The organism is Blautia argi (assembly GCF_003287895.1).
GTDB lineage: Bacteria > Bacillota > Clostridia > Lachnospirales > Lachnospiraceae > Blautia > Blautia argi.
Genome location: NZ_CP030280.1, coordinates 1,434,901 through 1,492,571, shown reverse-complemented (window position 1 = coordinate 1,492,571; position 57,671 = coordinate 1,434,901). Strand labels below are relative to the sequence as shown.

Annotated in this window: 51 protein-coding genes and 6 pseudogenes; 6 read left to right on the top strand and 51 right to left on the bottom strand. The window is 37.9% G+C overall.

The window, feature by feature from the left end:
• Positions 1-44 precede the first annotated feature (44 nt).
• Entirely contained in the window at positions 45-281 is a 237-nt protein-coding gene (locus DQQ01_RS18395) for a LytR/AlgR family response regulator transcription factor (RefSeq protein ID WP_408607858.1), read from the bottom strand.
• Positions 282-455: 174 nt separating this feature from the next.
• Between DQQ01_RS18395 and tnpA the strand changes: the two genes are divergently transcribed.
• The 3 genes and pseudogenes from tnpA to tnpC (DQQ01_RS07255) all read left to right on the top strand — a co-directional run bounded on the left by tnpA (position 456) and on the right by tnpC (DQQ01_RS07255) (position 2,988).
• Positions 456-872, top strand: coding sequence for an IS66 family insertion sequence element accessory protein TnpA (gene tnpA, locus DQQ01_RS07265; RefSeq protein WP_009247501.1), 417 nt, complete (start codon positions 456-458; stop codon positions 870-872).
• A 50-nt stretch (positions 873-922) separates the two neighbouring features.
• Positions 923-1,204 (top strand): IS66 family insertion sequence element accessory protein TnpB, encoded by a 282-nt coding sequence (gene tnpB / locus DQQ01_RS07260; protein ID WP_162624263.1) that lies wholly within the window; start codon positions 923-925, stop codon positions 1,202-1,204.
• Positions 1,205-1,346: 142 nt separating this feature from the next.
• Positions 1,347-2,988 (top strand): annotated as a pseudogene (gene tnpC, locus DQQ01_RS07255) (IS66 family transposase).
• Positions 2,989-3,068: 80 nt separating this feature from the next.
• On the opposite strand, the gene DQQ01_RS07250 reads toward tnpC (DQQ01_RS07255), so the two are convergent.
• The 16 genes from DQQ01_RS07250 to DQQ01_RS07175 all read right to left on the bottom strand — a co-directional run bounded on the left by DQQ01_RS07250 (position 3,069) and on the right by DQQ01_RS07175 (position 19,957).
• Positions 3,069-3,509 carry a LytR/AlgR family response regulator transcription factor gene (locus DQQ01_RS07250; protein WP_111919478.1) on the bottom strand — a complete coding sequence of 147 codons (441 nt, stop codon included), beginning with the start codon at positions 3,507-3,509 and terminating at the stop codon, positions 3,069-3,071.
• 107 nt (positions 3,510-3,616) lie between these two features.
• Positions 3,617-3,826, bottom strand: coding sequence for a hypothetical protein (locus DQQ01_RS07245; RefSeq protein ID WP_111919477.1), 210 nt, complete (start codon positions 3,824-3,826; stop codon positions 3,617-3,619).
• Between the two features lie 4 nt (positions 3,827-3,830).
• Complete coding sequence (locus DQQ01_RS07240) at positions 3,831-4,466, bottom strand: ABC transporter ATP-binding protein (protein ID WP_111919476.1); 636 nt, start codon at positions 4,464-4,466, stop codon at positions 3,831-3,833.
• Positions 4,467-4,478: 12 nt separating this feature from the next.
• Positions 4,479-5,831, bottom strand: coding sequence for an ABC transporter permease (locus DQQ01_RS07235; protein WP_111919475.1), 1,353 nt, complete (start codon positions 5,829-5,831; stop codon positions 4,479-4,481).
• A gap of 91 nt (positions 5,832-5,922) precedes the next feature.
• Positions 5,923-7,044, bottom strand: coding sequence for a sensor histidine kinase (locus tag DQQ01_RS07230; protein WP_111919474.1), 1,122 nt, complete (start codon positions 7,042-7,044; stop codon positions 5,923-5,925).
• A gap of 2 nt (positions 7,045-7,046) precedes the next feature.
• Positions 7,047-7,712 (bottom strand): response regulator transcription factor, encoded by a 666-nt coding sequence (locus tag DQQ01_RS07225; RefSeq protein WP_111919473.1) that lies wholly within the window; start codon positions 7,710-7,712, stop codon positions 7,047-7,049.
• Positions 7,713-7,776: 64 nt separating this feature from the next.
• Complete coding sequence (locus DQQ01_RS07220) at positions 7,777-9,567, bottom strand: ABC transporter ATP-binding protein (RefSeq protein ID WP_162624262.1); 1,791 nt, start codon at positions 9,565-9,567, stop codon at positions 7,777-7,779.
• Between the two features lie 77 nt (positions 9,568-9,644).
• Entirely contained in the window at positions 9,645-9,824 is a 180-nt protein-coding gene (locus DQQ01_RS07215) for a hypothetical protein (RefSeq protein ID WP_101870837.1), read from the bottom strand.
• Positions 9,825-9,840: 16 nt separating this feature from the next.
• On the bottom strand, positions 9,841-10,023 hold the full coding sequence (locus DQQ01_RS07210; protein WP_101870836.1) for a hypothetical protein: 183 nt from the start codon (positions 10,021-10,023) through the stop codon (positions 9,841-9,843).
• Between the two features lie 55 nt (positions 10,024-10,078).
• Positions 10,079-11,215, bottom strand: coding sequence for an insulinase family protein (locus DQQ01_RS07205; RefSeq protein WP_162624261.1), 1,137 nt, complete (start codon positions 11,213-11,215; stop codon positions 10,079-10,081).
• Positions 11,216-11,462: 247 nt separating this feature from the next.
• A complete protein-coding gene (locus tag DQQ01_RS07200) occupies positions 11,463-11,816 on the bottom strand; it encodes a hypothetical protein (RefSeq protein ID WP_111919470.1) in 354 nt (117 codons plus the stop codon).
• Positions 11,817-11,877: 61 nt separating this feature from the next.
• Entirely contained in the window at positions 11,878-12,780 is a 903-nt protein-coding gene (locus DQQ01_RS07195) for a radical SAM protein (RefSeq protein ID WP_111919469.1), read from the bottom strand.
• Between the two features lie 710 nt (positions 12,781-13,490).
• Positions 13,491-14,282, bottom strand: a complete 792-nt coding sequence (locus DQQ01_RS07190; protein ID WP_111919468.1) for a helix-turn-helix transcriptional regulator — start codon at positions 14,280-14,282, stop codon at positions 13,491-13,493.
• A 167-nt stretch (positions 14,283-14,449) separates the two neighbouring features.
• A complete protein-coding gene (locus DQQ01_RS07185) occupies positions 14,450-15,829 on the bottom strand; it encodes an MFS transporter (protein ID WP_111919467.1) in 1,380 nt (459 codons plus the stop codon).
• A gap of 6 nt (positions 15,830-15,835) precedes the next feature.
• A complete protein-coding gene (locus DQQ01_RS07180) occupies positions 15,836-18,901 on the bottom strand; it encodes a glycoside hydrolase family 2 TIM barrel-domain containing protein (RefSeq protein ID WP_111919466.1) in 3,066 nt (1,021 codons plus the stop codon).
• A gap of 210 nt (positions 18,902-19,111) precedes the next feature.
• Entirely contained in the window at positions 19,112-19,957 is an 846-nt protein-coding gene (locus DQQ01_RS07175; RefSeq protein ID WP_111919465.1) for a DUF4300 family protein, read from the bottom strand.
• A 161-nt stretch (positions 19,958-20,118) separates the two neighbouring features.
• Here DQQ01_RS07175 and DQQ01_RS07170 point away from each other — a divergent pair.
• The 3 genes and pseudogenes from DQQ01_RS07170 to DQQ01_RS07160 all read left to right on the top strand — a co-directional run bounded on the left by DQQ01_RS07170 (position 20,119) and on the right by DQQ01_RS07160 (position 21,767).
• Positions 20,119-20,983, top strand: a pseudogene (locus tag DQQ01_RS07170) (helix-turn-helix domain-containing protein).
• Positions 20,984-21,212: 229 nt separating this feature from the next.
• On the top strand, positions 21,213-21,338 hold the full coding sequence (locus DQQ01_RS16440; RefSeq protein WP_242980666.1) for a helix-turn-helix domain-containing protein: 126 nt from the start codon (positions 21,213-21,215) through the stop codon (positions 21,336-21,338).
• 153 nt (positions 21,339-21,491) lie between these two features.
• Positions 21,492-21,767 (top strand): IS3 family transposase, encoded by a 276-nt coding sequence (locus DQQ01_RS07160; protein WP_242980664.1) that lies wholly within the window; start codon positions 21,492-21,494, stop codon positions 21,765-21,767.
• Here DQQ01_RS07160 and DQQ01_RS07155 read toward each other — a convergent pair.
• The 34 genes and pseudogenes from DQQ01_RS07155 to DQQ01_RS07005 all read right to left on the bottom strand — a co-directional run.
• The gene (locus DQQ01_RS07155; protein WP_111919464.1) at positions 21,760-23,385 is read right to left on the bottom strand and encodes an ABC transporter ATP-binding protein; all 1,626 of its coding nucleotides are present in this window, start codon (positions 23,383-23,385) and stop codon (positions 21,760-21,762) included. The genes DQQ01_RS07160 and DQQ01_RS07155 overlap by 8 nt on opposite strands.
• Positions 23,386-23,387: 2 nt before the next feature.
• A complete protein-coding gene (locus DQQ01_RS07150; protein WP_111919463.1) occupies positions 23,388-25,487 on the bottom strand; it encodes an FtsX-like permease family protein in 2,100 nt (699 codons plus the stop codon).
• Positions 25,474-26,253 carry an ABC transporter ATP-binding protein gene (locus DQQ01_RS07145; protein WP_111919462.1) on the bottom strand — a complete coding sequence of 260 codons (780 nt, stop codon included), beginning with the start codon at positions 26,251-26,253 and terminating at the stop codon, positions 25,474-25,476. Before DQQ01_RS07145 ends, DQQ01_RS07150 begins: the two co-directional genes overlap by 14 nt.
• A 21-nt stretch (positions 26,254-26,274) precedes the next feature.
• Complete coding sequence (papB, locus tag DQQ01_RS07140; RefSeq protein ID WP_111919461.1) at positions 26,275-27,630, bottom strand: PapB family radical SAM/SPASM ranthipeptide maturase; 1,356 nt, start codon at positions 27,628-27,630, stop codon at positions 26,275-26,277.
• A 133-nt stretch (positions 27,631-27,763) separates the two neighbouring features.
• Entirely contained in the window at positions 27,764-27,904 is a 141-nt protein-coding gene (locus tag DQQ01_RS16050) for a hypothetical protein (protein ID WP_199797988.1), read from the bottom strand.
• Between the two features lie 311 nt (positions 27,905-28,215).
• The gene (locus DQQ01_RS16900; protein WP_278278178.1) at positions 28,216-28,341 is read right to left on the bottom strand and encodes a hypothetical protein; all 126 of its coding nucleotides are present in this window, start codon (positions 28,339-28,341) and stop codon (positions 28,216-28,218) included.
• Between the two features lie 298 nt (positions 28,342-28,639).
• Entirely contained in the window at positions 28,640-28,906 is a 267-nt protein-coding gene (locus DQQ01_RS16895; protein WP_199797987.1) for a reverse transcriptase domain-containing protein, read from the bottom strand.
• 14 nt (positions 28,907-28,920) lie between these two features.
• A complete protein-coding gene (locus DQQ01_RS07135; protein WP_199797986.1) occupies positions 28,921-29,481 on the bottom strand; it encodes a reverse transcriptase N-terminal domain-containing protein in 561 nt (186 codons plus the stop codon).
• Positions 29,482-30,467: 986 nt separating this feature from the next.
• Entirely contained in the window at positions 30,468-31,859 is a 1,392-nt protein-coding gene (ltrA, locus tag DQQ01_RS07130; RefSeq protein WP_111919460.1) for a group II intron reverse transcriptase/maturase, read from the bottom strand.
• Positions 31,860-31,896: 37 nt separating this feature from the next.
• Positions 31,897-32,049 (bottom strand): hypothetical protein, encoded by a 153-nt coding sequence (locus tag DQQ01_RS15850; protein ID WP_162624260.1) that lies wholly within the window; start codon positions 32,047-32,049, stop codon positions 31,897-31,899.
• Positions 32,050-32,329: 280 nt separating this feature from the next.
• Positions 32,330-33,949: an IS66 family transposase gene (gene tnpC / locus DQQ01_RS07120; RefSeq protein ID WP_111919459.1), complete on the bottom strand. Its 1,620-nt coding sequence runs from the start codon at positions 33,947-33,949 to the stop codon at positions 32,330-32,332.
• A 292-nt stretch (positions 33,950-34,241) separates the two neighbouring features.
• Positions 34,242-34,604 carry an IS66 family insertion sequence element accessory protein TnpB gene (gene tnpB / locus DQQ01_RS07115; RefSeq protein WP_111919458.1) on the bottom strand — a complete coding sequence of 121 codons (363 nt, stop codon included), beginning with the start codon at positions 34,602-34,604 and terminating at the stop codon, positions 34,242-34,244.
• Positions 34,594-34,959 carry a hypothetical protein gene (locus DQQ01_RS07110; protein ID WP_003023175.1) on the bottom strand — a complete coding sequence of 122 codons (366 nt, stop codon included), beginning with the start codon at positions 34,957-34,959 and terminating at the stop codon, positions 34,594-34,596. The genes tnpB (DQQ01_RS07115) and DQQ01_RS07110 overlap by 11 nt, the downstream gene beginning before the upstream one ends.
• 312 nt (positions 34,960-35,271) lie before the next feature.
• Entirely contained in the window at positions 35,272-36,264 is a 993-nt protein-coding gene (locus DQQ01_RS07105; RefSeq protein ID WP_111919457.1) for a hypothetical protein, read from the bottom strand.
• A 726-nt stretch (positions 36,265-36,990) separates the two neighbouring features.
• Positions 36,991-38,244, bottom strand: a complete 1,254-nt coding sequence (locus tag DQQ01_RS16435; protein ID WP_242980662.1) for a Rho termination factor N-terminal domain-containing protein — start codon at positions 38,242-38,244, stop codon at positions 36,991-36,993.
• A gap of 23 nt (positions 38,245-38,267) precedes the next feature.
• Entirely contained in the window at positions 38,268-38,777 is a 510-nt protein-coding gene (locus DQQ01_RS07095; RefSeq protein WP_111919456.1) for a YkgJ family cysteine cluster protein, read from the bottom strand.
• Between the two features lie 77 nt (positions 38,778-38,854).
• Positions 38,855-39,598, bottom strand: a complete 744-nt coding sequence (locus DQQ01_RS07090; RefSeq protein ID WP_111919455.1) for a PD-(D/E)XK nuclease domain-containing protein — start codon at positions 39,596-39,598, stop codon at positions 38,855-38,857.
• Positions 39,591-40,775, bottom strand: coding sequence for an ATP-binding protein (locus tag DQQ01_RS07085; RefSeq protein WP_008975335.1), 1,185 nt, complete (start codon positions 40,773-40,775; stop codon positions 39,591-39,593). The genes DQQ01_RS07090 and DQQ01_RS07085 overlap by 8 nt, the downstream gene beginning before the upstream one ends.
• A gap of 827 nt (positions 40,776-41,602) precedes the next feature.
• Positions 41,603-42,803 (bottom strand): annotated as a pseudogene (locus DQQ01_RS07080) (integrase DNA-binding domain-containing protein).
• Positions 42,804-42,956: 153 nt separating this feature from the next.
• Entirely contained in the window at positions 42,957-43,163 is a 207-nt protein-coding gene (locus DQQ01_RS07075; protein WP_025578905.1) for an excisionase, read from the bottom strand.
• Between the two features lie 415 nt (positions 43,164-43,578).
• Positions 43,579-43,836 carry a helix-turn-helix domain-containing protein gene (locus tag DQQ01_RS07065; RefSeq protein ID WP_006858660.1) on the bottom strand — a complete coding sequence of 86 codons (258 nt, stop codon included), beginning with the start codon at positions 43,834-43,836 and terminating at the stop codon, positions 43,579-43,581.
• Positions 43,817-44,257 (bottom strand): RNA polymerase sigma factor, encoded by a 441-nt coding sequence (locus DQQ01_RS07060; RefSeq protein WP_025578909.1) that lies wholly within the window; start codon positions 44,255-44,257, stop codon positions 43,817-43,819. The genes DQQ01_RS07065 and DQQ01_RS07060 overlap by 20 nt, the downstream gene beginning before the upstream one ends.
• Before the next feature lie 456 nt (positions 44,258-44,713).
• On the bottom strand, positions 44,714-45,229 hold the full coding sequence (locus DQQ01_RS07055; protein WP_025578911.1) for an immunoglobulin-like domain-containing protein: 516 nt from the start codon (positions 45,227-45,229) through the stop codon (positions 44,714-44,716).
• A 56-nt stretch (positions 45,230-45,285) separates the two neighbouring features.
• Positions 45,286-46,608 (bottom strand): HAMP domain-containing sensor histidine kinase, encoded by a 1,323-nt coding sequence (locus DQQ01_RS07050; RefSeq protein ID WP_025578913.1) that lies wholly within the window; start codon positions 46,606-46,608, stop codon positions 45,286-45,288.
• A complete protein-coding gene (locus DQQ01_RS07045; RefSeq protein WP_022215892.1) occupies positions 46,596-47,270 on the bottom strand; it encodes a response regulator transcription factor in 675 nt (224 codons plus the stop codon). The genes DQQ01_RS07050 and DQQ01_RS07045 overlap by 13 nt, the downstream gene beginning before the upstream one ends.
• A gap of 663 nt (positions 47,271-47,933) precedes the next feature.
• The gene (locus DQQ01_RS07040; RefSeq protein ID WP_025578920.1) at positions 47,934-48,299 is read right to left on the bottom strand and encodes a cysteine-rich VLP domain-containing protein; all 366 of its coding nucleotides are present in this window, start codon (positions 48,297-48,299) and stop codon (positions 47,934-47,936) included.
• A complete protein-coding gene (locus DQQ01_RS07035; protein WP_456297930.1) occupies positions 48,296-48,508 on the bottom strand; it encodes a transposon-transfer assisting family protein in 213 nt (70 codons plus the stop codon). The genes DQQ01_RS07040 and DQQ01_RS07035 overlap by 4 nt, the downstream gene beginning before the upstream one ends.
• Complete coding sequence (locus DQQ01_RS07030) at positions 48,505-52,530, bottom strand: antirestriction protein ArdA (RefSeq protein WP_111919454.1); 4,026 nt, start codon at positions 52,528-52,530, stop codon at positions 48,505-48,507. The genes DQQ01_RS07035 and DQQ01_RS07030 overlap by 4 nt, the downstream gene beginning before the upstream one ends.
• 241 nt (positions 52,531-52,771) lie before the next feature.
• Positions 52,772-54,613, bottom strand: a complete 1,842-nt coding sequence (locus tag DQQ01_RS18515; RefSeq protein WP_456297929.1) for a CD1108 family mobile element protein — start codon at positions 54,611-54,613, stop codon at positions 52,772-52,774.
• Positions 54,614-54,669: 56 nt separating this feature from the next.
• A pseudogene (locus DQQ01_RS18380) lies at positions 54,670-54,963 on the bottom strand (VirB4-like conjugal transfer ATPase, CD1110 family); the annotation flags it as partial.
• Positions 54,962-56,140, bottom strand: a pseudogene (locus DQQ01_RS18375) (VirD4-like conjugal transfer protein, CD1115 family); the annotation flags it as partial. The pseudogenes DQQ01_RS18375 and DQQ01_RS18380, both read right to left, overlap by 2 nt.
• Positions 56,137-56,619, bottom strand: coding sequence for a PcfB family protein (locus DQQ01_RS07015; protein WP_077712400.1), 483 nt, complete (start codon positions 56,617-56,619; stop codon positions 56,137-56,139). The pseudogene DQQ01_RS18375 and the gene DQQ01_RS07015, both read right to left, overlap by 4 nt.
• A gap of 93 nt (positions 56,620-56,712) precedes the next feature.
• Entirely contained in the window at positions 56,713-56,931 is a 219-nt protein-coding gene (locus DQQ01_RS07010) for a DUF5348 domain-containing protein (protein ID WP_004611927.1), read from the bottom strand.
• Between the two features lie 24 nt (positions 56,932-56,955).
• A pseudogene (locus tag DQQ01_RS07005) lies at positions 56,956-57,393 on the bottom strand (DUF6017 domain-containing protein); the annotation flags it as partial.
• Between the last annotated feature and the right edge of the window lie 278 nt (positions 57,394-57,671).

Sequence of the window (57,671 nt, the reverse complement as noted above, 5' to 3'; positions counted from 1 at the left end):
ACCAATTTTGTAACCATTTTATTCAGCAGGATATCTCTAATGATTTATAATGAAACTATTTTGGTATTATAAAATTGTTCAATTGTATTCAAAAATTCTCTCTTTCTCTTTTTACTTATAGGTATAATCTCTCCATCTCTCAGTGTTATTGTATTCCCCGTAATATTTCTTATATACTCCAAATTTACTATATAACTGGAATGCACTTGAACAAATCCACTGTTGTGAAGCCTTTCTATATGTTCTTTCATCGTTGTTCCACTTATGTATTTTCCATTTATCGTGCTTATTAAGGTTTTCCTTTGATAAGTTTCTATCCACTTAATTTCAAAGTAAGCGCTTAATTTTTGGGTAACTACAAATTTATCCTTTTTTCATTCATAATGATAGAAAATAGTTTTTTACTCCATCATCTTGATAGGAAGTAGATTTTTACTACAATTGGAGGTTTCATTATGAATGGTAAACGTACTCCAGGCCGTTCCCTGGATGAATGGCTAGAACTGGTGACATCCTGCCGGCAAAGCGGTCTTACCGATGCTGCCTGGTGTCATGAAAATGGGATTTCTCCCAGCTGTTTTTACAATGCTGTCAGCAGGCTTCGCAAAAGAGCCTGTGAGATACCAGAACCATCTGGAAAAGCAAGCACTCTCGATTTTACATCCCATAAACAGGATGTAGTCCGGATTGCTATAGAGCCGGAACATACTCCGGCAGAACTAGTTTCAATGAAAAAAAACTGTTCTCTGTACCTTGACAATTCACATACGATTGAAATCGAAGCAAATGGACTTCGGATCCGCATAAGCAATGATATCCAGCCGGTTTTATTAAAAACTCTGATGGCTGTGCTCAGGGAGTCCACATGCTAGCGGATATCTCGAATGTCGATGCAATCTACCTTGTCTGTGGAAGAACAGATATGAGAAAGTCCATTGATGGTCTTTGTGCCATCATCCAGGATCAGTTTTCTATGGAAATCGACCATGCACTCTATCTCTTCTGCGGTAGAAAATGTGACCGGATCAAAGCAATCTTGAAGGAACCGGATGGGATCGTCATGATCTATAAAAGATTGACGGTTCAGGGGTCTTACCGGTGGCCACGAGATAAATCAGAGGTACGAAATCTTACCTGGAGAGAGTTTGACTGGCTGATGTCCGGCATCGATATCGAGCAGCCAAAAGCAATCCGAACATCTTAAAAAGCTAGCTTAAATCTGCACACAAAAGTGCCGGATTTCCTGGTATTTTCGGCACTTTTCAGGCTTTTACACACCTTGTTTTTCTATGAAAATCCTCTGTTTTCTGGTATAATAGAAGCATCAGAAAAGGGAGGAAAAAGCAGTGGCTAACAGTTCCAAAGACCTTCAGCTGCGTGAGCTGAAAGATATGATCACAGAGCTTAGAAACATGATAAAGACACTTCAGGCAACTGTGGATGCTGCCAGCAAACGGGAAGAAGTTCTTATTCAGGAGAGAGACAACCTGAAAGACGAGATTAGCCTTCTCCGTAAGAAGCTTTTTGGTTCCTCAAGTGAAAAACGTGTGATTGATTTTCCGGGTCAGTTAAACCTTTTTAATGAAGCAGAACTGGAACAGGATCCCTCGATTGCGGAGACAGAAGAACTTGCTGCAATACTTCCGGAGGAGACTCCTAAAAAGAGAAAAACCAGAGCAACAGATGCAGAGCGCTTTAAAGGGATACCAGTAATAAAAAAATATATCGATATCCCGGAAGAGGATAAAACATGCCCTGTTTGTAGTACTCCGTTGGTTAAGATTGGCGAAGAGTTTGTCCGTCGTGAACTGGTCTTTATTCCTGCCAAACTGAAAGTCGTTGAAATCTACAGTTTTAATTACAGCTGTCCGGAATGCAGTAAACGGGATATCCCTGTCATTAAAAAAGGGAAAAGACGGAAAGCCTCATATGCTTTATGGTATGGCCTCAGCTGGTACCGTTGCCTGGGTCATGTATCAGAAGTTTTGCAACAGTCTCCCATACTGTCGCCAGGAAAAAGACTGGAAACAGTACGGAGCTGCGATCACCCGTGCAACTATGGCAAACTGGGTAATCCGTAATTCTGAGGCATTTTTCCGCCCGATGTATGAATATTTTCATCGGAAGCTTTTGGAAAGAAACTTCCTAATGGCTGATGAGACGCCTCTTCAGGTTTTGCATGAAGAAGGACGTCGTGCTCAGACAAAGTCCTATATGTGGCTGTTCCGTAGCGGAGAAGACGGTGGTATCCCGATCATTCTCTACAAGTATTCACCAACCCGCGCCGGAGACAATGCCGTTGAATTCCTTCAGGAATTTAACGGATATCTGATGTGTGATGGTTATAGCGGATACAATAAAGTATCCAATGCAAAGCGGACAGCCTGCTGGGCACATATCAGAAGATACCTGACAGATGCCATTCCAAAAGGAAAGCAGCTGGATTATACCCAGCCTTCCGTACAGGGCATGATGTATATCAATCAGCTCTTTCATCTGGAAGATGTCATTAAGGCAGAGCACTCATCCTTCGATGCTATCAAAAAGGCTAGACTTGAAAAAGAAAAGCCGATAGTGGAAGGCTTTTTGTCGTGGCTTGATAAACAGAACCCTGTCAGAGGTTCGAGGATGGATAAGGCTGTAACATATATCCAGAACCGGAGAGACTATCTTATGACCTATCTGGAAGATGGACGATGCAGTTTCTCTAACAACCTCAGTGAAAATGCGATCCGTCCATTTACAGTCGGCCGCAAAAATTGGCTGTTCTGCGATACACCTCATGGTGCCCAGGCCAGTGCTATAGTATATACGATGGTAGAAATGGCCAAGGCAAATGGAGTAAATGTCTATCACTATTTAACCTATCTTCTGGAAAAGCTACCAGATGATAGTATGAGTGACAATGAATTAGATCAACTTGCTCCATGGAATGAAAAGGTAAAAATTGAGATAGAGCGTCGAGCAAAAAACTCAAATCAATCATAAATCATATGTGAATTGTCAAGGTATTCCGGTTACCGAAAAGTAGCCGGATATTTTTCTATCAACGGCTGAAATTTAAGCGCTTACATTTCAAAATAATAAATTTTATCTACTCTTTCACCACTTTTATTCCAAAAAAATTTTGTATGCATTGATAAAACATTGTTTATAGATTTATTGAGTATATATTGTAATACTTGATTTTGTATTGGTTTGAGCAAATAATACGATGCATTTACCGAGTATCCTTTAACAGCCATTTTTGTTGTCTTTCCTAAGAAAATAATTTCTACTTTCTTATCCAATTTTCTCAGTTCTTTTGCAACATCATATCCACTCTTCATCTCTACATTTAAAAGAATAATATCTATGTCTCTATACCTGCTGTAATAAGCCAACATATCGAATGGATTTTCATATGACAAAATTTTAAATGGTTGATCTCCTAAAGTATCTGTATCTGCTACAAAGTTCTTAATTAGTTCCAATGTCCTCAATTCAAAATCACATATTGCTATCTTCATGTATTTCACTTTCCTTTTCCTTGCATCTATATTAAGTGGTTACAAAAGTATAACCATTTTTGTAACATAGCAAAAGCCAAGCTACATCATGTAGTTGGCCTTTTGCTTTATTCAGGTACAAATTCAAATATACCCTCTCCTATATTTTCTTTCATTTCGTGATCGAAAATAACATCATCTTTCGACTCTTCATTTTCTTCATTTGTTTCTATTTTTGTATCGCTCCGTTCTTCATTTGTTTCTTTTTTTTCAGAAGTACAGCCTACCATCGATATAATAATGGCTATGCAACATAAAATGCACAGTTTCCTTTTCATATATTCAATCCCTCCTTATTTCTAACTTACCATCTGTCATTTCTAAAATAACATCACCATATTTTGCAATTTCTTCAGAATGGGTGACAACAATAACACATTTTTCATATTTATGAGCTGCTTCTCCGAGAAGTTCTGCTATTGCTATTGCATTTCTTTTATCCAAATTCCCTGTTGGTTCATCTGCCAATAGCAATGAACTATGTGAAAGTAATGCTCTTGCAACTGCAACGCGTTGCTGCTGTCCCCCTGAAAGTTTTAAAATATTTCTATTCATCTCATTTTTGTCAAATCCTAATTTTTCTAATATATTATAAGCTGATTCCTTAGAAACAATTTCTACATTTTCTTTTGCATTTAAAAAATCTATTAAATTATAATTCTGAAAAATGATTGATACATTATGTTTACGATAATTTGTCAACTCCTTTCTATCTATTACTTTATTTTTAAAATAAAGCCTTCCCTGAGTAGGAAAATCTAAACCTGCCAATAAAGAAAGCAAAGTAGTTTTCCCACATCCTGATTCGCCTAAAATACAATATATTTTCCCCTGTTCAAAGTCCATATTCACATCTTCAAATATGTTTTCTTTTCCGTCATAAGAATATGTAATATTTTCTAATTTTAAAAAATTCATTATGTTTTCCCCCTAACTCATTTTTGTTAATAGTTCTCGCGGTTTTAGATGCATTATAGAAAAAGTTGATATAGTCGTAGCAATGATAATAATAGCAACACCAATTATATACACCATAACAATCTCCTCAATACTAATTTCCACATCTATTTCCCCTTCCTCTATACCTATTTCTGTAGAGGTTTCACGCATAGCAACTCCCTGTTCTGTTTCTGGATGTTTCATTAAATAATCACTTAATTGATCTGATACTACCCTGCCAGGGAAATATGCAACAATAAATGCAAACATTGCCACAATGAGTACTTCTAGAATATACTGTCCTATAATTTGAACCTTTTCTAATCCTAAAGCTAAATATACTCCGGTTTCATGAATTCTACTCCTACCCCACATATTCAAAATCAATGATAAAATGATAATACTTACGATAACTACTACCAGTAAAAAAATATTAATAAAATTTTCCACTTTTTTTAAAGACATCTCTGCTCTTTCAAAAGTTTCATTATTTATATTTATGGAAAATGCCTTTTTATCCCATTCAAATTCATCTATTTTTTTTATCTCTTCCACAATCTGATTCATCTTTGCAGGATCTTCTATTTGTGCATGGATTGTCGTAAAGCCAGTAATATAAGGAGATTCCTCAATTGCCATAATTGTTTGAATATTGGTAAAAATCTTATTCTGTATCTTTTCATATGAAGTTACTTTTTCTTCAATACTTTCCACTTCTTTTTGCTGAAATATACCTACAATAGTAATTTCAATTTTGTTCCCTTTTGTATTAGTAACTGCAAGTTGATCTCCAACCTTTAAATGGTTCAATTCTGCCAAATCTTTCGATATAATAATCTCCGGATTTCCATTATCTGAATTTATATTTTTTCCTTCTATCAATTTAACTTTTCCTGATTGAAAATAATCATTAGTTTCTGTAGAATACGTTCCAACTACTGTTGTCATATTTTTAAATTCTTCCTCTATAGGAATATTTCCTGAAAAAAAGTCTATATCATCAATTTGACAAAGTGTGTCAACTGATGCCTCACAAGAACGCATTCCTGAAATTTTCATTACCTTTTCTACCATATCGACCGTCATTTGCTTAGAAGAATATATAATTCTACCATCTTCAAATTTTTCTTCTTTGTAATAAGGATTTTCATCTGAATAATTTACATCAATAGTAAGTTCTCCCCCCATTGTCTTTCTCAGAGAATCTTGTGATATATCTCCTGCCCTCTTTATTGAAATTCCGGATAACACCAAAATTCCTATTGTTAGAAAAAGCATAAATAGTATTAGCGTTTTTCCTCTTTTTCTTATCACATATTTAAACGCCCTTTTTAATGTGTCCATAAAAATACCTCCATATAGAATTTAGTATATATTTAATATACCAATTCTATATGGAGGTCATATAAAACCAATATGGAATTAATATGAAATTTTAAATCGGTAAATGGATTTTAAATTCCATGCAGGTATTCTGTGGGTTCGGTAAAAACGTATATGAAATATTCAACGCAGATAGTATCGTATCTACAATATAGAGTCCCAGTCCATTACCACCATATTCTCTAGAACGACTAGTATCTACTCTAAAAAAAGGTCTAAATATTTGTTGTAATGTTTTTTCATCTAATACATCACACTCATTACTAACAATAATACAGTTTTTCTTCAGCGATAACTCAACCTTCTTCTGCTGCTCTGTATAAAGGATTGCATTAGACAAGATGTTTGATATAGCTTTTTTTAATAATAATTCATTTGTAAATGAAACTATCTCTTCATCTAAATCAACAATAAAATCTATCTCTTTCGTTTTTGCTATAATTTTATACGGTACTATGATTTCATCCAAAAGTTGATTTATATTGACTCTATTTTTCACTATTTGAGCAGATGTATTTTGAAGTTTTGACATATCTAAAATATCCCGTATCATCGTAGCCATTTCATCCAACATACTTTTACAAGTCGGAAGATATTTTTCATAATTCTGATATTTTCCAATTTTTAAAATCATATTTTCTATAATAGCGTTGCAAGCAGAGATTGGTGTCTTTAATTCATGAGATGCCGCATAAAGAAAATCTGTTTTCGATTGCTCTGTTTTTTTTACTTCCTGAATTTGTTCTTTTAATTCTTTTATTGTAATAAACAAATCTGTGTAAAGACTATTTATATTACTCGACAACTCTTGGAACTCATCACCAGTATGCAGCACACACTTCACATTAGGCTCTAATTCTGACATTCTTTTTGTTGTTTCAACAATATATTTTATTGGTTTTACAGTAACTTTCGCCCATATATAAGAAAATGCAGATGCAATTATAATACACAACAAAATAGAAATGGGTAGTGCTTTCATAGCAATGTCTTCCATTACAACATTATTGTTCAATTCACTCACAATTAAACTGCTTTCTTCCATATTTCCCCCTGGTTGAACAGATACCATTGGCAAAACAAACCACATAATTCCGTGTGCAATAAAAATCATAAAGCATAACATAATAAATGAATACAAAAAAGTTTTTCGAAATACACCCATTCGCTTCATATCTACATATTCCTTTCCAAACGATATCCTACACCTTTTACTGTTGTAATCGTATGAATTCCCAATTTTTTTCTTATATTCTTAATATAAGTATCTATTGTCCGATCTAAAATCGGTGCATCAATTCCCCATAAGCAATCCACCATTTGTTTCCGTGTCAAAACTCTTCCTTGATATTCAAACAGCATTTTCACTAATTCTAATTCTTTTGCTGTGATGTCTATTTTTTGACCATGAATAAATGCAGTATACGCATCAAAATCAATTGTAGTTTCCCCAAAAGAAACAATGCTGCTTTCTTCTTGTTTGACCCTTCTTTTTAAAAGTGCAGCAACTCGTTTCCCCAAAATAATCATAGAAAACGGTTTTGTCATATAATCATCTGCGTCACCGTCAAAGCTCATAATCTGCATATACTCATCACAAACTGCTGTCAACATCAATATAGGAATATCACTCTTCTCTCTTATTTTTGCCAAAACAGAAATTCCATTTATCTCAGGTAGCATAATATCTAGTACAACTAAATCGACTGCAACATTGAAAAAAATTTGAAGTGCCTCTTTACCATCATAGGCACTCCGTACATTATAGCCCAATGAACACAAATATTCAGATATGGCTTCATTTGTATCTCTATCATCCTCTACTACTAAAATTTCTGCCATATTTTTTCCTCCTTTTGTGTTATCATATCATATAAATATGGAATGTATATGAAATCTCTGAAAATTATTTATAATAATCCGCCTGTAAACTATACAAATTATAATATATTCCTTTCTTTAACATCAAATCTTCATGAGAACCAAATTCAACAACTTTTCCCTCCTGCATAACAAATATTTGATCGACTATCCTTACATTAGAAAATCTGTGAGTAATCATGATACTCATTTTGTCTCTCATTAACATTTTCATTTTTTCAAACATTTCATATTCTGATTTGGGATCAAGAGCTGAAGAGGGTTCATCTAAAATTAATATTCCTGAGTTTCTAAGAACCGACCGAGATATTGCTATTTTTTGCCATTGACCAATCGATAATTCACTTCCATTATCCCATTCCTTTTGAAGCAATGTGTCATAACCGTTTTTCAATTTTTCTATAAAATCATCAGCTCCGGATACTTTTGCTGCTTTTTCTATATTTTTTAATTTATTCATTTCCTCCACATTACCTATACCTATATTTTCTCTTGCGGTTAAAGGATATTTAATAAAATCTTGGAATATCACACCAATATTTTTATATATACTTTTAAGTGAGTATTCTTTTATGCTAACACCATCAATAAGTATCTCTCCCTTTTGCGGATCATATAATCTCATGAGTAATTTTATAAATGTTGTTTTTCCAGAACCGTTACTACCTACCAATGCATATGTTTTTCCATTTTCAAACTTGATGGATAAATCTTTTAATACATAAGTATCAGTGTATGGATATTTAAATGATACATTCTGAAATTCTATTGTTTTAAAATCAGAGCTGAGTTCTCTCTTTCCCGTATCTTCCATTCCACTTCTCATATTGTCCAATTCTACTAAATTATCTATGTAAAGATTATCACTATACAAAGAAGCTACTGAGTCTAATATAGTTCTTATTGAATTTTCAAGACTATCTAATGCTGAGATATACATTGTCAAATCCCCTATAGTGCCTTTTTCTGTTATGACTTTAAAAACTGTATAGATTTTGATAATTGTTGAAAAAATGTATTGCAATATATCTGTTCCAGTTAATTCATATAAAAATCTTTTCTTATACTTTTTATCTTCAGCAATATATTTTTCATAAATGCAAACTATTTTATTTTTTAAAAAAATAATTGCATTATAAATTTTTAATTCTTTGATATTTTCATATTTTAAACTAATCTCTTTAAGATAATCTGCTAATCTTACATTCTGAACTCTTTCAGAGTATATATTATATTGGCGCAGCGCAATACTAATACTCACATAAAAAATAGGAATCATCGTAATGCACATTAATGCTGCAATAGTATTACTTAGAGAAATAATCACAATTATAATTCCTATAAAAGTAGTCAAATATCTAAGCAATGTAACTAACATCACAATAATACTAATACAGCGAGCAACAGACTCATTACTAACTTTTTCAACTGCATCATAAACTTTAGGATTATCAAAATGTTCCATATTCAGTTCATCTATTTTTCCCATAATAATATTAGCCACTTTGCAGTTCATATATTCCTGCCCTATTTCTCTGTAATAAGTACTAAGTTTGGTTAACAAATTAACAACCCCCGTACAAACAGCCAAAGAAATTAACCAGAATGCCGGTGCTCCTATTTTACCACTTTCCAATGAAATTACAGCAGTGTCTACAAAATATTTCCATATATACACATTAAAAGAAACAAGTATTCCCAAAAAAATATTGCATATAATCATTTTTGTTGTAATCCCTGGTGCTGCCTGAAACACAATTTTTATTATATAACATATATTTTTTAAAAACTTTCCTATCTGTCTTATGTTTTTCATTTTACACATCCTTATATGCCAAAATGTGGGGTATATATCACATACCCCACATCTGGATTTTCGTGTTTATTATCTGTTTACAGATTTACACCTACATTTTTTGCAGATGATGAATTGCTACTTGTTGTGCAACCGCATGCACAACCATAGTCCCTTGCACTGGAAAGCAAGCTTCCTGGATTACATCCACATCCTCTTGGTTCAATGTAGTTTGCTTTTGGCTCTAAATTTTTTTTACCTTCATTTGCAATCTTCATACTTCATTCTCCTTTCTTATACATTTTTTCCAGCAGTTTTTGCAGAGTTCAGAACCCCTGAACTTCCACATGCACATGTACATACAGAATCTCTTGTCATTGATCTAACAGATGAAGTTGCACAGCCACATCCTCCGCGCGGATCAATAAAGTTTGCCTTTGCCTCTAAATTCTTTTTACCTTCATTTGCGATGAACATATGAATGTCCTCCTTTCATTTTGTTTTTTATGTAAAACTTGGTTAATATCCAAGATTACATACCTTCATTTTTCATAATCATTTCTACAATACTTTTAATAGAAAAACTAAATGGTATTTGACTCAGAAATTTCCTTGTGATAAGTCCTGTATTTATTCCATATAAGAAATCCATTTTTCCCTTATCTTCAAAATTCATATTCTGATATTTTTCAAAAACTATTTCTTTCGATTTTTCCAATGTTAGCATATCCAAGTCACATTCCAAACTATATATTTCTTCTAATGCTGTTTCCACAAGTAATGTAATCTCATCAATATCAAATTCTTTATTGACACACACAAATTCATATGAATAAATTGACACTCCTTTTACGATTTGGTTTTCATAAAGTGTAGCACCCACATTATTTCCAACTAATTTGGTTAAATAGGAATCAAACTTTAGAAAGAAATAGTTTTTTTGCACTTCTTGTGAAATAAATTCACGCAAATCCGCAAATGAATTTTTAAAAGAAAAATATATGATATTCTTTTTTAAATTCTCTTCATAATACAATTGTGCAACATCCCACCAAATACTTAACTTTACATCAGGAATTAAGATGCATGTACTTTCTAACTGATTTTTATAATTAATCTTATCATTTTCAAAAAACAATTCCTCTACGTCATATTTACACTTAGAAAAAACAGCTATATTCTCGAAAGAATAATTATCTTCTTGATATTTCACTATATCTGTGTATGAGATTTTTTTTATATCAAAAATATTTCCTACTGGCATTTTTTCTCTCAGACTATCTGGCAGTATTTTGGGAAGCAAAAGATTTCTCATGGAAAAAAAGGAATTTTCTCTTTGCTCCAATATCTCTTCTATTACATCATTTTGGGCTCCGCTAAGATTGCTTTCCAAAAGTTCCTTTCCTTCTATAATATTTTTCAGCTTCTCAATCACTTTTTTTACATCACTCAAAGAGTTTTTGCATTTAATGCAATATTGTGTATACTCATATGTTGTATAGCCCGATACATTTATCCAATGACTTGTCTGCTTTGCGAAAGCTAAATTCATGTGTTCTAATAAATGTGATATTCCAATCTGACCACTCTTTTCGTCTTTACTGCCACAAAAAACTACCAAGTTAAATTCTGCATTTTTTGAATTTTGTATCTGCTGATATATTTTCACCTGAATAATCCCTATTTTCTATTTCACTGTTATACTGTCTAAATGATCCATCGCATGAATATCATTTTCCAATGCCTCAAAGTACGCCTTTAAACTCCTCAAACAACTAGCCTTTCTTTCTTCACACATTTCTGTTTTTTTACCAAGATCAAACTTCTCTCCTGTATAACAACCACAATAGCAAATTGAACATATCCTTGCATACCAGCAAGATGAACATTTTTTCATTGACTCATTTCTATAGCCATCAATATATATTTTTCTTCACCTTGTCAATATCAATGCCATTCTCTATATTTCCGATTGTAGGAATATTTCCTACTCTTTCACATATTCTAAATTCACCGTTTACTGTAACATAAAGTTTTCTTTGTCCTGGAACACAACAACCATTCATGCGTATACTGTCCATGACTACATCAAAAATAGCCCTTTTACGTATTGGCAAATAAGAATCTGTCATTAATTTCTCCGTAAACATTCCCGGCTGTTTTTCATGTTTATGACTATAATCGCTTAACGAAAAATCAAGTTCTGTGTTCCCCCACTTTGCAGCTTCAAGTAACTGATTTTTCTGCAAATATTTGTAAATAGTATCCATGCTTTCTTCATCTGGGTATGTAATAAATTTTACACACTCTGACGGTAACCATTTTAATTCCTCAAAAAAATTTCTGTGTTTCTTCTAATCTCTCTTCTGAATATGGAGGAGCATATACCATACTGAACAAAATATTCTCTTTTGCTCTATCATATCCAAAAGCATCAACTAAATTTTTTATTCCCTGTAACGTCTGATGAAAACTACCATCTCCATGCATATTTCTTCTATAGAAATCATGCCATTTCTCAGGTCCATCTAAGCTAACAGTAACACTCAGGTTCGGAATTTCGGCCAATTCTTTACATTTATCTTTTGTAAGTAACACAGCATTTGTCGTGAAAGCGAAGTGAAGTTTTCTATTTTTCATGGTTTCCAAAGCATAGCGCATAGATTTTATCATAACCGGATAGTTTATCAATGGCTCTCCACCATAATATCCAATATGCAACGTATCAGTTTTTCCAGAATGTGTTTTTGCATAGTCAATCGCTTTTAATGCCGTTTCCTCATCCATATCCTTATCGCCAAAGTCTCTGTTCTTTTCACAAGCTTCGTTGTAAATACAATATCCACAACGCAAATTGCATTTTTCCGTTAATTCTAATGTGAGCTGTTCCAACTGGTTCTGAATTAAATCTTCATATTCTCCAAAATCTACCATTTTTTCGAATTTGGATAAAGCGAAAATTTTTTCATGTTCAATAACGTTAATAATATTTCTTATACTCTCAATAAGATTTTCTGACTCTGACAATTGCACTATTTCATTAACCTTACCATCTAAAATTTTTTCTACAATTTGATATGCCAAATCATCGCAGGTAATTATCTTGCCAGTCACTGTATCATAATAGTATTTCTTTTCTTCAGTAGAAAAAGTAATTCCTATTGGTCGTCCATCTGGCAACTTTTTTTGTAATTCTTTTATCATCTCTTGTAATATCTGATTATTTTCTCCCATAATGTCTTCTCCTTTGTTTTGTATACCCTAACTTTTATACATATAATACCTTTTCTGATTGAAATTTCAATATTTTAGGTATAATAGGTCTTTTATCGTGCGTATTGTGTCGATAACTTCTTATAGTGCAATATTTTTAGATATATACGCACAAATTTTTATATCATTCTGAAAAATCCATTTTAAAATATACTTTCACTTGTTTTAATGTTATTACTGCTTTTGCAGCAAAAGATATAAGATATTTGGCACAAATATCTTTTCGTTCTAACTCCATTCTATATCAAAATCCCACCATTCAAATTCTTCGAAAATCCAATCTTTCTGTATTTCTAAATCAAGCAAAATAAAAAGCACAAAAGTAGAACCCATCCCAACTTCCACTCTCGTGCTTTATCTTTTTATTAAAATATCTATCTTCAATTTCTAAATTTAAGCCTTTTCATAGAACTTTTTAACTCACCTCTAAATGTTCTCATAAAAAGAAGCATCTTTTGTCCCAAAATTAGTTTTATCATACAGCCTTTCCTTCAGAAGATTTCAATACATATCTCTTATTTGGCAGAATATAACTTGCACCTTCATCTAATACATTTTTATAAAATGGAAATACCTGCTTCGATTTTTGGTATATATTTTATATTCATAACGGTACAAGAAAATAAAGCTTTCTCTGTCTTTCATCTAAATATCTAGCAGACAAGAATCCTCTATTTTTCCCACCATGATTTCCGATACTCACTTGGTGTCTGATTATACCTTAGTTGAAATGCCCGGTTAAAGGTTCTTTGGCTCTCAAATCCTGCCTCCAGAAAAATATCTGTAATCCTTCTATCCGTATTTTCCAACAAAGAGGTCACATAATTTAAACGAATTTCATTTAAGTATTGATTGAAATTTGTATGAAAGATACCTGAAAAGATTTTTGATAGGGCAAACTTATTGGTTCCCAGAGCTGATGCCACTTTCCCAAGTGTAAGTTCCTCCTGAAAATGTGATAACAGATAGCTCATCGCTGCATATATCAGATCATTACTCCCCACACTGTCTTTTTCTATGAACCGGAATGTTTCCCTGCAACGGTATAATATAATCTGTAAATAAGCTTGCCCCACAACCTCACTGACTTTTTGATCTTTTATCAGACAACTCAGGGCGTTTTTAACTTCCCCATGTAAATCTGCGTTGGCAATCACCGGATTTTCCGGACATTTCTTCTGAAGAAGTGCCATAAACGGACCACTTAGTTCCAAAGAAGCATAAAACTGGTACACCTCATTCTTTCCCTTTGAAAACACCTGATAATGATGAATCAAATCTGGAAAAACAATAGCAAAATCCCCCTTTTCCATGTGATACAACTCATATCCAATGCCAAGTTCCAGCTCCCCCTTTGTTACATATACCAGTTCTATGGCATTGTGAAGGTGAGGGGGAACATGATGTGGTTTTTTCCTTATCATACTGAACTTTTCTTTTTTCTCTTCGTAAGACGGCTGCATGATGTTTCCTCCCCCTCTCAAGAATTGGCTACATTTCTTTTTGATTTGGCACGCAGATTTTCTGCCCATCCGATATAATAAACTCAGAAATCAGGAAAGGAGGAAAACCAGAATGAAAAAACTGATGAATTACTTACAGGAAGTCATGAATTTTTATGCGGTTTACTTCAATCATGCATACCGTCTTTCATAGACTTTTCCTGTAAAAGTTTTTCATTTGCCTTCTCTACATTCATCTTTGCCATAATAATGGTAATGATAAGTGTGATTACTACCGGAATCCATAAATACATGATCTGCAGCATCTGGATACAGGAATCAGACTGTACAGCCAGTGTGCCGTCAAAGCCACTAAGATCCAGAAGCCAGCCGGTAATGGCAATTCCAATTCCACCGCCCAGCTTAATACCAAGAGAGGTACAAGAATACATGGTTCCATCTACTCTCTTATGCTTTGTCAAGTAAGTATATTCGGAACAGGAAGCAATGACTGCATTCATATCCCCCTGCCATGGTCCCATACCAAAAGCTGCAATACCGGTAAATAAAAGCATCAATGGCACACTTCCTAGATAACCGGCTACTACAACCAGAGCTCTTCCAATCGTTCCGATCACATATCCTGTAAGATTTAATTTATACATTCCTCTCCACTTTTCCACCAGCATCGGTGTAATGAGCAATGCAATAATCAGAGGAATATTAATGGACCAGGAAAACACACCATAAAGTTTCTCATTGAAAAGGATATACGTCATATAGTAAATCCCCATATTCAGCATCGCTGTATAAATCTGCTGTAAAATATACGTAGCACAGATCATAACATAATACTTATTTGTAAATAACAGTTTTCCGGCATCAATCAGAGAATACCTTTCTTCGGTTCCGGCTTCTTTCCCATCATTTAACTCTTCTTCCGGTAATTCCTTTACAGAAAGTACAGAAATCGTATTAACAATCAATCCGATTACTGCATAGATAATCGCAACGGTCCTCCATCCAGCTGCTCCGCCGCCCATCCATTCTACAAATCCAATGGTTAAAGACTGAATCAACAGACTGGTAGAAAAAGCAAAAATGAAGCGGTAAGACCCCATCTGTACACGTTCCTTACTATTCTTTGTTACCAGGGCTGTCAGTGCAGAATACGCAATATTATTCGCTGTATAAAATACTGCATTTAACAGCGTATACGCAATAAAAAACCAGGCATACTGTGCAAATTCCCCCATAGTTGTAGGTATGGCAAAAATAGCGACTAAAGTTACGGTACATCCGATATAGCCATAGAGCATCCAGGGTCTTGCTTTTCCCATTTTACTCTTTGTCTTATCAATCAGAGTTCCAAAGAAAACATCCGTAATTCCATCAAACAACTTGGATACGGCAATCAGAGTTCCAATAATTCCGGGATTTAATCCTACTGTATTGGTAAGATAAATCATGACAAAAGAAGATAGAAATGCGTAAACTACATTTCCAGCAATGTCCCCGGAACCATATCCTACCTTGTTATACCATTTTAAATATTTTTTCTCATTCATGTATTTCTACTCTTCCTTCCTGAATAAAAGCTTTATCTCAAAAACAAAAGTTTCCTCATCCACCTGGTATTCATCCCTTAGTTCAGGACCACAACTGTTGGAACCAATCCCATTCTGTGCATAATCCAGGCAGACAATGGTGTTCCCTGATTTCTCCAATTCATAATTATGTGCCTTCCTGGCCAGCTCTTCCTGTGTATAATAGGACACATTAAATGAAAATGGTTTGGGTGACACTGCTATAACAGTCTGGTTTTCTTTTTCTATCATCACATAATCACAATCTGTATGACTTCCATTTTCCTGCGGACGGATATAATCTTCATGCTGCTCTTCCACTGTTGCATCATACAGCCCATGACTGCAGGACTTACATTTATCTCGATAACTTTCATGTGGCCCCAATCCATAATATTTCAGATTTTCATATTCCTCTTTCAGAAACAGACGGATACCAAATCTAGGAAGCTGCGGAAATTCCATATTCTTTTTCACCTGCATTTTTACTGAAATTGCTCCCCTGTTAGAAATTTCCCAGACAGCTTTTATATCCAGAACTCTCTGAAGTGCTACTGCCGCTACAGACATGGTGCTGTAAATTCTGACACATTTCCCCTCTCGTTTCCATTGAACGTCATAGGCTCTGGCTTTACTCCGGTCATATCCGGCATCCATCCATTCTTGCTTGATCTTTCGGTCATTATCCGTAGGTGCTCTCCAGATATTTAGTTCCATAGGAGTTTCCAGAAGTTCCTCCCCATCTATGCTTAATTGTTCAAATAAACCCGAAAGTTTATTGTAAACATAGAAGAATGTATCTGACCGGATGGAAAGAAAACGATCTGTTTCAGAAACTTGTGCCTCTGCTTCTTTCTGTTCCTGGTTTTCCAATAAGGCGATTGTCTGTTGGTTTCTTCCATCCCGATTTTCCAAAAGGATTTCGTCAAATCCCATCATACTCCCTTGTGCCATAAGGCTGGTTCTATGTTTTAAATGGTAAGATACTTTTAAATAACATTTTCCGCAATCTGGAACAGTAATATCCAACAAAATGGTTCCTCTCTGATGAGGCCATACAGAATCCTGCAAAGTCAACGGTTTCTTCTCCAATAGCTTTCCGTCACAGTTCACTTCGTATACCAAATCGATATAATCCTTTAAATCCACATAGTTCATATAGTTTTCCAGACACAGCTCCCCTGTTTTCTGGCAGAAAGACATCACTCTTGCCGGACGGTACACATTCTGGTATTCCAAAAGCCCTGTATGGGGTGTTCTGTCCGGATATACCAGTCCGTCCATACAGAAATTCCCATCATGGACTTCTTCTCCAAAGTCACCTCCATAAAGGTACTTTTCCTTTCCATTTGCTGCCTGCCCCTGATATACTGCATGATCGCACCATTCCCATACAAAGCCACCGCAGAGTACATCATATTGATAAATCATTTGAAAATAGTCTTCTAAATCTCCCGGTCCGTTTCCCATGGCATGACAATATTCAATCAGAAGGAAGGGTTTGTCCGGCTTTTTGTCCACATATTCCTGAATTTCTTCCAGGGAAGGATACATCCGGCTGAAAATATCAATGTTACTGTAATCATATTTTCTTCTGTCGCTGCGATAAAAAGAACTTTCATAACAGGTAAGCCTTGTAGGATCAAACCCTTTTGTCCATTTTAAAGCTTCCTCAAAAGTACAGCCATAACCACATTCATTTCCCATGGACCAAATTACAATACAAGGGCGGTTCTTCTCCCTGTGCACACAAAGTCTTGTACGATCCAGAGTCGCCGGGATAAATTCCGGATTATCCGAGATTCGTTCATTCCATCTTCGGCTTACATTTTCCCAGCTGGAATCTTTTAAATACTGGGATTGGGTTCCATGACTTTCATTATCCGCCTCTGCAATCACAAAAAATCCATATTCATCACAAAGCTGATAAAAATAAGGCACATTGGGATAATGACTGCTTCGGACGGCATTGAAGTTACTCTCCTTCATCATCTGCAGATCCTTTTTCATCTGTTCCAGCCCGATCACAAACCCCGTCACCGGATCGGAGTCATGACGGTTCACGCCTTTGAATTTGATGGCAGTTCCATTTATATAGAGAACAGCATCTTTTACACTGATTTCCCGGATTCCAATCCGGTCTGTGATCACTTCCCCTTCTGTTTCTAAAACCAGGGTATATAAATACGGCTGTTCTGGGTTCCATAGATTTGGTTCTTTTACAACAAATACTGTTTTATGCGTATATGCAGTACCTGTATTTTCCTGAAATACCTGAGAAGCAACCTCCCTATGTTCTGCATCATACAAAGTAAATTTTGTTGGCACTGCCTTTCCCCGGTAACTGGCCTGTACTGTAATGACTGCCTGTTCCTCCTGGATTTCGGTAGTTGTAAAGTAGTCATAGACCACGTTTTCCGGACGGTTCAGAAGATATACATCCCGGAAAATCCCACTCATGCGGAATTTATCCTGGTCTTCCAGATAAGTCCCATCACACCATTTCAGAACCAGTACCGCTAAGGTATTTTCTCCATCTGTCAAAACATTCGTCACATCAAATTCACTTGTGGCATGGGAAACCTGGCTATAGCCCACATACGTTCCATTTACCCAGACATAAAAACAGGAATCCACACCTTCAAAATTCAAATATGCCTTCGGAGCCTTTTCCTGCTTCTGGTACATAAACTTCCTAATATAAGCTCCGCATGGATTTTCCTGTGGCACATACGGTGGATCAAGAGGAATCGGATATCTCACGTTGGTATACTGATGGCTGTCATACCCATAATTCTGCCATACTCCTGGCACCTCTACCTGTGTAAAGTTGCTGCAGTCATATACCTGTTCATAAAATTTTTCCTGTAAATCATAGATGCTCTCAAAATACTGAAACTGCCATGTCCCGTTCAGACAGATCACCCGGTCTGAAGAAAAACGGTTCTCTACCAGTGCTCCCATCTCATGGGAAGCCGGTATATAATAAGCTCTGCAAGGCATGGTGTTTTCATGCATTATTTTTAAGTCTTCGTAATGTCTTGGCACGATCACAATATTTTCCCCCTTTATTTTTATGATTTTTCCTTTGTTTTATCCTTATTTTACGCTCTTTTTACATGATTCGTCCATAAACTCTATTGGACAAAACATGCACGAAATGATACAATTACTAAAACCCTCACCGGTTGAGTACAAAAATAAAAGACCGGCATACCTGAAATGTTCCAGATATATCGGTCTTATGTTCACCTGTTTGTTTTTTTATTTCATTACCGTTCTATTTTCCATAACAATGGGATCTAGTTCTGTTTCATCTCCATACAAATCCGGTCTTGCCAGCAGATAGTCTTTTAGTTCTGCCCGATCCTTAAAATACGTTGCCTGGAAAGGGGCAAGGGCACTATACTTTTCCACAAAAAGCAGACCTTCTTTTGTTTCTGCCAGAACACCTGTATGCCCTACAAAACGTGCCTGATCCTCCGGTGCGTGCAGATACACACTGATCAGAGAAAGCTTATCCCCACTGATCTGAATATCCCGTTCATTCCATGCCTCCTGGATTTTTTCCTCATGCTCTTCTAAAGTTTTGGTTCCTTCCACAGACACCTGGTTAAAAAGTGTCAGAAAACCTGCCCGTTCCTCTTTGGTCAACTGATATTCCGGCATGGTATCAATAGCCTCAATATCAAACATCAGCCACAAGTCCGTATCATTCCCGGTTCCTGCTGTTGTCAACTGGTTCTTGATCAGATTAAAAGCGGTCAGACGACAGTTTGATGCCTGCAGATACGAATAGGACTCAGCAGAATCATCCATCAGAATGGAGCTGTAATCCATCCCGCTTTCCGGCAAAGCCGTAAATCCTTTTGGATATGAGTATGACTTAGCAGTGATCTCGTGATAATCCTCTGCCCATTTTTCCAATGTGGCAGTCTGTTCTTTTGTTACACCGCATGCCTCCAGTTCTCCCACAACGGATTTTCTGGACTCTTTATCTGCCAGGTTTGTATATTCTCCTGCCTGTCCGGTTTCTTTCTTCCCACATCCAGACAGTGCCAACATACCGGCAGCCATAACGGTTGCCCATACCAAAATTGTTTTCTTCATTTAAAACTCTCCTCTTTGCTTTTCCCTTATTTCCCTGTTACACTGCCTATTTTACTCCTTTTTTCCTATTCCATCCATAAACTCTATTGGACAAAATATACACGAAATGATACACTATCTTTAACAAAAGCCTGCTTATTAAAGGAGGTGCGAGATGCATCATGTATATCAATTCTGGCTATCTGCATAATTCATTATTGGATTTTAAAGATAAGAGCAAACCATTAGTAGTTGGAAGCTGTGGGACATATCGGCTGATCCACCAGCCCAAGCTTCCCACGTATCGCCCCCGGGGAAGGATTGACTATCAATTGCTTTATATTGCTGCAGGGAAAGGTCATTTCTTTTTAAATGGCAAGGAAGAGATTATAGAGGCCGGACATATGATTTTGTACAAGCCACGTGAAATGCAAAGATATGTTTATTATGGGACAGACCAGACAGAAGTTTACTGGGTTCATTTTACCGGTAATAATGTAAAGAATATTTTAAGAGAATACCATTTGTTTGAATCTGGGCAGATTATCCAGACTGGAAACTCTACGGAATATCATCAGATTTTCCGAAAAATGATTCAAGAACTCCAACTTACTCGTCCTCATTATGAAGAATACTTATCTCTTCTGCTCAGGGAAATGTTCCTTCTCATCAGCCGGTCGGCTCCTATCGGCATCTCTTCCCAGAACCGGATGCTGCAAAAAGAAATGGAAGAAGCCACACAGTATTTTAATGAACATTTTACAGAAGAAATCTCCATTGAACAATACGCCATGGACAAACACCTTAGTACGAGCTGGTTTATCCGCAGCTTTAAACGCTACAACGGTGTAACTCCCATGCAGTATATATTAAATCTACGGATTACAAATGCAAAGACACTGCTCCGAACCACCACGTATTCTGTTGCTGAAGTTGCGTCAATTGTTGGGGTATGATAACCCACTATATTTCAGCAGACTGTTCAAAAAGCAAACGGGACTCCCACCATCTGAGTTCCGGAATACAGAAACAATGTTTTTCATATAAAATAAAATATTGCCATCCAAAAAGTAGAGGGCGTATATAACTATATATACACCGTAAGCGCCTAATTGAGCGTTTACAAGGTGTCGCTCTTTTGCAACACCCTCGCTCTATTTATATCGTTCAAAACTAATACCCTGATGTTAGAATATAAATAGTACAAGCCAAAATGAGAAATCCCAAAATACACATAAGCATGGTACAATAGAGACATGCTGAAGGAGGATCTCATATGGCAAGACAACATGACAAACAGTTTAAACTTGATGCAATCCAGTACTACGAAGATCATAAGGATTTAGGTGTACGTGGATGTGCGGAAAATCTCGGAATCGGATACAGCACTTTAACAAAGTGACTGAAAGATTTCCGGGAATCTGGCAATATCTCTGTTCGTGGTTCCGGTAATTATGCTTCTGATGAACAGAAAGAAATCGCTCGTCTCAGGTGTGAATTACGTAACGCCCAAGATTCGCTTGATGTATAAAAAAGCCATCAACATTCTAGGAAAATGACAGAAGCCATTTTTCTCGAAGTTTCTGAGAAGACGGAAGCTGCCAAGAAGGCTGGACGCCGGGTTTCCGTCTCCGGAATGTTGAAATTTTTAGGTATCTCTCGTTCAGGATATCATGCATGGCTCCACCACGTACCTTCTGATACAGAAATACGTCGTGAAACTGTAAAAGCCAAAATACAGGATATTTATGATGATTCTAAGCAGAACTATGGTGCTCCGAAAATCACTGTAGAGCTGCATAAAACCAATGAAGTTATTTCTGCTATTTAAACTCTATAATTTTATCACATATATTTAAGATTGCTTTTCTATGAGTAATGATGATACACGTTCTATTTTTCAAATATTTCCGAAGCATAGTTATCATCTTTTCTTCACTCTCCAAGTCCAAGGCTGAAGTTGGCTCATCAAAAATATAAATTTGTTTTTGTTCTAAAAGTAGCTTAATAAAAGCAAGCTTTTGTAGTTCTCCACCAGATAAAGAAATTTTATTCTCACCAATCCTACTATTCATTCCTTTGGAAAATTTCCTAAGTGGTATACCCAAATCGTTCATCATCTTTTCCGCATTTTCAACATTATTTTTACCAAAAAAATCTTCTAATGTCCAATCCGGTAAATAATTTTCTTGTAACATAAACCCTATTTCTTCTTCTAAAAAATGCTCACAATAATTACTTATTTCAACATCATCTAACAAAATACTACCCGACTCCGCTTTACACACTCGTGCAAACAAACGTAATAGTGAAGTCTTTCCTGTACCATTTTTTCCTACAATTCCTATTTTTTCTCCTGATCTTATACTTAAAGAAAAATCATCTAAAATATAGTTTGCTCCATCACTATATTTAAACTTAACATTATTAATCAAGATGTTTCCAGATAAATGTGTTTTAGGAGTGTATTTTCCGTCAGCAATTTCATTTGTATTATTAAGTATTTCAAGCAATTTACTAACTATAGGACTAAAACTCTGCAAAGAAACATAAACATTCCCCAATCCTATAATAGGATTATAAAGCCTTTGTAAATACATAGTTAAACTAAACAAAAATCCTATAGATAATCTATTTTGTAAAACTTCCATCGCCCCAAAAATCATAATAATAAATAGTCCTATTGCAGTAAAAGCCATTCCTGTCGATTGCACATGATTTAAAATTAAGACTTGCTTTATATATTGTTTTTTATAATCCCGTAAATTCCTACAATAATCATCAATAATATCCTTTGAAATCCCCAGCATTTTAATAGGTAGAACATTATTTACTATATTGTTAGTATGTATTGAAATATTCCCCACTGTTTCTCTCAATTTGGTCATTCCTCTTTTTGCGACATTTCCAATTCTTCTTTGAAATGTTGCAAACAAGAATGCCAATAAAATTACTACAACTCCGATAAACATATTTATATAAATCATATATATAGATACACTTAAAACAACAAAAACATTTGTAATTCCATTGCTAAAAATTGATAGCAGTAAATTTTCTAATTGATTGACATCTTTTTCTATTACGGTATAGACATCTCCAGACTTATGCTGTTTCCAAAAAAGGTAGTTAGTTCGTGAGATTTTCTGAATTAAAGTTTTTTTTATATCAATAATGATTTCCTGTGATAAACTTGCAAAACTTAATTTCTGCAAATATTGAAAAAGGATCATCAATCCACCCAGCACCAGTAACCCCATTGACTCTTTTATAACTTTCGAAAAATCATTTAAAGCAATGCCATTATCTATAATCATTCCTACCATACTTGGAAAAATCAAAGCAACAATAGTATATGCACAAGCCCACAGCAAACACTTTAAATAGCTAAAAATAAATTGTTTTAATGATATTTTCATTTTATTTATTAGTTGTATAAAATCTCCCACATCTACTCCCTTTGCAAATAGCTTCTTTTTAAACTATCATCAATTTTGTTAAAATTGATAATTTGTGCAACAATTATATAAATCAGTAATATAATACTTACTGCCAGAAATGGAACCATTATTCCGTTTACATATCCGTTCCCTTGAAAATATACGTTTACTCTTTTCCCAAAACGCATAAAGAACGTTTTTTGTATTATATAGAAATTGAAAATACTGATAAAATAAGGTACAAAATAGAAAAATAAATTTTCTTTCAAATTTAAATATTTTATGCTTTTTGATGACATCCCAATCTGCTTCATTAATTGATAATTATCAATGTCAGAGCTACATTCTATTATATTCTTTATAGATACCATAGCCATACAGATAACCATAAAAATAATTCCTATATAAATTCCTAACATTTTAGTAACTATCACCATGAATGATATATCGTTTTCTTCAATACTAATAAAGCGCATAGGTCCAATAAAATCAATAGCCTTATTTCCATTCTCTCCATATTGAGTATAAAGATAAGAATATGTTTGTCTAAATGTCGTATATATCTCTTTTTCGGAATTTTTGCAATCTTGATATCTTCCATCACCTCGCAAATTAGCAAAATAACTTTTTTTTGCCAATTTCAACTCAGCACAAACTTCATCTGGGAAAACCAATAAATCATCAGTATTCGTATTATATATATAATCTCCTAGATTCTCCGCTATTACAAATTTCTCTTTAGATGGCTTCAATCTACTATTTCCCACCTTAAGTGAACGTTCCAACTTTAATGCATCTTCAAATTGGCTTATATCCACATCATTTTTTACTTGATAAATAAATTCATCCTTTTCCAATTCAATCTTTTCTAATTCTGCCATTTCCCTCAATTTGTTATAGTCACTAATACTAATAGCTAATCTCGGCATATCATACTTATTTTTTCTTCCTGAAGGCCCAGAAAAATCTTTTTCCCATACAAAGTATTCTTCTAATATGCATTCATCTTTAACAGAAAGATCATTTTCTTCCAAAATTTCCTTAGCAAACTGATAATCTATATCAGGTATATCTTCTTGTCTTTCTATATTATCATAATTAAATGGAATATTAACGTCAAATACCATACGTTGTTCCATATACTCTTTAGAAAACTCTGCCAAAATAGGAATTAATGAAAAACCACACAAAGATAGCGTTAATACTATTGTGACCAAAAACATATTCCTAACATTACTTCTCATTCTAAATGCTAACTTTCCCACGATAAACATGCTTTCACCATATCGCAAGATTTTTTTCTTCGTAATAGCAATTAATAAATAGGCAATTATTTTTATTGTTAAAAAGATCGCAAGTATAATTGCTGCAAATATTGCTACTTGAAATTTATTACTCTCATAATCAGGAATATTCCCCTGATAATTTCTCCCTAATGAAAAATAGACTTTTAAATTATATGCAATAAAAATATAGCTAACAAGTAAGACAATAATTTCACTTACTATTCTAAATTTAGAGTTTCTTTTACTATCTATTACTTTATGATTATTTAACAATTCTAAAGGACTTTTCTTTAAAACTTTTATAACGTTGATAAAGGTAATTCCACAATATATAACTGCAAAAAATATACACGTTTCAACAAATGATTGTACATAGAACAAACGATTATCAACTATATTTTTATATGCAATCAAAGATAGAACACCATTAATAACATAAGAACATATGATTCCACCAAAAATACCTATGACAAATGCCACTATACTAACGGTAAGCATTTCTTCTGAATACCATATTGCAATTTTGCTCCGCTTCATTCCTAATGTAATTAGTACAGAAATATCTTTTAATTTTTCTTTAAACATATATAAATTGACGTAACTTACTAATATAAATAAAGATATTGAAACAACATATATGCAATATCGAATCATTGGTGCATACATTGAAAAATCGTATTTTTCATTTCCTTGGACCAACGGATTGTAAGGATCTCCCAGGGATATAAATCCATAAAACAGAGCAATACAAATAACCAACGTTACAAAATAAATAATATTAGATTTAATACTACTCCTTAATTTATACCATTCAATTTTGTACATCTTCTTTCTCCTGACAAATTACATGTTGTAGTTTTGAATTACATTTTACAATTTTTTCATAAAAAATGTTATTATCACTTATTTCTCTATTTAACATGTTAGTAATTCTCCCATCTTTCAAGAAGATTACTTTATCACAATAACTTGCACTCATAGGATCATGTGTCACCATTAAAATGGTTGCCCCTAATTCAATATTTATTTTCTTTAATAATATCATAATATTTCGTGCATTATTGGAGTCCAAAGCCCCCGTTGGTTCATCTGCCAATATTAATTCCGGTTCCGAAATAATCGCTCTTGCACAAGCTGTTCTTTGTTTTTCTCCACCAGAAATCTGATAAGGATATTTTTCTGCCAACCTTCCAATGTCCAAAATTCTCATAATTTCATTTACTTTTTTCTCTATTTCATCCCTTTTTCTTTTTTGAATAACTAACGGCATTCCTATATTTTCTGAAATCATCAAAGAATCCAATAATCTAAAATCCTGAAAAATAAATCCTAATTTCTCACGTCTAAATTTATCAGCTTTTTTAATATTTAATTTCGTTATGTTAGTATCATTTATTATAATATTTCCTTCCGTTGCATAATCTATAGTAGAAATCAAGTTTAATAGTGTTGATTTTCCAGATCCAGATGCACCCATTATTCCAATAAATTTACCTTTTTCTACAGTAAAACTAATATTTTTTAGAGCTTGTACTGAGGCTTTTCCTTTTCCATAACATTTACTTACTCCACTCACATTTAATATATCCATACAAAAATCATCCCTTTGTCTTTAAATAAAAATGCTTTCTTTTTGCTTTTCACTTAGCCTTAAATAAATATGAATTAGTTCTGAATATATAGTTTTACACTCAATACACTGCCTTTCATAAATATTTCTAATATTACCAGTCTCTATATAATTCTCATATGGACAACCGCCACTACACAAAAGCCTTAAATAGCATTTATTACATTTTTCATGATTATCAATATCACATTCTTCTATAAACTGTTTTCTCTCATCTTCACTCTCATATATATTCCCCAAAATATATTCTTTGTTTGATACAAAACGATGGCATGGAAACAAATTTCCATGAATGTCAACTGCTACACCATTTATACCTGCACCACATGCTGTATTTTGACACCCACCACCATGTATTCTCTTAAATGCTTTCCATAGAACCTTAATTCTCTTAGCCTTATTTATATCTCGTTTTAATAACTCTTCAAAATAATTACACAACTTTTCTAATTCAACTACATATCTTTCAAAATCTTCGTTTGACATTAAATTGTAAGCTGGTGCCATTGGTACATTTGAAAAACCTTCTACATTTAAGTGTTCAAAAACAGACTCTAGATTAATATTAGTCGCTGTTATTGTTGCTCTTGCGGACAAATATCCCATTTTTCTTAAAGCATCGGTTTTATCCATCACCTCATCATAACTTCCATTTCCCATTTTATCAAATCTATTTGCATTATGCTGTTTTTTATTTCCATCTATACTAATCATGGTTCCTATTTTATTTTGAATAATAAATTTATTAATTTCTTCATTCAATAACGTTCCATTTGTTGTCATATTATAGAAAAAATTTTTTCCTGTAGCTTTTTCACGTTCTTTACAATATGCCACAACTTTTTTTATCACATCAAAACATAATAAAGGCTCTCCGCCAAAAAAAGTCACATATAGATTTCTTTCATTTCCAGATGCTTTGATTAAATAATCAATCGCATCTAATGCTATTTTTTCACTCATTTTCCCACGATCAGCATACTCTCCTTCTGAGCCAAAACAATATTTACATGCTAAATTACATGCCTGAACCAACATTAAAGTTAATCCTTTTATAGTTGATGCTTTTTTATTATTCTTATTATTTTCGATTAAAAATCCACTTTCTTTAAAATTATCAATTAGCTCATCAAACTGTTCTCTGGTTATATAATTTTTCAAGTTTTCATAGGCTGTTTGAACCTTTTCTCCTTCTTGATCGAGAAGTTTCAAAACCAGTTCATCAATTTTATAAATTGCTGCATTCCCAGCGTCAAACAAATATAATTGTCCACTTTCATTAAAAATTTGATATACTTGATACGTTAATACTTCATTTTCAATATTTCTCTTAATCATAATTCAAATTCCGATTATCGCAAATCTATTCCTCTCAAAAATTTTCAAACAATTTATTATATTATATGAATAAAGACTATTTGACCTTTTTACCTAGGTCAAATAGTCTTAGCTTCGCATTACATTTCTTTACTTAGATAATATCATCTTTATTACCATCGCAGAAGACACATCCTAAATTTGCACATGTATCATTTGGTGCATCACACCACATACACGGCTGCCATGATTCCTTTTTTGCTTCTGTAGTTGCCGCATTCACTTTTTGAAACATTTTTATTTCTCCTTTCTATATAACACTTTTGTTTAAAATCCCCAAAACAGAATTCTAAACAACTTAATGTAAGTTCATGAACTGTTTATTATTTCCTAGGTAATATATATTTTACTTCCAATTCTAAGCAATGTCAATAATCGGTTTGTTATTTTTCTATCATATCTATAGTTTTTTTACTAATTATTTTTCTATACTTTTCCTCTTCCAATTCTAAATATTCCTGTGCGATGAAATCGCACTTCCGGAAATTATCTTATGCAAGTTTACTCACATAACGTTTTGTCTAAGCTATAGACCCTTCCTCACTACTACACCCCAATCTGCCCCCATGACTGCATTGGTACTCTTATCTTACGGTTCTTCCGCTTGATATACTCCCTTAACATCAGCCCTTGGGTTCCCACGTTCCGTACAGACGCCTGTATTAAGTTCATGTCACCTTTATGCCGCCCACCGTCTGGGCAGTAAACAGGTTTCCCCCAGACTTATCCCAAGTTAACGACTACCCCCTGGTTTTGATGGGGTCTCTACGCTTTCGAAATTTTCGTCAGTGGTTCACTTGGTCATTCATCTCCTTAATACGCACTTGACAGTTTTTCACTGCCTTTTCCTTAGCGCTCAATACCATGGCTTTTGTCCACAGCACCTTAAGGTAGTTTGAAACCTCCACCTGTATGGCGATTTCGGCGGGCCCACCGCCATCATCTGTACAGCATGGTTGTCTTCAAGTAGCTACGCTACTTGGACACACCTTCGTGGCGCACCATCATCGGCATATTTTATTAAATGTACCTTTTTATCATTATTCTTAATACTAATAGTTCCTTTGGTATTGTTCCAATACTTTCGTTTAATGAGATTTTCCATTTCGTCAAGCGTCATATTCGCCAAATTCGGTGAGATGATTCCTCCTTGTGGAGTTCCATCGGTAGTAGGATACAATTCTTTATCATATACATATCCACATTTCATGAATTGCTTGAGTATTTTAACATCCATCGGAATGTTTTCCTCTAGCCATTTGTGTTGTCAAAACATCCTTTTATATCACCCTCAAGTATCCATTGTGGTGAATCTTTTCGGCATAGAATACTAAATCCATACTCCATCGCATCCTGAGCACCTCTGTATTTTCGGAATCCGAATGATATTGTATCTGCAAGTGTTTCTGCAACTGGTTCCAATCCCAACAACTGCACCGCCTGCATTGCCCTATCTTTCATAGTAGGAATTCCTAGTGAACGTTTCTCCTTTTTTCCAAACTTTTCTATATAGATTCTTCGCAATGCTGATGCTCTGTAACCATTAGTTTGCAATGTTATAATTGCATCCATTTTTTCTTTGTCTGTTTTCCACACTTTTCCATCAATGCCTGGCGTATTCTTTCCCTTGTTTGAAATCACACGTTTGACTGCTAACGCCTTTCCATAGAATGAATGTGTAATCAAGTATTGTAATCTTCTGACTAATCGCCATTTGTTCTCTTGCACAGCCTTTACAATCCGAATCTGCAATCTATTAATGTATGTTTCCACTTGATCCCAGTTTATCTGTTTCCATTTGGTTTTTTGCATTAGTATCGTCCTCACTTACGTGTCATTGAACCTAATACTTTCATAAATATCAGATTTTTCATGTAATTAAATACGTGCTGGAAGTCTGCCACCTTTCGGTCGGGACAAATCTTGAATCCCTATTTCATACATTACATACGAACTTTCGCTTTTTCCAACATCCTCTTACTCCTATGTAGTGTATCTTTCTCACGATTAAACCTACCCGTAAAGGGAACGTATGAGGTTTACCTTGTTTCGCTACTTTAATAATTACGATGTACTTAGATTCTGTCTATAAACCGGAGGTTCTCTGTCTTTCTCTCTGTAGCACCATAGTAATTACCACAGCCCTGACCTCACGCCTTTTGGCTCAGGTGTGTCAACCACTTTCACCTGTTCATGAGTGACGACCCTTACAACAGTTCACGCTTGTTAATCATATACATCTTTCCCTCGCAATAGAGCAGACGTGGTTTCCACTTTTCTCACTTTGTTTCGGTTGCTTCACACCGTTCATTTCTTACTAGGCATTTACCGATAGGGATACTACGAGAAAGAAGTAGTAGCATTTCTGCAATTAAAGTAGCGACTTTCAAGTCGCACACTATGACATCATCTGACTCCCTCTCCAAACCTTTTTCGACCATACCGTTCGGTATGTGAGTAGGGTCTCCCGAGGTAAGACACTAATCTTTCGTTCCACAACCTCTTGATTTACAACTTCGGTTTACGTTTACCTTTCGGGCTTCAGTTTGTTATGCAGCTTTACCCACCTAATCGCCTTATCAAGTTTCTGTACGTAGGCTCAAGAACTTTGCTACACCACTTCCTTCATCCATACCATTACTGGCACCGACTTGTGGTTCACTACACTTGGTGGTAAATACCCGTGACTGGACTTTCACCAGTAAGATTAGTGCCATGCTCGGCACAATCGAGTAGGAGGCGGTGATTAACCGCCGTCCTCTCACACCACCGTGCGTACCGTTCGGTACACGGCGGTTTCAATAGTTGACGTGCAGAGACTGATACGCTGTGGCTATATCATAGTAGCCCCAGTTTATCAGTCTTTCTTTCGTTAATGCTCTTTTGACCACACCTGTATTAGACATCCTCCAATAGGATTTTCTACTGTATGCCCCTTCACAGGCAACCCACTCTGGCATTCCCAGACCCATTAGTTTTCTTTTCCGGGTCTTTGGCAGTTTCCACTGCTTCCAGATACACATCCTTATTCGGCGGTACAGCCATCCGTTCATGCTTTCGATGTTGTTCTTCATGTCCGCTATTCCATAGTAATTCAGCCATCCTCGCATATAAACTTTTATCCTTTCCATAGCTCGGATGATACTCCCACATTTGCTCCGGGAAGTGAGCTGTCGCAGTTTCTCCTTGGCTTTCTTCCATGACTTTCCATGGACACGGATATAAATTCCTTTTCCGTTCTTCCCAAAACAAAAGCCAAGGAACTTAAATTTTCGGATTGCCAACACGCTGACTGTCCTGCTCTTTTCCCGGTTCACTTTTAGCTTTAATGTTTCTTCCAGATATTTCGTACTGCTCTCCAACAGTCGTTCCGCCGCCCGTTCACTCTTCGCCAACAGTACGATATCATCTGCATAGCGAATACACGGTACGCCCCGTCTGTGAAACTCCCAGTCGAATTCATTCAGATACACATTTGCTAAGAGTGGGGATAGATTCCCTCCCTGCGGGGAGCCTTCTTCTGTCTCTGTTTCAACACCGTTTTCCATCACTCCGCCTTTCAGGTATCGCTTTACCATCTGTATGACCCTCTCGTCTTTTACCTGCTTTCTCAGCAGATTTAAGAGGATTGTGTGGTTCAGCGTGTCGAAGTACCTTGACAAGTCGAGGACGACTGCCCTTATGTAGCCTTGTTCGATGTACTCTTTTATCCTGTAAATGGCGTCTTTTGCCCCTCTTCCCGGACGATAGCCAAAGCTGTCATCCGAAAACAGCGGCTCATAGATTGGCATAAGCTGTTGGAGCATTGCCTGTTGAATGATGCGGTCGATGACGGTCGGGATGCCGAGTTTCCGCTTTCCTCCGTCTGGCTTCGGGATTTCCACTCGTCTGACAGGAGTAGGGGTATATTTTCCCCTTCGTATTCTCTCTGTCAGTTTCTGGTTATGCTCCTTTAGCCACGGCAGTGCCGCTTCAATGGTCATTCCATCTACTCCCGGCGCTCCCTTGTTTGCCTTTACTCTTTTGTAAGCCCGGTTCAGGTTGTCCCTGTCCAGTATCTTACCTAAGAGGTCCGGCTCTGCACTGTCCCTTTCCTTCCATATCCGGTTGAATGAGCGGTGCGCTCTCACATACCCTTTGCGTTCCGCGCTATCTCTTTGCGAGCAGCTTTCTATGTTTTCTGTACCCATCTGCCCATTCCCCCTTTCCCTGTCGTACTAAAGACTCCTATTGATTCAGCCCTTCGCCGAAAAAAAAACTTCCAGCTACTGTGGCCTCTGCTGACTTCTGTACGTTCAGCGTTACCTTCCGGTAACGGTTACTCTTTTCAGAGCGTTCCGTACAGACCTCCCTGGGTACCACACGTTTCTTTCCCTCCATCCATCTGCCGCATTTACTGCACATGATTCCGTGTAGCTATCGGGCTTCATCTTGTGTGGCAGACTTACCCTCATGTACAGCCTTATATACGATTTCTTTCCGTCAGACCGGAGGTTTGCCCGTAGGTTAGTTGGTTCCCCACATCCGGCTTCCTTCAGATTCCACCTCACGATGGACACCCTTGCCTTCGGCTATATCCTTCCCGCTACCGGGCGGATTGTAAACGCAAAATAGCGAGTACCTTGACATTTTTAGGCGGCTGCTTTGCAGCCACCGATATTTAAGCTTTGCGAATCCCTGCCGGAAGTTTTTCTGACCAGGGCAGAAGATCTTCCAGAAAAGAACAGTCCTTATCATTCATGTGTTTCGGAATCTCTTCCAAGAGATGCTGCACATAATCAAAAGGTTTCAGATTATTGGCTTTTGCAGTTTCTACAATACTGTAAATAATTGCGGAAGATTTGGCTCCATGAATCGTATCGATCATCTGCCAATTCTTCTTTCCAATACAAAAACCTCGGATTGCCCTTTCGGATGCATTATTATCAATCGGAACATCTCCGTCTGTAAGAAATACCCGGAGATATTTTTCCTGATTTCGTGCATATCTAACGGCATCACCAAATTTGTCCTTTTTGGACACATTTATGGTTTTCAGGTACGCAAAAAAAGCATCCACAAGAGGTTTGATAACCGCCTGTCGCTGTTTCAGTCGTTCATCAGAAGAAAGGTCATTCAATTTCCCTTCTTCCCGATAGATTGCCTGAATCTGTTTCATCAGCAGAAATGCATTGGATTCCTTTTGGGATGGTTTGGGAATCAGCTTCAAAGCTTCATCAAATCTGCGGCGACAGTGCACCCAGCATCCAGCAATGGTCAGTTCTTCCAATTCTTTTTCTAAAGTATGGTAGACCTGATAACCATCTGTTACACAGATGCCATCGTATCCTTTCAGGAATTCCCGTGGATGGGATGCATTTCTTGTCTGCTGGTATTCATACAGGACAATCTGCCGGTCTTGATACAGATGACCAGAACGGTATACCCACATCCAGCTTTTGCTTCCGGCTTTGCGTCCGTCATGGTTTACAAGCACCGGCGTCTCGTCTGCCTGGATCACATGATAGAAATACAATTCTTCATGAAGATGATCATAAAGGATCGATAGATATTCCTCTGCCAAACGTATGCACCAGTTTGCCATGTTCTGCCTTGTGATCTGCAGGCCATAACGCTGGAATTCCTGCTCTAACCGATAGAGAGGAACTGCATTCACATACTTTCCATTGATGATCGCAGCTCCAAGAGATGGTGATACCAAACTTCCATGCAGTAATGCTTTTGGATGGTCTGCTTTGACCATGTGCTCATCTGTTTTGCTGGCATACACACCGATGTGATGTTCTTCTACCTCTACCCTCGCAGGTACAAAATGATATTTTTTGGAAATGGCATCCGGTAACTGTTTCCACCCATTGACACCGAATTCTATTTCCAATTCCTCCTCTGACAGATAATGGTCAATCCGTCTGACCGTAAGTCCGGAAAGATCTGATTCTTTCTTTCCCTTACGCTTTGGCTGTTTTGGAGATTTGAGTTCCAGCTCATCAGGTTCTTTTTCATTGAGATCGTAGACAGCTTCCGCTTCATTGAAAAAAACAATAGTGCCGTCTACTTCTTGAAAACAGATCTGGCTGGTATCTTCCATTTTTTCAGATGACCTTCCAAAACGGTTCTGCTTACCAAGGATTACCTGTTCCATCAGAAGCTGCATTTTTTCATTCGATGCGTGAAGCTCCTTTGTTATGGCTTCCAATTGTTCCTGCTGTTGTAAAAGAAGCTGGATAAGAAACGACTTATCAACACTATTTAATTGTTCCTCCGTATACTTAACTGCCATAACCAAACCTCACTTTCCTGAGTGCTATTATAGCAGAACCAACGGTTTTTGGCTATTTTTGAATTCTGTCACCTTCGTCATTTTGACAGTGGATAACAGTCATGAATACCTGAAAATAAAAGCCTGAATTTCAGATATTTATGACTGTTATCCACAATCTGAAAAGTTTTGGAATCAGGAGTATATAGAAACTCACAGAAAACTTTCAGGATGTGAATAACTTTAAATTTTATATTGCACAGGGTGATTTATCATGGATGAAAGCAATTTTATTTTCTACGTTTTGCACAAATCACAAGGAGAATTCTGGACAGGAGATTTCTTCTATGGGATGTCTGGCAACGATTTCCAGACCTTGCATTAACATTTGATACTGGTCTGCACTAATTTCCAGTGCTTCTTCTTGTGTACGGGGCCAGCGGAAGTTTCCGTTTTCAATCCGCTTGTACAGAAGTAGAAATCCATCGCCCTCCCAGATAAGCCCTTTTATCCGATCTGTACGTTTGCCGCAAAATAAGAATAATGTATTCTTATCGTAAGGATCAAGCTGGAACTGAAAACGTATGATTCTGGTCAAGCCATCGATCCCTCTGCGCAGATCCGTAAATCCAGTCGCCAGATATACTTTTTTGAACCCGGAGCCATCATTGAGCATTGCCGAGCACTCCCAAAAGTGTTTTTAGAAATGAATCAGATGCCTGTTCGGTAATTTCCAGAGTGAGGTTGTTTCTGCCTCTAATCAAGGCAATGATTTTATACTCCGCTGCCATATTTACCGGCTGGATTGCAGAAGAGGGAACTTCTACAAATGTTTGTGTATGATCCGCTGTTTTCAGATAAGCCTCACGAACTTTCCGGAGTCTCCAGTAATAACTTGCTTTTGTAATGTCGTGTAGTTGACACCATTCATCGATTTTCATTCCTTGCGGACGGTTTTGGCAGTCCCTGACCATGTCAGCCCATTCACTCAGACGGGTTTGCTGTGCAACTAAACTTGTATGAGATTTCATAACTCACCTCCTGTAGCAAAGTCAAAAAAGTTGAGTACTAAACTATTTGGACTTTGTAGTGATGAGTCTATTATCTCACATTGGATGATTTTGAACAGGTACTCGCTATTTTGCGTTTACGGCGGATTCGGGACTTTCACCCGTTAGAAACGTGCGCCGCCAGGCGCACCATAAAAAAACGGCATTGGATTTTACCTTTCCAATGCCATTTTTTACTTTGAAGAATCTGATATTTAAGGCAATTCACATTAACTACTAAGTTAGTGCAAAATTGTTAATAGTGTCAGGTTTTTCACAAATTAGAATTCTGAGTTAATTATTCCAATTTTTAACATATGTACATGTCAAAATCACATTACTACCTGTATGAAAACTTCTCCTTTTTAATTTTTTCATATTTATATTAACGCTATCTGCATTCTTTTTTTGTTTCTTCAACAAATACTTTTGAGGTATTATAATAATATCTATTTTACTTGCATAATCAATTATAAATGCATAAGTTGGAATGTATTCGTTTATAATTGATTCTTTATTAATTTTATCAACATCTTCAATTCTCAAATTCATTAAATTATCATTCCCATGTTTTATAACAATACCGTATTTCTTATTCTCCTTACAACAAATATAATCAATTTCTGGCGTTTTAGCTACGTCAACACTGTAATTCATGTTATGAAGAAGTGATTTGATTAACATTTGACTTTTCTCATTCTGGTTTTGCTTTCTACTAGAAAATCTTTCTATTTGTATTTTTTTCAATTTTAGAATCATTTTTACATGGATTTTTTTAATCGGGATCAATTGTACAGCTCCCGAAAACGTACCAAATATAATAAGCGTTACAACAGAAATTATTACTGATATTTTGATCATTCCCCAATAGGCTTGTAGTTTAACAACTTCCATTTGTTCACTAGATACTTGTTCAAAGATTTTTTGAACAAAAATAAATATCCATAACGAAGAAAACTGCTTAAACAACTCTGCAAGGAATCCCCCAATACTGTAAAACTCAAATTGGTTTAAGTTGTTTTCTAACTTTTCCAAATTATTATTTGAATATATTTCACTAAATTCTTTCTTTTTTTTTAGGATTTGTTTTACAGAAGAATATAAAAATGGATATAAATAAAACAATATAATGAGTAATGACCAAATTACATTTTTGTCCTTCTTCCACAAAGACAGCCAATCGTAATAAAAATTTATGACTATGCAAATTAACATAAATACCAGTGCAGCACCTAAAACTGTGAGTGTGCTCCGCTTAAAAAATTTTTGATAAATACATTCACTCATATGAATATTCTCCTTCCTATAGCTCAATATTTCCTATTGTTTCTCAATTTTTATTCTCTTATTATTTTTGTCTAGTTTATCTATGTTGGAAGATTGTGGATATAATAGTAATGACCTGATATTCTCAAAATCGAAATCGTTTTCAAAAATTTTAAATCAGACTATTACAACTAATTCAATAGAAAATACAAAATCAATACATATCTCCAAAAATTAAAAATACTTGGCTTGAAGTTCCTGGAATTGCCACCTAAGCCTTCCAGAAAAGTTCAAAATAACACAATAGGCTTAATAGGGCAAGTTTACACTTTGTATCTATCAGAAAATTTATGTTTCATAGTAAAGTTCAATTTTGTATTCTATGGATACATATGAATTTGATAAAATTTTCAGGTCTCATATACAATTTTTACCTATGCATAAATGTACATACACTCTCTCAGAGCGACTTTTCATCAACTAAATTACAATTACATTTTTGGAATTTTCCTTACTCTTCTTCTCAATCCCCTCTGGCGAATACAAAAATAACCATCTCTATGTACGAATCAGGTCACCCGTCCATCTATTTTTATCTATTTCATCTAGTGTTATTCTGTCCGTACAGTCCGCAGAAACAGCGTAAAAACGCACAAAACAGCACTCAATACCACTCATTTTCCGCCTTATAAATAGTAGCTCACGAAATATTTCACTCTCGTAACTGGTCCAAAGCTTTTCTTAGCATCAATTATTCTTTCCACAACATTTTTTATATTTCTTTCCTGAACCACATGGACACGGATCATTTGGATATATTTTCTTTTCTACTCGTATTGGTTCCCCGTTCAGCCCGATCGGAAACATTGTTGTTTGAATAACATCTGTATTTCCATTTAAGTCAACCGGCACCCCCATAGCCTGCAACTGCGGTGCAGCATCCTTTAAAATTGCAGCTGCATTAGAACTTGCCGGAACAATTGTTGGCATTTTATCGACAGATTTTTTTCTTACCATTTCACTTGGTTTGTACCCTCTGTTCTCTTTCATTCGGGTATTGTTATGTGCCGTCACAAGTAACTCTAGCAATTCATTTATCATTTTCTCTTCAAATTCAATATTGGCTTCCGTCATTTTATTGATAATTTTTGATGGTGATTCTCCTTCATAACTATTTGCCCACACCTGCAGACACCACGTCACTGCCTGCTCATAAGAAAACTTCAATTTCTTAATAAAAAAAGATTCCAGTTTTTTATATGCAGACGAACTTGCCTCATATCCATTTCTACATATCTCATCTATCTGCTGTGCTGAGGGGATATAAAAATCTTTATCCATCTGCTGTCGAAGCAAATAATCAAATTCTTCATTTTCAAACAACTGTAAGTGAACAAATATTCCTTTTTCTGAGTATAACGGGTTCTCTTTTGGCCATCCTTCCATCCCAAGTTTATCCATTGTAAAAAGACACGATTCCACAATATCAACCGGCATTTCCCACAGTATTTCTATCATTTCATCTATAGAGTCCTTCACTTTCTGCCTATACATTTCATAGATAACTTCGATTGGTGCTATTCCATAATATTGTATAAAGAAATGTATGCACTTTACCAGCCAGCCTTTTCTGCATTGCTTCAATTGAAATGCTTTATCATCTATTTTAGAAAGGGCAACAGCAACATCTTCAAATACGCAAAATCTATCAGTTGGATCTTCAAAATATCCAATCCAATATCTGTAAAGCTGCATCGCATCTACCACTTCATTTACAGAAACAGCGGTAGGGGAAATACAAGCTTTCCGAAATAAGTCCATCTGTTCTTTTGTAAGGCATGCCAATCTGCTTCTAAGCATTTCCTCGGCACAAAAAGTATCAACAATTCTATCTATTAAATCAGCTTTTCGAAGTCCCGAGCACTTTTTGATTTCAAAACTTCTTGCCTGATCTAACAGTTCTTCTTTTGTATATTTTGTCAAATATTCTCTTAAAAACATTTCTGCTCCCTATCTATAATAACTTATCTTCTATAACGAAATCCATATTCTTCTTTTAATCTCTCATATATTTCAAATGCAATCGGACAGACTTCTACTGTTTCCAATACACTGTACAAACTATGTAACCTCTCTGGCTGATCCGTATATGGATATTTCCTGCAATTCTCAGGTTTATATTCTCCCAGCTTACAGTTTCCGTCTTCCTCCAGAAAATCACACGGATGATGCTTGGTTACATACGTATTTTCACTTTCTTTTTTTATCAAATAAGAATTTATAAGTTCTTCTTTAGTAAGTCCTAAATATTCTGCATCTTTCTCCAAATCTTCTTCTGGAATACTTCCGCAGTACATCTTACAACAGTTCCTACATCTGCTGCAGTCATATTTTGCAAACAACTCTTCGTGAAGTTTTTTGAACTGCTCATCCAATTCTTTTTCATCTGCATTACATTTTAAAAATGTACGGAATTCAATATTTTCATTTCCCTTTTTCTTCGCTTCAAATTTTACTTTTCTTGGTGTAATCATATTATCACCTCATTTTTCTCATCTTTTGCTGACACTGAGCCTTTTCTCACCCAACTCTGTCCCGTCAAATTTATCCTTTACATATTGACAGGTTGCAAAATAATAATCCTGATTTCCTTTCCATCAAAACTCCTGTTAAAATTTGTTTCAAAAGCATGCCTGTCTTTTATAATTTTTTCTTTGTCGTAGATATAAAAGAATATATAATCCGCCTTATAATGTACAATATCAGCTTCTATTTCTTCTGTTAGCTTTTTTAAGTTTGTTGATGTTCTTGTACACTTTGCTTCTATGATTGTATTTAAAGAAAGAATTTTTATATCGCTTCTAACTGTTCCAACTCCCGAATCATCATTTACCTCTCTTCTGGCGTCTGGACATAGTGGTTTTATAACTGCATAAAGCAAATGCTGTAAATCATATTCATTTTCAATCTGTATTTTTTGCAAATTTTCTGTGGTAAGTGATGCTCTCTTATCCGGTTTTGCTTCCCTAAACGCTTCTAAAAAGAAATAAAAATTCCTCAGAAATCTCTCAAGCTCCCTTTGAATAAATTGTGATGATTTCTCATACTCTTCACACAAAATACTATCCAAATAGATTAACAGATTTTCTTTTGCTTTTAACATATTTTCACGGGTAGATTCTTTCGAAAATTTGTTTACCATATATTTCTGCTTATTCCTGATATTTTGAACAATATCATTCTTATATGTTTCTTGTTTCATCATCTGGTGCAGCTTCGATATAAATGCCTCATATTCCTCTACAGTATCTACTGATTTCAACTTTTCGATATACTCTTTCAGCATATTATCCATTCATTCTCCCCCATCTCAGATAAAACAAAAATAATGGATCCAAAACATACACTTTTCCGTCTTTCCATTCTATTGCTTTATAAATTTCTTCTTTTTCTTTTAGGATTGTTTGTAAATTATTTAAATGACTTTTTACAGAATTTCTATCCGGTTTTCCTTCTGTTTTAGGAATAAGGTTTATGATTCTGTCATAAACTGTGTCAAAATCTAATTCCATAATCGGAGGATTTTTGGCTAACGATTCCACGATCAGTCCATACAAATCCAATTCTTTTCCATCTAATGTTTTGTATAAATTTCTTTTCTTTCCACGCGGATTTGGACCTTTAGACATTACATTTACCACATCGTAATAGTTAAAGTTAACCGTTGTAAATTTATATGCCATTTCCAACATATCAAAATTTACAATATGCTCATTTTTGTCTTCCAACAATGTGCAAATGCTCAGACAAATATACTGCATTAACTGTGGTGATGTAAGACATTCAACTGCCAACTGTTCTGCAACTTCATCTGTTATCTTAATGTCAAGTTGTTTAAATCCTTTTAAAGCAATCTCTTTTAAATCCTTTTTTTCCCACGCTTCAATATTAATTAAACTCAATCTTCCCGATAAATCTGCATTCTGTCGAATTGCATCGTCTGCCCTATGCGGAAGAGAAACTACGACTACCTTTAATTCTCTTCTAATTGCATCTTTGAGCTGTTGTGCCATTTTTGTCTGCATCTCTTTTGAAGCATAATGAAAATCATCAATTACTAATACTTTATCGTGCTCTTTATAATATTGAATAACGGTATCTTTCGCTAGAACATACTTTTCGCTTTTACTATCTGTTTCCTTACTATTTCCTTCATTAACCTCTCTTTCTGTTGTCAATTCTCCTTTATAAGGCAACCCCACTTTTGCAGCAACAATTGCCCAAAAATCTGTGTTGCTGTTAAAATCCGCACCAGAAATTTCAACAATGTTGTCAAATCCAATTACCTTCTCGCATAAGATTGTCTTTCCCATTTTTGATGGTCCAATTAATGATGTAAGGCAACCCGCTGTTCTCAATGCCTGCTTTAAACGTAATTCATATGATATACCTGTATTTTCATAATTCCTGGAGACATATGTATATTCCGGATACGCTCCAGGTTTAAATACATTTTCTGCTTTTAGTCTCATATTAGCACCTCCAAATATTAATTACTCTAATTATAACACATTTTATTACTTTTTAAACATTTTATTACTTTTTATTGGTCTAAATATCATTTGACCATAATATAACTTCATTGTTATACTCCAGCACAAATGATTTTATTCTCTAGCATACTTAATAGAAAACAAAAAGGCTGAAGCCCATGATGCGACTCCAACCCTTTAATTTCTCTCGACAAAAGAAAACATATAACCCTTGCATTTATATTTAATTATTCTGAATGATATTCACTCCAAATTACCATTTTTGCGTAACAAATTCAATTTCGTAACAATATCATTCTTTCATTTTCAGTTTCGTTTAGTTTCATCCAATCCATACATCTTGTGCTTTAAATCACAGAATAACACTATATATTGTTCTTTAGTACTGCTACATTATAGCACTTCAGAAACATCCAGAAACAAAATACTCTATCTAAAATTGTGTATTATACTGTTTTACTTCCATGTTACACTTTTATCTACTAGACTACTTTCCAATCAATCATTTCAAGCACTCTCTAGGATTTCAAATGATATATTTTTGATGTAAATTCTCACTTTCAATTTTAAATCCCCTTATAAATTAAGGTTTTTTCAAATATGTTTGTCTGCTGCCGTGGCAAATAAATAATACTCTAATCATCTATGTAAAACTCCTTGAATTTACTGTATTTCCTTGATGTATCGGCATTTTCTTTCGCTTGCTGTTTCCTCTCATTCGTGGCATATCGTAGCATAAATTAGCACATCTTTTACCTCAAAAGTAGTACAAAAAGTAGTAAATTAAGGGCTGAATACTCATTTTACTACTCGCCATTTACTACCCGTTTCAGTTCCTCTTTCGCGTCGTCATAGCCTATATGTGTATAAGTATTTAACGTGACGCTAATATCAGAATGTCCCATGAGGTACTGTAAAGTTTTAGGGTTCATGCCGCTTTTAGCCATATTAGAACAAAAAGTGTGACGGCAAACGTGTGGCGTAACCTTTGGCATTTGCACTCTATAAATACTATTATACTTCTCGCAAATATGCTGAAAGTATTTTTCCCAGTGCAAGGCTACCATAGGCATATCGTTTTTATCCAAATATAAGAAGCCACATTTACCTCCTACAATAGGTTCAACCCTCGGTTTCTTTCTACTGGAAATAATACGTTGAAAGCACTTATAAACTTCATCTGTCATAGGGATTTCTCTTGTGCCACAAGAAGTCTTTGTATCTTCAATTACATACTCCATATTCCGTTTTCTTTGTAACTGATGATTGACACTAATTTTTCTATTCTGCATATCCAAATCTGATAATGTCAATCCCACAAACTCTGAAATACGAAGCCCTGTTTTGAATAAGATAAAAATCCCCTCATAATATCTGCAAAAGTGCTTATCATTTGCCACAAATTCAAGAAATGCTCGTTCTTGCTTTCTTGTAATTGCTTCTCTTGTTACGCTGTCGTTTACAACAACCGTAGCAAGCTGAAATTCAAACGGATTTTTGCGTATCAAATCATCATCTACCGCCATTTGAAAAGCTGGTCTTACAACACCTCTGATAGAATGAATAGAGCTATACCCGCGCCCGTCCTGCTGTAACTTTATCAGCCAACATTTTGCGTCGGACAGTTTCACTTTATCTATCCGCTTTTTACCAAAGTCCTCTTTCTTAATAATATTGAGAACAAAATTGTAATTTGCTTCTGTGTTATGCCGTACTCCCGTTTTTTGTAAAAGATATTTCTTTACCAGTTCTAAAACGGTCATTTCCCCACCACGCGGGACGATTTCATCATCAATCGCTTTCATTATCTGCTTTTTCCTTTTCCCTTAATGAAAGGTCGTCGCGCTTTCCCTGTGGTGTCTTATCTGTCTTTTCTAATTTCCAACTATAAACAAACTGCGGTTTACCTGTTGTATCAATATATTTGAACGCATATCGTCCGTCCCGGCGTTGGCTCTCTCCATTGCGAAGAATACGATTTTTGCTATCTCGTCTTTTTCCGCTCATGTCTATGCTCCTTTCGTACAAAAAGAGCCTCGCCACGATATATTAAATTATATCATAAGCACAAAGCCCTTTTTCTATCCTTTTATCAAGCAGCACTCAAAGCGGAAAGACTATATAGCCTATCCGATATGGCTACTGATTATCCTATATTTATTAAATTGCTGTCAGGTCATTCAGAAAATCTTCAAATCGTTTCCTTTTGATAAGAAACTTCACTCCATTTTGAATAATAAAACCGGAGTCCAAATTATCTGAAACAAGTTTTCTTAATTTCTTTTCTCCAATATTAAAATAAATTACTGCTTCATCAATCGTTAAACAAAACTTATTTTGTATCTGTACCTGTGTTTCATTATTCATTTATTCTCTCCCCTTTCTTGAACTATAAAACTATTGTAAAATTATAAAGGCTCATCAGACGGTTTTAGCAAACCTCACAAGAATTTCACTTCCGCATGGTTCTCATGCAGCTCTACCCGTTGTCTGCGACGCTTCTAACGCTCGGACTACGGCGGTAAAGGAGTATCATTATACCGATATATGGATTGTGGCGACAGAGTTGCTAAATCTGCTTTGGAACGCTGATAGTTTTCGCTCGTTTTGTCCCTCCTTTCGGTCATGGCGTATCAGCCCAACGGCTCCCCATACATCGAATGTATCTGATTTGCCTTATACTGCGTCGCCGTTCTATTGCACCGCTTTCTTTGTCAAAGAGCAGAGGGCTGTTCTGCGATATGGAACGGAAAAGGGGGAAGCGTTCCAATACCTTGTTGGTTTATTCAGCCCTAAATGTGAGGATTGCCCTCATTAGTTTTGCTTGCAGCCTTTCGCGTATTTCTTCGTCTACTCCAAAATAAACATTTCCTCGCTCATCATAGAGCTTTCGCATGGAAAGACTTGCTATGTAGCCGCTGAAATGCTGCAATACAATCTTCATTGCGTCCGGGTCGCCTTTGCTCGCCGCCAAAATAACAGGATAAGGAACAAGGGCATTTTCCGGGTACTCGGTCGGTTTACCATTCAATCCATTCATCAGCGTTTTCCTCCAAATATTTTTTTAACTGCTCAAAGGAGCTTGTCCGGCGATACTGTACCGTACTTCTTGAGATATTGAGCTGCTTTGCGATTTCTATATCAGTCAATCCCTCAAAGTAATACAGCAGTACAATTTTGCGCCGTTCTTCGGGTAAAGCCCGGATAGCTTCAAGTAGCAGTTTTGGGGTTATTTCTTTTCCTGCCATTTGATAGGACGGCTCTGCTTTTTCGTCTTGAAAATACTTATCGACGGTATAAAGCTGCCGTTCCTCATGCAAGGCAAGGTTGGAAAAAGTAACCTCCCGAACTCTGCGCCGACGAATTTCCTCATGGGTGTTGCACGCTTCATTGTGAAGTACTGATTTACAGAACTTTTGAAACGCACATTGCTTTTCAAATTCCCTGCGATTAGGTGTCATGGTGTTCACCTCCTTTCTGCCGAAAGGCGGTAGTACCTCCCCTTTTCGCGGGATAATACAGGCGACTTTTTGCTTTGCCAAAAAGAGGGCAAAGTTTTTGAAAAATCTTCTGTAAAATGCGAAATGCGCCTGCCTGCAAAATGCAGACAGACGCATAGGAAATAACAGCAGTATTTAATTGATTTGATAGTTCATCTACATAGCCGGAATACCCCGTCGGTGGATAATGGCTTTTTTTGATAGTAACCCATTAGGGTATAGAAAAAAGGACATGGCGATACCTCCTTGATACCGTCGTGTCCCCGAATAGCAGGATTTTAATATGCCCTCTGTTTTAGATTTTCAAAAGAAAACGACGGTTTTGATTGTTATTTCAAAACCGCCGTTAAAATGGCATGAGAACTTTCTATTTCATAAGCGGTTTTTTTTATTTCATGCTTATGAAGTAGAGAATTTTTACCTTATCGTAAATTCGCAAGATAAATTATATGTATCGTAATCCCAATCTCTTTCACTTTCAAAGAACGCAAATTGTTTAATCAAACGATAGTGTCCAGCAGGCAATTCTCCATAAAAACTTTTAACATCAATTTCTAATGTTAATCGTTCGTTAGGCTTAATAAAACAATCCTTTTCATTGCTCTTTGAAGGGTCATCAAGCTGTTCAAGTTGATACCAAGTGCCGGATTGTTCAGTTTCTATTTCAAAATAATTTGGTGAATATCGGTATTCTTTATCAGAAGTATTTTCTATTAGAAATGAAAGGTGCTTTAAGTCTAAATCCTTTTCTGCACTCATTGAAATCTTCAAATCGTCCAAAGTGTCAAGTGCTTCTTCACTTCCATAAGGAGAAACCTCATATTCTTCGGAATAATCTTGTACTACATGAATATCACTGTCCTTTGTTTGACTACACCCAACAATACACACCAATAGCAATAAAGTTAGAAACATACATATTATTTTTTTCATTTGTCATTATCTCCTTTCTTTTAAATTTATAATAGCAATAAAATGTCTATTTTCAATCAACTTTCATTGCAATTTATTTTCACTGTAACACATGCTCCCCCTGCTTTATTATTAGCAATTTGGATATTTCCACCATGTCTTTCACTTAAAATCTTACTAATATTCAGCCCTAACCCCAAATGTTCAGTAGATATATCTTTCGATGATTTATAAAATGGTAATGTTGCTTTTTCAATCTCAATATTTTTAAACCCGCAACCATCGTCTGAAACAGATATAACCAAATTATTATTCTCTATTACTACGCTAATAGCAATATCACTTTTTGCATATCTAATACTATTAGAGAGTAAATTTTCATAAATCTGCATGACTGTATCTAAATTGATAAACAAGGTTATATTATCACCGCTTGCAGTAATTGAAAAATGTTTGTCATAACAAAGTGCTTCCGCTGTGTTATTAAAATTATCAATAAGTGAATGAAATGTAATCTGTTGTCGTGGAATATCAATATCCTCTAACCTGTATAAGTTCGTCATAGCATTTACATATTTTTCAAGACGTGAAATATTTTTTGACATTACTGATATTTCGTCTAATATTTCTTCTTGTGATACTAAGCCTTTGGGAATAAAGGAAAGCAACATAGTAGCATGACCCTTTAGTAAAGTCAAAGGAGTGCGTAAGTCATGTGAAAAAGCAGCATTCAAACGGCGCTGTTCAGCAAATTGTCTAAACATAGTTTCATTATTTTTCGACAAACAATCTTTCATTTTTTCAAAGGCGTGACAGAGTTTCCCCATTTCATCATTTAATGGATATGATAATGTAAAATCTAAGTCATTTGCTTCAATTTTATGATACGCATTAGTTAATAGCTTAATGGGTTTTGATAATTTTTTTTTATAAAAAAATGTTACACAACATATCATACTAATAGATAATACGATAGGAATAATTGCAATATTTAATGAACCTAAAGCACTGTCAATAAGCCTATCCCGGCTTGTAAAATTAGGTAAAACTTCGATATATGAAACATGGTTCGGATAGACATATTCGTGTACTGGGCGTTCTTTTTGATAATCAACATTGAACTTGCATATCTCGTTTCCTTTCGTGTCAAATATTGTATATTTTGTTTGGTCATTACTATAAGTGGCGGTAAATGAGCCATTTTCCGGTATATCATACCTTGTTGACATATTTTCATACTTATAGTTTAAATTTATTCTGTATCTGTCAACCATTGAAATTAAAAATATACAAATAATTATTCCAATCAACAACGAAAACAAAGCATAAAGAACAAAGGACATTCTAATACTCATGCTATTTAACCGATTGAACCATCTGCTTCTCTTTAATTTTTCCATTTATATCCGCACCCCCAAACAGTTTCAATGTAAGGTCTATCGCCTAAAGATAAAAATTTTGCCCTAATACGTCTGATATGTTCTGTAACAACTGTATTATCACCAATGCCGTCTAATCCCCAAACTTTTTCATAAATAGTTTCCCGGTCAAAAACAATTCCTTTGTTTTGCGAAAGGAAAGATATTATATCAAATTCTTTTTTGGTAAAAGCCATATCCTTATTATGATAAAACACAATACGTGAGGAATAATCTATAACCATATCTTCATCAAATTGCACCTTTGAAGATGTATTGTGTCTTTTTTCTCTGCGAAGATGTGCTGCAATGCGAGCTTCTAATTCATCAACAGAAAATGGTTTTATTACATAGTCGTCTGCGCCAATAGAAAATCCTTTTATTTTATCACTATCTTCAATGCGTGCTGTTAAAAAAATTATAGGGCATGAAACATAATCCCGTATTCTTTCACAAACAGTAAATCCATCAATATCTGGCATATTAACGTCTAACAAAATAATGTCAGGTTTTTTTTCTACTTCTTTTAATGCAGCATTTCCTGCTGTTGCAGTATATACCGTATATCCAAGTTTGCTGAAATAGCAATACAGCATTGATACAATTTCTTTTTCATCGTCTACAATTAAAATACTCTGCGCCATAAATATACCTCCCTTGTAAATATCTGATTTAAGATTATCAAACAAAAATCTATTTCTAATCAATTTCTTTAATTTTCGATGTCATTAGATATTATATATGGCAGTATGAGTGATAGCAACCTTACTCTGCATGTTTTATGCTCTATTACTATCAATATCAAGCAGAACATAGACAGCATTTTGCGGCAGGGCAAAGAACAGGAACGGGAGAAAGGAAAGGAACGGGAATAATTATGAAAATTGTTGACATTACAACGTGTATCAAAATAATAGAAGAAAATGATATGTACGGCATAGAAAGGTATCTTGATATAGGCAGTAAAATCAAAATCACATTTAACAGCTGAAATACACTTACAGGATATGTGCAGTATTTGGATTACGGACATTATCCCGGAGAGAATGTATTGCTCGTCTTAAAAACAGATGAAGATACATTACTCGGCGCAATGGTATGTTTCATATCGAATATAGAAGTATTGTAGACAAAAAAAGAACGGACGCAGCAGCCATGTAATCATAGCCGCCGCGCCCGTTTTTTGTGGGTGCAGATGATTTGATATGTTACGCAGTAGAACCCCGATTTTAAGGGAAAAGGTATTCCGTATCGCTTATGCAAGTTTCGTGTCTGTTATGCCCTGTAAATCAAGACTTTTTTAACCCCTACTGCGTAACAAGGGCGCGTCGTTTCCTCATACGCTCCGCTGCCTGTCTGCGGGTAATACGCTTCCGGCAGTCCGGGCAGTATTTGACGCTGTTAGAGGTGGACGCAAAAGAAGCTCCGCACTCGGTACAACGCTTTTTATCCTCGGTCTTGAAAATCTCTGCATACAGCAGCTTATCAAGGGGAAGTACGGCGGTCTGAAACCATTTGCAAAGAAGCGAATAGGAAATAAGCTGCGGGCAGACACATTCCTCCCCGTCGTCCAGTAAAATACAGTGTCCGTTATCGCAGTTGCAGCACTCCTTTTTTACAAGGCTGTTGACTTTCCGGCTTTGGGGCGGCGTAAGCCGCTTAACCCCGGTCATACTTCATCAGCGGCGAAAATGGCAAGCTCCACATACTCATTTTCTGTCAGAGGTGCGATTTTCGCAAGGGTACGTTTCGCAAGTTCCTGCATATCCTCGTCCATGAACGGCAGCGCAGCATTGATGTTTTCCGTAAGCCCACGCTTGCCGCCCTCATTGTAAATGCTCAACAGGTTTGTTTCTTCAACGGTCAGTCTAATCATGTTCATACCTCCAATTCGTGATTTTTTGATTTTGCCGCTTTTTTCTGTGCGGTCTTTTCTTTGTCTGCTCTAAGCTGCGCCCGGATAGAGGGCTTCTTTTCCATTTTCACCGCTTTGCCGCGTTCCTTGTCAGCCTTGACAGCTTCCGCAAGGTCAACAAGGGAAATGGTTTCTCCTGCCTTTACCTTTGCTTCCAGTTCTGCGGTGGTCGGGGTGTTGTTTATCTGTCCGTCAATCATATTGTAGTTTTGTTCGGTGGTCTGCTCGGCAGCTTTCAGATAGTTTTCCGGCTGAACGGGAACAGTAAAAGCCCTTGTACCGTTCCCCATAATCAGATATTTTCCGTCGTCGGACTGGTGGTGCAATCCATATCCGGCAGCTTCCATTTGCTCGCGGCTCATGGCGGTTACATAGAAAGTCCCCCTCGGTGTTTTGATTGTTTCGCCTGTTTCCAAGTCGTCGGGAATGAGGGCTTTTTCCTGTTCCTTGAAAAATTCCGGCACGTCCTTATAACCAAAGCTGTCTACATAGTGGGCGGTGTCCTGCCCGTTCTGATGAAGTACCACCACGTCGGAAACGGAAAGGCTGTGTCCCTTAAAATCTTTCGGGTGGTCGATATTGAACCGGGTGTAAATATCTTCAAGGGAAGTCCCCGGCGTAAGCTCTGCGGAATAGACAAGGGCATAGTTTTTTGGGTCTACCCTGTGTCCTGTGGCAATCAGACGGTCGTAAGGCTCAAAACGCAAGTCCCTTGTTTCGTCCCCGCCCCTTATCTGATAAATGGAAAAAGTGTCTTTATCTTGTGGGGCTTTCTGTTCCGGCTGCTCCTGTGCGGGTTGTTCCTGTGCAGCTACCTTTTGCTGCCGGATATGCGCCCGCTGTATCTCGGTCGGCTTTTCCCCGGTAAGGGGTGCAATGGCTTTCACATAATCAGCCGCATAATAGGCGTTACTGGTAAGCTGCCGCTGCCATGCCCCTGCTTTTGGCGACCAACGGAAGCCGTTACTTTTTAAGGCTTCCCGCGTGGCTTCGTCCGGCTTATCCTCAAAGAAGATTTGCAGTCGGTTCGCTTCGGTGTTTGCTTCCACCTTGCCGCCGTCAAATTCCCAACCCACAAAACCGATTTCTTTTTGCTGTGAAAGGGATTTGATACGGTCTTTCACGCGCCGGATTTCTGCGCTGTTGTTGGATAACGCCCAAGTCGCAAAGGGCTTGTCCTCCAAATGCCAACTGCTCGCCATGTCTGCTTTCAGTTTTTCCAGTTCCTCCGGCGGTAAATGCGGGCAGCCGTTAAGGGTCTTATGCTTGCGGTAATAGGCGTTTACGGCTTTCATGGTTTCCTGTGATTTTTCAAGGCTTTCCAGTTTCTTTTCTAATTTCTGTACTGCCTGCGGGTCGTCTGCGCTGATACCGCCCATGCCAGTGCTGCGGATTTTATCAAGAAGCCCTTGTATGTCCTGCCATTCCCGATAATTGCTGTCGCGGGCTGCGTTCTGCTTTTCTTTCTTCCTTGTGGGAAAGTTAGAGCCGCCCGCAATCAGGATAGAGGGAACACGCGCGTCAATCTCATAGCCTTTGTTCATGTTCGCCGCCAGTTTCCGGGCGTAGGTGTCAAGCAGGCTGTCGATTTTCTCATGGTACATCGGGTCTACCCGCTGTTTCTGCCGTTCTGCAAGCTGTACGGCTTCATCTACATAATGCCTGTATTCAGCCGTCGCGCTGCCTTGCTTATAATCGGAAAAGCTGTTCATATCCTTTGCACGTTTGGCGGCAGCTTCATTGATAGTGTAATAAGGGGCGGGTGCAGCCTGTTCCGGCTGTGCTTCTTTTTCCTGTACTGTGGCTGTTTCTTCGGGAAGCTCCGGCGCGTCTGCTTCTGCTTCGGGCTGTTTGGCAGCTTCCTGTGCGGGCTGCGCCTGTTCGGTGGTCTGTTCCTTATCCTGTGCCTTTTGGATTTCTGCAAAATGCCCGTCTATGGTATCAATCAGCTTTGCGGCGGTGCTGCGGATTGTTTCAAGAGAGCCTTTCAATTCTGCAAGTTCTTTTCCGCTACTCCACCCGGCGATATACCCAAAAGAATAGTCCGACGTATCAAGCCCGTAATGTTGGCAGACCGCATAGGCGACGCTTTCTGCCTGTACCTCGCGGGTGCGGCGGTCGGGGCGTTCCGGCGCGTCTTTGTCTGTGTCATGGAGTGTCGCATGGGCGATTTCATGGATTGCGGTCTTGATATTCTGCAATTCGTCCATACCCTCATTGATGATGATACGCTTTTCCTCATAATTGCAGCGTCCTTTTGCGCCGCCGCTTAGTGCTTCAAATCCCATAGCAAAGGGGGAAGTCTTTTCAAGGGCAGCGAAAAAATCCTTGTATTGTTCCACGTTGCCCGTCAGCTCATAGGTAAGGGCAGGAAGCTCCTTTCCCTCGGTCTGTGAAATATCAAAGACAGATACTACACGAAAGGCGGGTATCTTGATTTCCTTTTCCTCGGTAACAGGTTTCCCCTCCTTATCGAAAACAGGCTTTTGGGTGTCCGGGTCGATTTTTTCCACCTGTTTCTTGACGGTAAACGGGGACGGCGCAAGTATCTTGATAGCTTTTTCTCCGGGCTTTACATGGCGGTCAAATTCCTTTTCCCATTGCTTATAGCCTTTCACAAGATTGCCGCCTTGCATGGCGATAAGGATTGTATTGTTAAAGCTGTAATTGTGAAACTTTGACATGGTACGCAGATAATCGGCGTAGCGGTCGCTTTCATAAATCCCCAAAATGCCCTGTTCCAGTCGGTCGGTAATCTCTTTCATTTTATCGGCGGGCTTTTCAGAAGATAGGATAATCGGGAGAACCGGGGGCTGCTCTGTGGCAAATGCAGGCTGTGCGGCAGCAGCGTCAAGGTCTGCCTGTTCCTTTTCCTGTACTGGCGGCTGCGGCGTTACCCGGTATTCCTCCGGCACGTCCCGCCCGTCGTACCACTGTGTAAAGGTGTTGCGGTTGTTGTAGATATAGCCCTGCTCGGTAAATCTGCCCCCGTCATTCATAGCAGCGTCCCGCCCGTATTCCTCATACATGAAATATTTTTTTGCTTCTTCGGGCAGCTCCAACTCGTCCAGTTCTTCAATCAGATAATGCCCGTAATCTTCCTCACTCTGTACGGACGGATAAAGCCAGTAACAATCAAGGTTTTGTGCAAGGTTGATGATGTCCTGCAAATTCCTTGTATGGTCGCCGTATGCCATAGCTGCGACAAATTTTTCCCGGTCGTCGTCAAACTGCATTTTCAAAAGTTCGCCCAAATAGTTCAACTCGTCAAGGCTTTCAAGCTCTGTCAATTTCCCTGCCAGTCCCGCAATAGAGGACTGGTATTCTGTGATATGTAGCTCCCCGTAGTTTTTGCCGTCTATCCCGATACGGTCAAAGATTTCTTTCAAATGCTCGGCAGTCGTGGGGAATGATACCCATTCGCCCGCAGGTCTGCCCTCGGTGTACTTCCCAAGATTAGAAAGATACCCGCTTAAAATCGTTTCTTCCATGCGTTCACTCCTTTCGTTTTCAATCATGCGGTGCATAAGCTCGTAGTCCTCCATGCTCATGCTCCCGTCAAATAGATAGGGGTCGGGTTCTTCGCCGTCCCGGTAGGCTTTTTCAGAAAAAGGCAGCCCCGCAGCGTGGGCGGCGGCTCTTGCTTCCTCGATAAGCTCCGGCGGCAGCCTGTCGTCGTGGGCTTCGATAAATTCCCCGATATTGCTATATCCGTTTTCGTAGTGGCGACGCACCCCGGCGGTTAGTTCGTCAAGGTTCCTATCCTCGCCAAGATAGCCGGAATAATACCCGTTTACCACAACGGCGGCAGGGTCAGCCTGCTTGATTTCTTCCATGCGGCTTCTGTCCTCCGGGTAGAGGTAGTCGCCCATTTCAAGGTGGAAATATTCAGCGTTCCAAGAACGTCCCATTTTCCAAAACGCCACCCAAGCGATACCGTCCCGTAATTCTTCTTGATAGTCCTTTACGGTGTCCCGTAAACTTGCCATGTGTAACCTCCTTTCCAAACGGCAGCGCGGACGCTGTATGTTCCGGTTTCATCATTCAGTACCCCGCGCCCGCGTTTTTGCCAAAGAGTTTAGATATTTTTTCAAGATTTCAGAGGGTAAAACCCTCTACAAAACAGAGGGTTTGGGACACTTCCCAACAAGCAAAAATCCCCGCCGTTCTCGGTAGAGAAAGCAGGGATTTTACGGAAAAGGGTACTCTTTTCCTATGCTTGCTATTCAGTTATTTCTTCTTCGACAGTTCAATGCGGTAGTTGATGTATTTTCCGCCCGTATCAGCTAATACGATAGTTCCGTCATAGGTTTTGCCCGTCTTTGGGGAATAGAGCTTTTTCACATTTACCTTGCCGGATTGTAAGAGTGCAGCGGCAATCTTCGGGGTAAAGGTTACTTTTCGTTCTTCAAAGAAACGGTCATTTTTCCACATGGTAAAGATACATTCCTTGTTGCTGCAATAGTAATTCTTCTTGCCCTCATAGACAGGAGAACCGCAGCGGGGGCAGCTTCCCAATGCTTCCCGTTCCGGCTTGAACATCTGCGCTTTATCATCAGAAAGAAACGGATAGGTCTTTACCAGTTCCCGTGCCATATCCTCGATACCCTCCATAAATGCGGCGGGGTCTGCCTTGCCTTTTGCAATCTGCGTCAGATTGTTTTCCCATTCTGCGGTAAGCTGCGGGCTTGTCAAGGTGTTCGGCAGGACGCACACAAGGTTGATACCGTCTTTTGTGGGAAGTAGCTGCTTGCCTTTTCGCTCCACAAAGCCGCCCTTTACCAGTTTTTCAATGACAGCGGCGCGGGTGGCGGGCGTTCCAAGCCCTTTGCGTTCTGCGTCCGGGTCGGTGTCCTCACTTCCGGCGCGCTCCATAGCAGAGAGCAGCGACGCTTCGTTGTGAGGTTTTGGCGGTGTTGTGTCATGCTCCGTTACCTTTGCCGTCGGATTTTCAAAGGTCTGTCCCTCGGTAAACTGTGGCAGGGTATTTTCTGTGTCGCTGTCTGCGTCGTCCGTTTCGGGTTTGTTCTTTAAGGCTGCCCTGTATCTTCGGTCAATCTCTTTCCACCCGTCAGACAGTACCGTTTTTCCCCTTGCGGTAAAAGACTGTCCGGCACATTCAAAAACTGCTGTAACCGCTTCAAAGGTATGCCCGATAGTGTCAAGGTCATAGCGGTATTCATCATAGCCGCTGTGGGTGCTTTCAATATTGTCAATTTCCTGTTGCAGCTCATTTTCCATTGCAGCATAGCTCTGTTCCGTTGCCACAAGGTCGCTGTCCTCGGACGTGTAGGAAGTCCCTAACACGCTGTTCATGCTGCCGGAAAACATTGCCCCGCAAGAGGAAAGCCCTACGGATACCATGATGAACAGAAGCAGCGCGGCGATAGCGATTATCACGCCTGCCGGGTGTCGTCCTGCAAAGGCAGCCGCTTTCTTTGCTGCTGTTTGGGACGCTCCGGAGGCAGCTTTGGCGGTAGCTGCGCCGCTTTTCTTTACGGTTTTTGCATACTGGCGTTTGATTTTCTGTTTCTGCATGAAACGGGAAGAGGGATTGCTTGTAAGCTGCGGGTTTTCATGCAAGGCTTTGTGATACTGGAAGTTGACGTTTGCCTTAAACGCTGCCTGTTCTGCCTTTGCCGCTTCCCGGTAGGGTTTCAGCTTATGGCTGCGGTAGCCCTGTTTTAATTTTCTTGTCCCGTACCTTGCGCCGCGCTCGGCAAGTTCCTCCGATTTGTGCGCGCCCTCCACGCCGGAATTATCTTTCTCGACGCTATGGATTTTGTTGTGAACAAAAATACCCGCTTCCTGCGCGGGGCGGGATAACGGGTTACTGTGGGCTTTGCCGCCGGGTATCGGCTTTTCCTGTTCCTCAAAGTAAAGCCGGGTCTTTGCCTTTCCGGTAGTTTCCTCAAAGGTGCGCTCTTTTACAAGTTTCTTCTGCTTCGGGAGAGCTGCCTTTGCCGCGTCCAGTTTGTCGGCTGCTTTTTCCGATTTTTTAATGTAGGGTTGCAGTTTTGGCGTTTCCCGTTCCTCGTCGGTAAACTGCAAGCGGGAAGTGGAAGTACGCAAAACAGCCGCTTCCTGCGCTTTCTTGACTGCCTTTTTACTTGCCTTTCGGGTATGGGCTGCTTTGCAAGGATAGCCCGGTCGCCCTGTGCCTGATTGAGCATGAGGACAAAATCAGAGTTTTCAAAGATATTTTCTACCTCGCGGCTTGCCAAAAGGTCTTTGATATTCTGTGTAATGGCTGTCGGTATGCCGCCCCATTTACGGAAACGCTTCCAAATCTCCACACTGTAAGCTGCGGTCTGTTCCTCTTTTAAGAGCAGATGAAATTCGTCCATATAGTAGCGGGTAGATTTCTTTTCTGCCCGGTTAATGGTAACGCGGTTCCATATCTGGTCTTGCACAATGAGCATCTGCCTTGTCGCAAAGCAGATTGAAAAGCTGCGTGTAAAGAATACTCACAACAAAGTTAAATGTATCGTCGGTGTCGGAAATGATAACAAACAGGGCGGTCTTGCGGTCGCCTATGGTGTCAAGCTCCATTTCGTCAGTTTCCATAAGGTCGCGCAGCTCCTTAATGTCAAAGGGGGCAAGCCGCGCACCGCAGGAAATGAGGATAGAGCTTCTTGTCTTTCCCGCAGACAGCAGGAATTTTTTATACTGCCGGACGGCAAAGTGTTCCGGGTCTTTTTCCTCCAACCGTTCAAACATGAGGTCAACGGGGGACTGAAATTCCGGGTCGTCCTCGCGGGCTTCCGACGCATTTATCATTTCAAGCAGCGTCGTGAAGTTCTTTTCTTCCTCCGGGGCTTCGTACCAAATGTAGCCGATAAGGGCGCAGTAAAAGAGCCGTTCCGATTTTACCCAAAAATCCTCCCCGGCTTTTTCCCCGTCCCCTTTGGTGTTGGCAATCAAGGTATTTACCAGTTTCAAAATGTCTTTCTCGCTGCGGAGATAGGCAAAAGGATTGTATTTCATGCTTTTTTTGAAGTTAATCGTGTTCAGCACTTTTATCCGGTAGCCGCCCCGCTGTAAGAGCTTCCCGCACTCGACTAAAACCGTTCCTTTCGGGTCGGTTACAACGTATGAGCTGTGCATTTGCATTAAATTCGGCTTTACAAAAAATCTCGTCTTGCCGCTGCCGCTTCCCCCGATAACAAGGATATTTTTATTCCTTGCATACTTCGGCTGCTTCGGGCGGCTGTTCATGGTAAGCCGTTCCGTTTGTGTCAGCAGCACGTTATTCTGAAATACCGGGTCGGTGTAGGGACGTATATCTTCGGCAGTTCCCCAACGGGCAGAGCCGTATTCTACACCTTTGCGGTATTTCTTTGCGTTCTTGCCTTTGACATAGACAATCAGCCGGATAAGCACCGCGCCGAAAATCCCTATCAGTAAATCCATAGGGGCAAGGCTCGGAAGCGGATTTGCAAAAGCCATAGAAAAGCCCTCCCCAAGCGACAGCACCTTGCCGGACAGGTCAGCCCCCGGCGCAAGGCGTACCGCCTGCCCGACTTTATCAAAAAGATACACAAAGAGCAGATAGGGAATGTTGGGAAGCAGCAGCTTTTTCCAGTTGATAGCGTTCATCTTGCAATCCCCCTGTCTTTGTTTTTTACTTTGTCCCGCTGTGCGTTCAGAGCCGCCGCCTTATCTTTCAGAGTGGAAAGCAGCTTGCGGATAGAGGGCTTTTGTTCCTGCGTCAGCTTCTTTGCGGAAAACTCCTTGAAAGCTGCGGTCAGTGCGTCCGCGTCCCGTCCCTTGAAAAACACAAGATAACGGGGCGGGGTTTCGGTGCTGTCTTTCTTTAGGGCAAAGTCAATCCCGTATTTTTTCGCCGTACTCTCAAAGGCTTTGATATTGTCCTTTGTGATTTCAATGTTGGAAACACCCGCGTTCTGCTTCATAAGCTGCTTTAGGGTCTGCTTTCCATGCGGGATTTTCTGTTTGTCATGCTGCTTTTTCATCTGTGCAAGCAGGGCTTTCATAGCCTTTTGGAGCTGCTGTGCCGTCAGTTTCCCGGTTTTGATGTAAAGGGCTATGGTCTTTTCGTTGGTTTCCTCCTGCAATGGGTGTCCTCCTTTCATGTTCTATGGTGGTATGCCCGCCGCCGGGAAGCGGGGCGGGCATGAAAAAAGAGCGTCCGTTTTCACGCCGCCCTGTTAAATCCGTACCCGCAGCCCGGAAAGGTCTGCCGCCCGAATACCCACAAGATACCAGTTGTCCCCGTACTCCATACGGGTAGGCTTCCATTTGCCCCGCACAAAGACCTCCATGCAGTCGCCGCAATGTAAGCCCCCGTAGTAGTCGTTTACGTCAAAGCGAATGTCGTAGCGGTCAGCGGTTTCATCAAAAATCAAAGCTCCTGTTTTCTGTGTCATAATCAAATCCTCCTTTGGGTTGGTTTACAGGCTTTCGCCCTCGTTGCAGGTGTAATCGGGTATGCCCTTGCTTTTTGCCGACTGGATAGTGCGCCCGCCGTACATATCGTGAGATACAAGGGACGTGTAATAGCTGCCAATCGTAGACGGGGCATTGAAAAGAGCAGCTTTCATGTACTGCTTGATGTTGCGGATTTTGGTGGTGTTTTCCTGCATACAGTCAAGTACAAAGCGGATATGTTCGCTGTTCAGTTTCATAAATTTTGCTTTTACAAGCTCTGCCGGGTGGTCGTCCCCGGCGATACGGATTGTTCTTCGTTTGGTGCAGACAGTTTCAAGAATAAGGGCAAGGATTTCCTCTATCCTGTCCCGGTCAAGGTATCTGTCCTGTATCAGATAGTCGTACTCGATATTGTCCTTGATGATTTCCTCATACACGCTATATGCGTCTGTCGCATGCGCAGCTTGGTACCCGTTCATAATGCGGTGCTGTTCTAAGTAGGTTTCCAATCTCCTGTGCCAGTTTCGGTTTCTGCTTCGATTCCAATGTAAATCTGATTTCATTCTTCATAATATGTACCCGCCTTTCTTATTCGGTAATACATATATCACTCTGACGGCACAGAATAGCAAGACAATTCGGATTATATTTCTGCCAAAATGTACGCAGAAAAACTGTGATTTTTATGCTGCTTTTTACACGTTTTTTCTGCGTATTTCGGTACTATCCGGCAAAACAA

Bases quoted from the DNA above. Each gene is read 5' to 3' on its own strand.
- tnpA (WP_009247501.1), top strand. From the start codon at position 456: ATGAATGGTAAACGTACTCCAGGCCGTTCCCTGGATGAATGGCTAGAA.
- tnpB (WP_162624263.1), top strand. From the start codon at position 923: ATGAGAAAGTCCATTGATGGTCTTTGTGCCATCATCCAGGATCAGTTT.
- DQQ01_RS07250 (WP_111919478.1), bottom strand. From the start codon at position 3,509: ATGAAGATAGCAATATGTGATTTTGAATTGAGGACATTGGAACTAATT.
- DQQ01_RS07245 (WP_111919477.1), bottom strand. From the start codon at position 3,826: ATGAAAAGGAAACTGTGCATTTTATGTTGCATAGCCATTATTATATCG.
- DQQ01_RS07240 (WP_111919476.1), bottom strand. From the start codon at position 4,466: ATGAATTTTTTAAAATTAGAAAATATTACATATTCTTATGACGGAAAA.
- DQQ01_RS07235 (WP_111919475.1), bottom strand. From the start codon at position 5,831: ATGGACACATTAAAAAGGGCGTTTAAATATGTGATAAGAAAAAGAGGA.
- DQQ01_RS07230 (WP_111919474.1), bottom strand. From the start codon at position 7,044: ATGAAGCGAATGGGTGTATTTCGAAAAACTTTTTTGTATTCATTTATT.
- DQQ01_RS07225 (WP_111919473.1), bottom strand. From the start codon at position 7,712: ATGGCAGAAATTTTAGTAGTAGAGGATGATAGAGATACAAATGAAGCC.
- DQQ01_RS07220 (WP_162624262.1), bottom strand. From the start codon at position 9,567: ATGAAAAACATAAGACAGATAGGAAAGTTTTTAAAAAATATATGTTAT.
- DQQ01_RS07215 (WP_101870837.1), bottom strand. From the start codon at position 9,824: ATGAAGATTGCAAATGAAGGTAAAAAAAATTTAGAGCCAAAAGCAAAC.
- DQQ01_RS07210 (WP_101870836.1), bottom strand. From the start codon at position 10,023: ATGTTCATCGCAAATGAAGGTAAAAAGAATTTAGAGGCAAAGGCAAAC.
- DQQ01_RS07200 (WP_111919470.1), bottom strand. From the start codon at position 11,816: ATGGATACTATTTACAAATATTTGCAGAAAAATCAGTTACTTGAAGCT.
- DQQ01_RS07195 (WP_111919469.1), bottom strand. From the start codon at position 12,780: ATGGGAGAAAATAATCAGATATTACAAGAGATGATAAAAGAATTACAA.
- DQQ01_RS07190 (WP_111919468.1), bottom strand. From the start codon at position 14,282: ATGCAGCCGTCTTACGAAGAGAAAAAAGAAAAGTTCAGTATGATAAGG.
- DQQ01_RS07185 (WP_111919467.1), bottom strand. From the start codon at position 15,829: ATGAATGAGAAAAAATATTTAAAATGGTATAACAAGGTAGGATATGGT.
- DQQ01_RS07175 (WP_111919465.1), bottom strand. From the start codon at position 19,957: ATGAAGAAAACAATTTTGGTATGGGCAACCGTTATGGCTGCCGGTATG.
- DQQ01_RS16440 (WP_242980666.1), top strand. From the start codon at position 21,213: ATGGCAAGACAACATGACAAACAGTTTAAACTTGATGCAATCCAGTAC.
- DQQ01_RS07160 (WP_242980664.1), top strand. From the start codon at position 21,492: ATGACAGAAGCCATTTTTCTCGAAGTTTCTGAGAAGACGGAAGCTGCC.
- DQQ01_RS07150 (WP_111919463.1), bottom strand. From the start codon at position 25,487: ATGTACAAAATTGAATGGTATAAATTAAGGAGTAGTATTAAATCTAAT.
- DQQ01_RS07145 (WP_111919462.1), bottom strand. From the start codon at position 26,253: ATGGATATATTAAATGTGAGTGGAGTAAGTAAATGTTATGGAAAAGGA.
- papB (WP_111919461.1), bottom strand. From the start codon at position 27,630: ATGATTAAGAGAAATATTGAAAATGAAGTATTAACGTATCAAGTATAT.
- DQQ01_RS16050 (WP_199797988.1), bottom strand. From the start codon at position 27,904: ATGTTTCAAAAAGTGAATGCGGCAACTACAGAAGCAAAAAAGGAATCA.
- DQQ01_RS16900 (WP_278278178.1), bottom strand. From the start codon at position 28,341: ATGAACTTAATACAGGCGTCTGTACGGAACGTGGGAACCCAAGGGCTG.
- DQQ01_RS16895 (WP_199797987.1), bottom strand. From the start codon at position 28,906: ATGGATGTTAAAATACTCAAGCAATTCATGAAATGTGGATATGTATAT.
- DQQ01_RS07135 (WP_199797986.1), bottom strand. From the start codon at position 29,481: ATGCAAAAAACCAAATGGAAACAGATAAACTGGGATCAAGTGGAAACA.
- ltrA (WP_111919460.1), bottom strand. From the start codon at position 31,859: ATGGGTACAGAAAACATAGAAAGCTGCTCGCAAAGAGATAGCGCGGAA.
- DQQ01_RS15850 (WP_162624260.1), bottom strand. From the start codon at position 32,049: ATGGAGGGAAAGAAACGTGTGGTACCCAGGGAGGTCTGTACGGAACGC.
- tnpC (WP_111919459.1), bottom strand. From the start codon at position 33,949: ATGGCAGTTAAGTATACGGAGGAACAATTAAATAGTGTTGATAAGTCG.
- tnpB (WP_111919458.1), bottom strand. From the start codon at position 34,604: ATGCTCAATGATGGCTCCGGGTTCAAAAAAGTATATCTGGCGACTGGA.
- DQQ01_RS07110 (WP_003023175.1), bottom strand. From the start codon at position 34,959: ATGAAATCTCATACAAGTTTAGTTGCACAGCAAACCCGTCTGAGTGAA.
- DQQ01_RS07105 (WP_111919457.1), bottom strand. From the start codon at position 36,264: ATGAGTGAATGTATTTATCAAAAATTTTTTAAGCGGAGCACACTCACA.
- DQQ01_RS16435 (WP_242980662.1), bottom strand. From the start codon at position 38,244: ATGTTTTTAAGAGAATATTTGACAAAATATACAAAAGAAGAACTGTTA.
- DQQ01_RS07095 (WP_111919456.1), bottom strand. From the start codon at position 38,777: ATGATTACACCAAGAAAAGTAAAATTTGAAGCGAAGAAAAAGGGAAAT.
- DQQ01_RS07090 (WP_111919455.1), bottom strand. From the start codon at position 39,598: ATGGATAATATGCTGAAAGAGTATATCGAAAAGTTGAAATCAGTAGAT.
- DQQ01_RS07085 (WP_008975335.1), bottom strand. From the start codon at position 40,775: ATGAGACTAAAAGCAGAAAATGTATTTAAACCTGGAGCGTATCCGGAA.
- DQQ01_RS07075 (WP_025578905.1), bottom strand. From the start codon at position 43,163: ATGAATAATGAAACACAGGTACAGATACAAAATAAGTTTTGTTTAACG.
- DQQ01_RS07065 (WP_006858660.1), bottom strand. From the start codon at position 43,836: ATGAATGGATTGAATGGTAAACCGACCGAGTACCCGGAAAATGCCCTT.
- DQQ01_RS07060 (WP_025578909.1), bottom strand. From the start codon at position 44,257: ATGACACCTAATCGCAGGGAATTTGAAAAGCAATGTGCGTTTCAAAAG.
- DQQ01_RS07055 (WP_025578911.1), bottom strand. From the start codon at position 45,229: ATGAAAAAAATAATATGTATGTTTCTAACTTTATTGCTATTGGTGTGT.
- DQQ01_RS07050 (WP_025578913.1), bottom strand. From the start codon at position 46,608: ATGGAAAAATTAAAGAGAAGCAGATGGTTCAATCGGTTAAATAGCATG.
- DQQ01_RS07045 (WP_022215892.1), bottom strand. From the start codon at position 47,270: ATGGCGCAGAGTATTTTAATTGTAGACGATGAAAAAGAAATTGTATCA.
- DQQ01_RS07040 (WP_025578920.1), bottom strand. From the start codon at position 48,299: ATGACCGGGGTTAAGCGGCTTACGCCGCCCCAAAGCCGGAAAGTCAAC.
- DQQ01_RS07035 (WP_456297930.1), bottom strand. From the start codon at position 48,508: ATGAACATGATTAGACTGACCGTTGAAGAAACAAACCTGTTGAGCATT.
- DQQ01_RS07030 (WP_111919454.1), bottom strand. From the start codon at position 52,530: ATGGCAAGTTTACGGGACACCGTAAAGGACTATCAAGAAGAATTACGG.
- DQQ01_RS07010 (WP_004611927.1), bottom strand. From the start codon at position 56,931: ATGACACAGAAAACAGGAGCTTTGATTTTTGATGAAACCGCTGACCGC.